Genomic DNA, 55,481 nt, shown 5'->3' with positions numbered 1-55,481 from the left:
TACGGAGGCGTAGAAAGGCCCGAAGGTCGTTAATGCCGGGATAACGAAGAGCCCGCCGCGTTACGGCTCGGCAACCAAGACGCGCACCATTCTGGGACGGGCGTTAACGCCTTGCGGCCTTGCGCCGTCAGGGTTTACGGCCTGTTTTCCCTGCCTGGGCGGGGCTTTGGGGCGCGATGATGCGGCGCCGCAAATCTGTGGATGAGCACATAAAGTATGAACGGCCGCGCTTCGCGGCGTTTTGACTCACCCAAGGGTCGCGGCGACGCGCCGCACGCGCGGGGAGTGTTTCCTGAGGCGCCTTGAAAGTCAGCGCATGGTCCTCGTCCTTCGACAGGCTCAGGATGAGGACCAAATTGCGGGCCGTGCAGCAGAGAACCTCACCCTGAGCCTGTCGAAGGGCGAGGTTCTCGAAGGCGTCAGTGCCCGGTCTGAGCCGGCGCCGCCGCGCTCAAGGCGCGGAAGTCGATGTCGCTGTCGGCCACCAGGTAGATGAAGCTCGTCCAGGCGGCGACGTTCTGGGCAAGTTGGATCGGGTCCACCTTGTCCAGGGTGTCGTCGGCGGTGTGGTGGTAATCGAAGTAGCGGCTGGCGTCCTGGTTCAGGTTCACCACCGGCACGCCCGCGCCCTCGACGCCGCCGATGTCGGCGCCGCCGTGAGCGGCCGGGTTGCGGTCGAAATAGATCTTCAGCGGGCTGAGCGTCTGGATCGCCGCCTTCATCGCCGGATGGCCTTCCGAGCCCTTGGGCAGCTGCAGGCTGTAGATGCGGTCCGCGCCCGTGTCGCTCTCGCCGGCCAGCACGAGCTTTTCGAGATTGGCCTTGTTGGCGGCCAGGAAGGCGTCGGACGAGCCGCCGCTTTCTTCCGAACCCCACATCACCACGCGGATGGTGCGCTTGGGATGCTTGGGCAGCTCGCCGATCAGCTTGGCCGCGGCCGTGGTGATGGCGATGCCGGCCGCGTCGTCGAAGGCGCCGGTGCCGACATCCCAGCTGTCCAGGTGGCCGCCGATGACGATCACCTCGTCGGGCTTTTCCGAGCCCTTGATGTCGGCCGAGATGTTCCAGGCCACGTCGCCGGCGTCGAGGCTGGAGGCCAGCTTCAGCTTGATGCGCAGCGGGCCCTTCTTGGCCAGGCGCTCCAGCTGCTCGGCCTCGGGCACGCCCAGGGCTGCGGCCGGGATGGTGACGACGTCGGCGCCGTTGGTGGTCACGCCCGTGTGCGGCACGGTCGAGCTGGAGGTCGAGATCGAGCGGATCAGCAGGCCCACGGCCCCGCGCTTGGCCGCCTCGACCGGACCGGCGCGGCGCGAGATGCCCGCGACGCCGTAGCCGGCGCCGTCCTGGGCGCGGACCATCGGCTGGGTGATGACGACGATCTTGCCCTTGATGGCGCTGGCCGGCGCGGCGACCATCTCGGCATAGGTAGAGAACAGCGCCACCTCGGCCTCGATGCCTTCGGCCGGCGTCGGGATCGTGCGGCCCAGGCCCACGATCGACAGCTTCATCGGATAGGGCGCGACCAGCTCGGCGCTCTCTTCGCCACGCGTCCACGACGGCTTGGCGAACTGGTCGACCTTGATGTTGGTGAAGCCCAGCGCCTTGAACTTGGCCACGCCCCAGTCCTTGGCGCGCTCCATGCCCGGCGAGCCCACGAGGCGCGGGCCGATGTTGGTGGTCAGGTCCTCGGTGATGTCCCAGGCCAGGCGATCGGTCAGGGCCTTGTCGCGCAGCGCCTCGGCGGTCTTGACGTCCTGAGCTTGAGCGACGCCCGCGAGCAGGGCGGAAGCGGCGACGGCGGTCAGCAGGCTGCGGATCATGAGCAGGATTCTCCCCTAAGAGGCAGCTGTCATAGCACTGCTCTCCCGGTGGAGAACCCCGCCCTACGCCCACTTTTGTCAGCAGCCGTCAGCCAGGGCGAAAATCGCCCGGTCAGGGACGAGGCGCCGCGCCCAGCAGCTTGTCGGCGAAGAGATCCAGCGCCTTCTGCGACAGGTCGGTGTTGTTGAGGATGACGACGGTGTCGCCGGTGTCCAGCCGATGGCCCAGCACCGAACGGTAGCCGGCCGTGCGCCCGGTCTCCCATCCCGCCAGCTTGACCTGGCCGTCGATGGTCAGGCTCCGCACCCGCCCGCCCAGCGCATAGTCCTGCTCGGGCACGACGATCGTGGTCAGCGCCTTGCGCGAGGCCTCGGACAGGAACGGCGTGTCGAAGACGATATGCGCCGCGACCAGCAGATCGTCGACCGTGCTGAAATAGCCGCCGCTGGCGGCCATGACCTCCATCCGCGGATTGGCGCGCCGCGCCAGGGGCGGGCCTGCGTAGTAGGAGACCGCTACGCCCGGCTCGGCGTCGATCCCGAGGCCCGCGCGGGTATGGCCCATCTTCAAAGGATCGGTCGTCAGTTCCTTCACCACCGCCAGGAACGGCTTGCCGGTGACGGCCTCGACGATGGCGCTGACCACGAACCAGTTGACGGGGTGGTAGTCGAACTTCGTCCCCGGCGGAAACAGCGGGTCGCCTTGGGCGAAGGCCTTCACGGACTCGGCCGCCGACAGGTTCTTCTTCAGAAGCTCCGGATCGGCCTTCAAGGCGGGCATGAATCTGTTGGGAATGCCGCTGGTGTTGGACAGCAGGTGGGTCAGGGTCACCGTCTTGCCGGTGTCGGGCCGCTGCTCCGGCAGCCAGGTGATGATCGGCGCGTCAAGGGACAGCTTGCCCTGCTCCACCAGGCGCAGCACCGCTATGGTCGTCAGCCACTTCGAGATCGACGCCACGCAATAGACCGTATCGCGGACGGCGGGCTTGCCCGCCTCGATGTCGGCCATGCCGAAGGCGCGCACATAGGACGCCCTGCCCTTGCGCCCGATCATCACCACGCCCTGGAAATTCTGCTCGGCGACGAAGGCGTCGACCACGGGATTGTCGGCGCCCAGCCTGGCCGGCGCGGCCAGGGACAGGCCCGGCGCGGCGCACAGCGCCCCGGCGGCGGCGAACAGGCCGCGACGATCGATCATCGTAAAACTCCCCACACACCGCCGCCCCCAGCGATGGCGGCGACCCTGGCGCAGCGCGACGCCCAAGTCCCGTTAAGCTTTGGCAATGAGCGAACATTGGCATTCGACCAGAAGCGCTCTAGGTCTGGAGGGGACTTCAGGAGACCCCGATGCCCAAGCCGACGGTCGAACCGGCCGCCGACATTCCGCTCGACGCCAAGCTGCGGCCGACCCAGGCCCGCGCCCAGGACACCTACGAGGTGGTGCTGGCCACCGCCGGCGAACTGCTGATCGAGTCCGGCTTCGAGCAACTGACCACCAACGCCATCTGCAAGCGCGCCGGCCTGACCCCGCCGGCGCTCTATCGCTACTTCCCCAACAAGTACGCGATCCTGAAGGAACTCGGCGACCGGCTGATGCGGCTGCAGGACGAGGCTGTGTTCGCCTGGATGGAGGCCGGCGGTCTCGAGGGCGAGACCGCCAGCGCGCGCGTGGCCAAGACCGCCGCCCTGCTGACCGACGTCATCGACATGACCCGCCGCTTTCCCGGCGGTGCGGCCATCGGCCGGGCCCTGCGGGCGGTGCCGATGCTGCAGCAGTTGCGCTTCGCCTCGCGCGACATGGTCGCCGGCCAGTTCGGCGAGGTGCTGGCGGCGCGCTTCCCCTCGGTCTCGCCGCTTAGGATCCGCACCGCCACGCGGATGATGGTCGAGCTGACCTACGCCGCCACCGAGATGGCGGTGGAGGAGCCGGGCCAGGACGCCGAAGCCCTGGCCCAGGAGATCGGACGGCTGTTCGACTGTTATTTCGAGACGTTCGACGCTGAGCTCTAAGATCCTCCCCCTCTGGGGGAGGTGGCCCGGAGGGCCGGAGGGGGGCCGTTTTCAGCTTCCGCTGAACAGGCCAGTTTCGTGGCGACTTCCCTCTCCGTCGGCTTCGCCGACACCTCTCCCTTCAGGGAGAGGGTCGTTCGCCGCAAAGGCCCGCATAACACCGACTTGCAATAACGATAGTTTTTACTATCGTCAGTCCATCGCAGCGGGGGAACGCCGATGGAGGGCTGGAAGAACTGGTCGGGCAGCGTCGTGGCGACGCCCAGCAGGATAGCCCGGCCGCGCACGGTCGAGGACCTGTCGAGCCTGGTGCGCGACGCCGACAAGGTGCGCGTCGTCGGGGCGGGGCACTCGTTCATGCCGCTGTGCGAGACCGGCGGCCTGCTGCTGAACCTGTCGGACCTGGAAGGCGCCGTCGAGATCGCGCCCGACCGCAAGACGGTCTGGGCCCCCGCCGGCTGGAGCCTCAAGCGCCTGACCGCCGCACTGTGGGCGCAAGGCCTGTCGCTCATCAATCAGGGCGACATCAATCCGCAGTCGCTGGCCGGGGCCACGGCCACCGGCACCCACGGCACCGGGGCTGAGCTTGGCAGCCTGTCGACCCAGGCCTGCGGCTTTCGCCTGATGACCGCTGACGGTCGCCTGGTCGAATGCGGCCCCGGCCTGGAGCCCGAGCTCTACCAGGCCCAGCGCGTCTCTCTTGGCCTGCTGGGCGTGGCCGTCGCCATCCGCATCAACGTCGTTCCGGCCTACCACCTGGAAGAACGCGTCAGCCGCATGCCGCTGGCCCAGGCGATCGAACGCTTCGACGACCTGGCCGCCGCCACCCGGCACATGGAGTTCTGGGTCTTTCCCTACAGCGACGACGTCATCTTCAAGACCCTGCACCCCGTCGCGCCCGAGGCCGCCGACGAGACCCTGGGCAAGAGCGGCGAAGGCGACGAGGACACCTTCCGCACGATCTGCGACCTGTGCGCCGCCCTGCCCGTCCTGACCGCGCCGCTGCAGAAGCTGATGATGAAGGTCGCCGGCAAGCCCGCCCGCCGCGCCGGCCCGGCCTTCGAGATCTTCCCCTCCGAGCGGAACGTCCGCTTCGAGGAGATGGAATACGAGATGCCGCGCGCCGCCGGCCTGCCCACCCTGAAGGCGGCCATGGCGCACATCCGCAAGCGCCGCCTGCCGATCACCTTCCCGTTCGAGTTCCGCCTGGTGGCCGGCGACGACATCTGGATGAGCCCGTTCAACATCGGCGCGGGCGCCTCGATCTCGTTCCACCAGTACGCCAAGATGCCCTGGCGAGAGGCCTTCGCGGAGGTCGAGCCCGTGCTCGCCGCCGGCGGCGGTCGACCGCACTGGGCCAAGCGCCATACCCTCGCCCCCGCCGACGTCCATCGCCTCTATCCCCGCGCTGGCGACTTCCTGCGGGTGCGAAAAGCGTGGGACCCGACCGGAAAGTTCGCCAATACCCACCTGACCCAGCTGCTGGGGATCTGACCCATGACCGACATCGCCCTGCACGCCGGCCTCGTGGGCCAACAAGGCTCGCGCGAGCAGCTGAACACCCCCGTCCTGGTCATCGACCGGACCGCCCTGAACGCCAACATCGCGACCATGGCCGCCTTCGCTGCCAGCAAGGGCCTGAAGCTTCGCCCGCACGCCAAGACCCACAAGAGCGCCGACATCGCCCGCCTGCAGTTGGAAGCCGGCGCCGTGGGCCTGTGTTGCGCCAAGATCGGCGAGGCCGAGGCCCTGGCCGCCGAAGGGATCTCAAGCGGCCTGCTGCTCACCTCGCCCGTGGTTTCCGTCCCGGCGATCGCGCGGCTGGCCGTGCTGAACCTGGCGACCGAGGGCCTCAAGGTCGTCGTCGATCATCCAGACAACGTCGCGGCCCTCGGCGCGGCGGCCGGCGCGAGCGGCAAGCCGCTGGAGGTGCTGATCGACCTGGATCCCGGCATTCACCGCACGGGCGTCGCCTCGCCGCAGGCCGCCGTCGCCCTGTTCGAGGCGATCAGAGCTCAGGCCGGGCTCAGCTACGCCGGACTGCAATGCTATTGCGGCGTCCAGCAGCACATCGAGGCCTTCGACGTGCGCAAGACGGCCCTGGAGGACCGCGGGGCCTATATCCGCGAGGTGATCGACGCCCTGGCCGCCGCCGGCGGCGCGCCCCCGATCGTCAGCGGCTCGGGCACCGGCTCGCACCGTATCGACGCCGAACTCGGCCTCTTCACCGAACTCCAGGTCGGCTCCTACGTCTTCATGGACGACCAGTACCTGGCCTGCGATCTGGCGGGCGAAGGCGCCGACGCCAGCCCCTACCGGCGCTCGCTGTTCATCGACGCGCGCGTGGTCAGCGCCAACAGCCCCGGCATGGTCACGGTCGACGCCGGCTTCAAGGCGATGTCCACCGACGCCGACCCGCCCCAGGTCGTGGCCGGCGCGCCGGAGGGCTCTCGCTACTTCTTCATGGGCGACGAGCACGGGGCGCTGGTCCCCTCGTCTGGCTCGCCCCCGCCCCTGGGCGCGCGTGTCACCCTGGCCGCGCCGCACTGCGACCCGACCGTGAACCTCTACGACGCCTATCACGTAGTCGAGGGCGACACGCTGGCGGCCATCTGGCCGGTCACCGCACGCGGGCGGTCGCGGTAACAGCGCGCCCTCGCCTTCAGAAAAACCGCTTTGGCGTCGGGCGCGTTGAAGACTATCCATGGCGTCCGTTCTGGATCGTCCGCCCGCATGACCACCGCCCTCCTCTCCGCCGCTCCCGCCAAGAAGCCCCGCCGCAACCGGCGTCGGCGCTCGGCGCGCTGGGCGCGCGCGGGCCTGCTGGTGCTGGCGGTCGGCATTTCGGGCGTGGTGATCGGCCAGACCACCTTCCGCATGCTCGACGCCCGCAACGCCGCCAGGGCCCAGACCGCTGCGCCGCTGGCCATGGACAACCCGCGCTTCACCGGCGCCATGCGCGATGGCCGCGCCTTCCTGATCACCGCCCGCCGCGCCGAGCGCGACGCGGCCGATCCCAACAAGGTCAAGCTGGTCGAGCCGACCCTGGTGCGCGGCTACGGCGCGCCCGACGCCAGCAAGGTGACCTCCAAGGACGGGATCTACCAGGAAGCCCAGAACATCCTGGTGCTGACGCAGGACGTGAAGATCGACAACGGCCAGGGCTACCAGTTCGCCTCGCAGGAAGCCCGCATCGACACCAAGACCGGCGAGGTCGTCGGCGGCGCGCCGGTCTCCGGGGCCGGCCCGCGCGGCAATGTCAGCGCCGACAGCTACAGCGTCAGCGACAAGGGCGATCGCGTGGTCTTCAAGGGCCGCGTCCGCACCCGCGTCCAGCCCACCAACTAGGCCCCTCGACCGATGACCGGCCTCGGCCTCCTGGACCAGCAACGGGCCCGCGCAACGCGCGTGTGCTTCCTCTACATCGCCCAGCCGCACCAGGTCTGGCACAGCCTGTCGATCGCCGTAGCCATGGCCCGCGCCTGGCCGGAGATCCGGGTCGAGATCGCCGCCACCTCGGCCGGACACCTCGACTACATCCAGGGCATGCTCGACGGCCTGGGCGGCGCGCCGATCACCCTGCGCCTGCTGCCGCCGGCCTGGCTGCGGCGGCTGTCCAAGAGCGCCCCCCCGCCCAAGGCCCTGATGCTGGCCCTGAACGCCGGCCGGCTGGCGGCCTACGACGCCGTCGTCACGCCCGAGCGCACCACCGCCCTGCTGCGCAAGCTGGGCGTACGCCGCACCGCCCTCGTCTACACCCAGCACGGGGCCGGCGATCGCGGCGGACCGTTCGAGCCGCGCCTGCGGGTCTTCGACCTGGTGATGGCCGCCGGCCCCAAGCAGCGCGACCGGATGATCGACGAGGGCTGGGTCCGCCCCGAGGCCTGCGCCATGGTCGGCTATCCCAAGTTCGACCTCGTCGACGCCCTGCCGCCCAGCGCCAAACCGGCCTTCGCCAAGACCTTGCCGACGGTGGTCTACAATCCGCACTTCCACGAGACGCTGGGATCGTGGAGCGCCCTTGGCCTGTCGATCCTCGAACAGTTCGCCGCCGACGAGCGGTTCAATCTGATCTTCGCCCCGCACGTCCGCCTGTTCGAGACCGCCTCGGAGGCCGATCGCCGCGCCGTCGCCGCCTTCGAAGGCCACCCGCGCATCCACGTCGACCTGGGCGGCCCGGCCGCCTTCGACATGACCTACACCCGCCAGGCCCACCTCTATCTCGGCGACGTCTCCAGCCAGGTCTACGAGTTCCTGCGCACGCCCAAGCCCTGCCTGTTCCTCAACCCCAGCCAAGCCGAATGGAAGGGCGACGAGAGCTTCCATCACTGGCTGTACGGCCCGGTGCGCGAGACGGCCGACGAAATCTGCGACGCGGTCAGCGCCGCCATGACCGGCCACAGCGATTTCCTGGAAGTGCAGAAGACGGGCGTGGCCCAGACCTTCGACCTCACCTCCGTCCCCTCGTCGCAGCGCGCCGCCCGCGCCATCGTCGACCGCCTGGCCGTCCTCGACCGATGAGCGACGCGCCCACGAAAGATGCGTCCAAGGTCAATCCCCTGGCCAGGATGCTGGCCAATGTCGGCGCGCTGCTGAGCGGACGCGGGCTGAACGCCATCGTCGGCCTGGCCTATATCGCGGTCACCACTCGCAGCCTCGGCATCGAGGTCTTCGGCTTTCTCACCCTGATCAACGCCTTCGCCCAAGCGCTGGGCGAAATGGCCAAGTTCCAGTCCTGGCAGACCGTCGTGCAGTACGGCGCCAAGCCCTTGATGGACGGCGACCGCAAGACCTTCCAGCAGGTGATGCGCCTTGCCCTGGTGCTCGACGGCATCGGCGCCGTGGCTGGCGTCGCCATCGGCGTTGGCGGCAGCCTGCTGTTCAGCCACTACATGGGCTGGCCCGACGAACTGGCGCCCGAGGCCGCGCTCTACTGCCTGTCGATCGGGGTCATGACATCAGCCACGGGCGTTGGCCTGCTGCGCCTGTTCGACCGATTCCGGATGCTGGCCGCCGAGCAGGTGGTCTCGTCCATCGTGCGCCTGATCGGCTGCGCGATCGCCGCGGCGACGGACGCGCCGATCGAGATGTTCCTGCTGGCCTGGGCGGCCGGCACCGTCGCCTCGTTCCTCTATGTCGCCGCCATCGCCGTCTGGAGCCTTTTGCAGCGCGGCCTGCTGGACGGCTTCAGCCTCTTTGGCCCGCTCGGCGCCGGGCTGCCAGGCGTCTGGCGCTTCGCCTGGGCGACCAATTTCAGCAGCACCATCGAGGTCGGCTTCACCCACGTCCTGACCCTGGCCATCGGCGCCCTGGTCGGTCCGGCCCCCGCCGCCATGTGGCGGGTCGGCCGGCAGGTGGCCGACGGCATGGCCAAACCCGCCCGCCTGATGCTGCCGGCCCTGCATCCCGAGTTCGCCCGCCTGCGCGCCCAGAAGGACGACGCGGCCATGCTGCGCCTGGCCCGCCAGATCGCCCTGATCGGCGGCGGCGTCGCCGGCGTGCTGCTGGCGGTCTGCCTGCTGGCCGGTCCCTGGCTGCTGACCATGGTCATGGGCGCGGAGTACGCTTCGGCCGCCGGCATCATGAGCTGGCAGGTGGCCGCCGCCGCGATCAGCATCATGGCCCTGCCGATCGAGCCGATGCTGGTCTCGATGCACGCGGCCGGCGCGGCCCTGCGCGTGCGCATCGTCGTCATCGCCATCTATTTCGCAGCCCTCGTGCCGCTGCTGCAGGTCTTCGACCTGACCGGCGCCGGCGCGGCCCTGGTCCTGGCCTCGACCTGCATGGCGATCGGCATGTTCATCACCCTCCGGTCGCGTCTCGCTGCGGAAGCCGCCGCCGAGCGCGAGGACAAAAGCGCCGTCATGCTTGAACAGACTTGCGCGGAACCCCTGAACGAGCGCAAAGGCGATCCGCAATGAATACGCCCACCGCTTCCGGCAGGACCGTCCGTCTCGCCGACTTCCCGACCCTGACCGCCGCCCTGGATTTCGCCGCGACCGGCGAGACCGGGATCAACCTGCATTCGCTGCGCGGCGAGCTGGTCGAGGCCCTGACCTACGCGACCTTGCGCGAGCAGGCCCAAGGCCTGGCCCGGCGCCTGCTGGCCGCCGGAGCTAAGGTCGGCGACAGCGTCGCCCTGATCGCCGAGACCGATGGCGACTTCGTGCGCGCCTTCTTCGCCTGCCAGTATGCGGGCCTGGTTCCCGCCCCCCTGCCCCTGCCCGCGCCGCTGGGCGGTCGCGAGGCCTATGTCGAGCAGATCGGCCGCATGTGCGCCTCGGCCCATGCGAAGATCCTGATCGGCCCGGCCGGCATGACCGAATGGCTGAAGCAGATCGGCGACGCCGCCGGCCTCGACTTCGCCGGGCCGCTGGCCGAGCTACCCGAAGACGCCGGCGCGGCCCTGCCTGAAATCACGCCCGAGCATCCCTGCTATCTGCAGTTCTCGTCGGGCAGCACCCGCTTCCCCACGGGCGTTCTGGTGACGCACAAGGCGCTGATGGCCAACGCCGTGGCCATCACGCGCGACGGCCTGCAGGTGAAGCCGGAAGACCGCGCCGTCTCGTGGCTGCCGCTCTATCACGACATGGGCCTGATCGGCTTCCTGCTCAGCCCGCTCACCAGCCAGATGAGCGTCGATCTGCTGCCCACCGGCGCCTTCGTGCGCCGGCCGCTGCTGTGGCTCGACCTGATCAGCCGCAACGGCGGCACGATCGCCTACAGCCCGACCTTCGGCTACGAACTGTGCGCCCGCCGCGCCGAGGCCGCCTCTATCGACCACCTGGACCTGTCGCGCTGGCGCAGCGCCGGCCTGGGCGGCGACATGATCCGCACCGCGCCCGTCGAGGCCTTTGCGGAACGGTTCGCCGCCGTCGGCTTCTCGGAAAAGGCCTATGTGGCCAGCTACGGCATGGCCGAGGCGACCCTGGCCCTCTCCATGGCCCCGCTGAGCAAGGGCCTGCGCGTCGAGATCCTCGACATCGAGCGCCTCGAGCGCGACGACCTGGCCGTCACGGTCGGCGCCGACGCGCCCCGCGCCCGGGCCTTCGCCCGCTGCGGCCCCGCCCTGCCCCACCACCAGCTGGAAGTGCGCGACGCCGACGGCAAGCCGGTGGCCGAGCGGCAGGTCGGCCGCATCTTCGCCAAGGGTCCCAGCCTGATGGGCGGCTATTTCGAACAGCCGGAAGAGACCGCCCGCGTGCTCGACGCCGACGGCTGGCTCGACACCGGCGACCTCGGCTTCCTGGTCGAGGGCGAGATCGTCATCACCGGCCGGGCCAAGGACCTCATCATCCTCAACGGCCGCAACATCTGGCCGCAGGACCTGGAATGGACCGCCGAGCGCGAGGTCCCCGGCCTGCGCAGCGGCGACGTGGCCGCCTTCTCCGTTCCCGGCGACGCGGCGGAAGAAGAGATCGTCACCATCCTGGTCCAGGCCCGCGGCGGCGACGCCGACAGCCGCGCGGCCCTGGTCGACACGGTAGCCGGCGTGCTCCGCTCGCGCCACGGCGTCGAGACCCAGGTCAAGCTGGTCGGCGCCCACGCCCTGCCCCAGACCTCATCGGGCAAGCTCAGCCGCTCCAAGGCCAAGGCCGCCTATCTGGCCGGCGCCTACGAGCGCGCCTGAGGTGAAGAGCCCAGGACCCAGCGTCGTCGCCGTCACCGGCGCGACGGGCTTCCTGGGCCAGCACCTCGTCCGCGCCATCGCCGAACGAGGCCTTGCCCCCCGCATCCTGTCGCGCCGCGATCCGGTCTCGCCGTTCTGGCGCGGGATCGAGCCGCAGGTGGTGCTGGGCGACCTGGGCCGCCCCGAGGCGCTGGCCCGGCTGTGCGACAGCGCTGACGTGGTCATCCACCTGGCCGGCCTGATCAAGGCCGCCGACCGCGCCGCCTTCGACAAGGTCAATGTCGACGGCGCACGAGCCGTGGCGGAGGCGGCGACGAAGGCCGGCGCTCGCTTCGTTCTGGTTTCCAGCCTCGCCGCCCGAGAACCCCAGCTCTCCGACTACGCTGCCAGCAAGCGCGCCGGCGAAGAGGCGGTGCTGGCGATCGCGCCCGACACTCTCGTCATCCGCCCGCCGGCCATCTATGGCCCCGGCGACCGCGAGACGGTCGGCCTGTTCGCCGCCGCGCAAGGCAGCCGCGTCCTGCCGGTGCTGTCGCCCGCCTCGCGCGTGGCGATGATCGAGGTGCGCGACGCGGCCGCCCAGATCCTCGACCTCGTCACGAGCGCCCGCACGGGCCTCGCCTCGATCTGCGACGCCCGGCCCGACGGTTATGCCTGGAGCGAGATCATGACCGCCGCCGCAACCGCTGTCGGCGCCCGGCCGCCTCGCCTACTGCGCGTGCCCGAAGGCCTGATCCGACTGGCCGGAAGCGTCGCCGATGTGGCGAGTAGACTTTCAGGACAACCATCGGTGTTCGGATCGGGCAAGGCGCGCGAACTGTCGCATGCAGATTGGGCGTTTTTGGCCGATCGGTCCCTTGCGTCGTCGCCGAGTCGTCACGATGTTGCCCGCGGCTTCGGCGAAACCGTCGACTGGTATCGGTCGGCCGGGTGGTTGTCGAAAAAATACAGCGACTAGTTCAATTGTGGCAGATATCTGACAGAGACACTGTTACGGTGCGGTCACAGTGCTTTGACGGGGGCGTCTGGCGTTTGGCATGGATACAGTGACAGATCTGAGTTTGCGTGAGATCGGGCTGGCGACGAGCAAGGTGCTCGGCCGCACGGTCGAGGTGACGAACGACACCCACATCGGCCGCGACCTGGCCGTGGATTCCCTCGCCCTGATGAACATCGTGATGGAGCTCGAAGATTCCTTCGACATCTCCATCCCGCTCGATCGCCTCGCCGCGGTGGAAACCGCCGGCGACCTCTCCAAACTGATCAACGATCTCCGAACCAAGGCTTGACCGATGGGTCTGTTCGACAAGCATCTGGCCTATCGCGACGCGTACAAGGCCATCCAGCAAGCGGGCGCCGACCCGTTCACCGTCCGTTTCGACGCCGTGGTTTCGCCGACCGAGGGCGTCGTCGAGGGGCGTCCCACGATCCTGCTGGGGACCAACAACTATCTGGGCCTGACCTTTGACGAGAAGGCGATCGCCGCCTCGGTCAAGGCCGTCCAGGAACGTGGCACCGGCACCACCGGTTCCCGCATCGCCAACGGCAGCTTCGAGGCCCACGTGGCCCTGGAGACAGCGCTGGCCAAGTTCTACGGCCGCAAGCACGCCATGGTGTTCACCACCGGCTACCAGGCCAACCTGGGCGTACTGTCCACCTTGGTCGGCCGCGGCGATCACCTGATCCTGGACGCCGACAGCCACGCCTCGATCTACGACGGCTCGCGCCTGGGCCACGCAGAGGTCATCCGCTTCCGCCACAACGATCCGGAAGATCTGGCCAAGCGCCTGCGTCGCCTCAAGGACGTGCCCGGCGAGCGCCTGATCGTCGTCGAAGGCATCTATTCGATGATCGGCGACACCGCGCCGCTCAAGGAAATCGCCGCCGTGAAGCGCGAGATGGGCGGCTACCTGCTGGTCGACGAGGCCCACTCGATGGGCGTGCTCGGCGCCACCGGCCGGGGTCTGGCCGAAGCCGCGGGCGTGGAAGACGACGTCGACTTCATCGTCGGCACCTTCTCCAAGAGCCTGGGCGCCATCGGCGGCTTCTGCGTCTCCAGCCTCGACGACTTCGAGGTCATGCGGGTGATCTGCCGTCCGTACATGTTCACCGCCTCGCTGCCGCCGGCCGTGGTCGCCTCGACCCTGGTGGCGCTGGAGCAGATGATCGCCAAGCCGCAGCTGCGCGAGCAGCTCAACAGCAATGCCTGCCGCCTGTACGACGGCCTGACCGCCCTGGGCTTCGTCACCGGCCCGGCCGCCAGCCCGATCGTGGCGGCCACCATGCCCGACGTCGAGCGCGCCATCGCCATGTGGAACGGCCTGCTGCAGTCGGGCGTCTACCTGAACCTCGCCCTGCCGCCGGCCACGCCCGACAGCCGCCCGCTGCTGCGCGCCAGCATCAGCGCAGCCCACACCCACGAGCAGATCGACCAGGTCCTCAAGGTGTTCGCCGAAGTCGGCACGGCGCTCGGCGTCATCGACGGCCAGCAGCGCGCCTTCGCCTGACGGCAGGCGCATCGCTGAAAGGACGAAGCCCGGACGAAAGGTCCGGGCTTTTTCTTTTCTGTCGCTACGCGCGAGCGTTCAGGCTTCCACCGTCAGGCTCGCGACCAGCGACGCGCCATCGGGGGCGCAGCCATAGACGAAGAACCGGATCTTCTTGCCCGAGACAAAGGCCGTCATCGCGGCCGAGACCAGCACGTCGTGGTTGGCGGCTGTCGGGACGACCCGAAACACGCCCGAATAGCTGCACGACATCGGGCTTGCGACATTGACGTGCATGTCGAGGCCATGGTCGCGTGCGTCGACCGACGTCATGATCCCCAAATCGCTCGTCCCCGGCGCCTGCGCCCATGCGGGCGCGGCCGCCACCGCCAGTGCGGCCAACACTCCCAAGCCAAGCTTCTTGAACATGGTTTTACCCTCAGCCCCCTACTATCGCCGCGGCCCAACGCCGGACGGACGAACTCCGGCTAGCGCTCCCGCCCCCGTCTCCACTTCCACAGGCCCAGCAGAATGCCCGGGGCGGCCAGGACCGGATGGCGCTCGCGCCAGGGGGTCAGTTCGACCTTGAAGCCGGTGTGGCGCTCGATCTTCCAGGCGGCGTAGCGGGCCGCACCCTGGAAGGTGAAGGCGGCCTTGACCAGGCGGGCCACGTTCAGCGACTTCCCGAGGTTGCGCCGCAGCCGCCAGGCGGCTTTCAGGCGCTTGCGCTCGATCGCCGACATCTGCGGCGCCGGCCGCCCCTCGCCGTCTAAGCGGCCGTCGTCGGCCCAGCAGGCCGGCAGCAGGCGCTGGTAGTGCGCAGGATCGAAGGCCAGGATCGAGGCCTCTCGACCGGCCTTCTCGACCCGGAACTCGGCGGCGTAGGTCTCCTGGAACAGCGCCGTCCAATAGGCCTCGGGCGGCCCCTCCTCTGGGCCCAGGGCCGTGGCGAAGCGGGCGGCGGTGCGGGCGGCGCGGCGCACGGCCTCGACCACAGCCTCGCGCGCGGCCGCGTCGACGGCCCAAACGAGGCCCGAGGGCTGCACGAAGCGGGTCCACAGCGTGGTGTCGATCCCCCTGCCCTTCACCGCCTGCGAGAACCGCGACAGGGTCATCGAGGCGACCTTGGCCCGCAGGGTGACGCCCTCGTGTTCCAGCTCGTGATAGCTGACGTCGGGCCACAGGATGCGGGTGGCCACGCCGCGCAGGCCGCGCGGCGGCCGCTCGGTGAGCACGTAGAAGTCCAGAACGCCCGACAGGTCGCCGGTGCGCAGGATCGAGCCGTAGAACAGCACCGCCTGGGCGGTCGGGAAGAGGCCCGTCAGGTGTTCGGCGAAGGCGCGGATGGGCGCTGGGATCGACTGCGCCAGTTCGGCCTCGACCAGCGGCCGGACCGCGCTCATCCGACCACGAACCGCAGCGGCGCGCCCAGGGCCAGCGCCAACTTGCCGCCCTCGAACACTTCGCCGTCGAGCACGAAGTCGAACTGGCCCGAGGCGTAGAGCGCCGCCGGGTCACGCCGGCGATAGCCGCGCGCCTCGAGGATAGGCTTGTCCTTGCCCGACAGCACCGTGGGCACCATGCGCAGCAGGCGCTTGGGCGGTGCGTCGACGTCGAGCACCTTCAGCCCCTCGCGCGGCTCGCCGAAGGGCTTGAGGTTGAACGGCAGGCGCTTCAGCGCCGTGGCCAGCAGCACGAAGCGCTCGCCGTCCGGCTGGACCTCGCCGTCCATGGCCACCTTCACGGCCACACCCTGGCGCCACTGGTCGCGCGCGCCGCCGAACAATGCGCCCAGGGTGGCGCCGGCCAGGGTCACGGCCACCGACAGGCTCTGGAACACGCCCATGCGGTTGACGCGCTTGGACAGCGCCGTGGCCCGCACCAGCGCCCCCAGGCCGAAGAAGAAGCCCCGCAGCGGCGGACGGCCATCGGCGAAGCGCACCTCCAGCGGGGCCCGGATCTTGATGCGCGGTGCGGCCTGGGCGGCGGCCGCCAGCGCCTCCTCCAGCCGCCAGTCGCGCGGCGCGCCAAGGTCGATGGCCAGCACGTTGGTCTTGCCCGACGGCAGGATCGCCAGCATCGGCATGTCGTCGCCGAAGGTCGACGGCGTCAGGCCCAGCACGTCGCGCACCGTGCCGTCGCCGCCGTCGATGACCAGGAGGTCGATCCGGTCCTCGGCGAAGCGGGCCAGCTCCTCGCCCAGCGCCTCGCGCGTCGCCGGCTCGACCACGCGCACGCCCTCGGGGGTCGGCGCATGCACGCGCCCCTGGTTGGCGTGGCTGCGCGGGTTACGGACGACGCCGACGCGCATCACCGCGACAGCCAGGACTGGATCGAGCCCTTGGGGGCCAGGGCGCCCTGCACGATCTGGAGAGCGTGGACAAGGAAGCAGATCGCCGTCCAGGCCGCCACCAGCACGAAGCCGATGTCGGGCCGGCCGACCAGGACGCTGCCGGTCAGCAGGATCAGGTTCGGGTTGCGGCGGGCGGTGATCAGGCGGAAGAAGCTGTCGAACGGCCGCCAGGCGTGCATCTCCAGCTTGAACAGGGCCAGGAAGATGCCCTCCTCCACCCGCTGAGCCACGTAGCCGCCGACGACGATGGCCAGCAGCCACGGCGCATAGGGCATCGACAGGCCGACGGCGAACACGCCGACGTACCAGGCCCACCACCAGAACGGCGGATGCACCAGGTCTATGCCGTGATCGAAGACGTTGCCCCACTTGGACGAGGTCAGGGTCACCCGGGCCAGCTTGCCGTCGACCGTGTCGAGGAAGGTCATGATCCAGGCGCAGACCAGCCCCCAGCCGAACTGGCCGCGCCAGAACAGCACGAAGGCGGCGATGGTCAGCAGGAAGCCGATGAAGGTCACCTGGTTGGGCGTCATCTTCGCCAGGGCGCACCAGCGGGTGACGATCCGCGCCGGGGTCGGCCAGACGTACTTGGTGACGAGGTCGGTCACGCCCTTGTACGAGCCCTGGAACAGGCGCTTCTCGACGGCGCGCACGGTCTCCTTGGTCAGGCGCTCCAGCACCGGCGGCTCGCGCTTGCGCAGGGCGCTGTTGTAGGCCGAGCCCAGCTCCAGCGCTGTCAGGCGAACGAAGCGCGCATCGACGGCCGAAGGGTCCTGTCCCGCCGCCAAAGCCGCGATCGCGGCTTCGGCGACCTCGGCCGGGGCGTTCACCGCCGTCGGGGCGCCCGTGTCGTCGACCAGAACCGCCCACGGGCGACCGGCCAGGGCCTTGACCAGCGACTCGTCGAACACCCAGCCGGCGTGCACGGCGATCGCGTCACCGCCCTGCCCCGCGGCTTCCGAAACGCCGATCCGGCGATAGATGCGCGACAGCCGCTCGCCCGAGGTCATGCCCCAGATGCGCGCCTCGCTGTCGCCCACCGTCACGGCGCGCGAAGCGACTGGATTGATTTCGCCGGTCACCGGTACTTAAACCCCTTGAAAGCCGAGGCGATTGATAAGCAGCTTCGCCGAAATTCGCCACAATCGCGCCGGTCCCTCTTGTCGATATTCCGCCTCGCCCATCTGTCGGACCCTCACCTGCCGCCGCCGCCGGGCGCGTTCGGCTGGCGTGATCTCGCGTCCAAGCGGCTGCTGAGCCGGATCGCCTGGCGTCGCAAGCACAAGATCCATCGTCCGGAAGTCCTCGACGCCCTGGTCGCCGACCTGAAGGCCCACGCCCCCGACCATGTGGCGATCACCGGCGATCTCACCAACTTCGCCTCGCCCGTCGAGATCGCGGCCGCCACGCGTTGGCTGCAGGGCCTGGGCCCGGCCGAGACGATCACCGTCAGCCCCGGCAACCACGACGCCCTGGTCGGCGAGACCGCCCAGGCCCGCTTCGCGCCCTGGATCGCCTGGCTGGGCGACGACGAACAGGCTGCCTTCCCGCAGGTGCGGCTGCGCGGCCCCATAGCGATCTTAAACCTTTGCTCGGCCTTGCCCACCGCCCTGCATCTGGCCACCGGGCGCCTCGGCGCCGAGCAACTCGAAAAGCTCGACGCCCTGCTGGCCGATCGCGCCCTGGCGGACAGGTTCAAGGTGGTGCTGCTGCACCATCCCCCGATCGCCGGCGCGGTCTCGGGCCGCAAGTCGCTGGACGATCAAGGTCCTCTGCGCGACGTGCTCGCCCGCCGCGGCGTCGACCTCGTGCTGCACGGCCATGCCCACGAATCGCTGACCGCGACCATTCCCGGCCCCGGCGGCCGATCGATCCCCGTTCTGGGCGTCCCCTCGGCCTCGGCCTGGGTCGGCGGCCACTCGCCGGCCCGCTGGCATGCGCTGGAGATCGAGCCGCGCGAGGGCGGCGGCTTTTCGCTGCGGGTCATCGCGCGCGGGCTCGATCCGGCCACGGGCGGGATCAGGGAACTGGGCCGCTATTCGCTGATCTAGATCCTCCCCCCGAAGGGGGAGGTGTCGGCAAAGTCGACGGAGGGGGACGTGACTGCTCACGTCGCCTTCCGAGCTAAAATTCAGAAGAGACTTCCCCCTCCGGCCCTCCGGGCCACCTCCCCCTACAGGGGGAGGATCTCGCTCCTACTTCCCGTAGCGCATTCGCACCCGGATCGTGTTCTCCCCCGACTTCACGCTGATCCGCGCCGAATCGAAGGACGGCACGCCGAACCGCGACGGCGCGTCGTTGGAGAAGCCGTAGCCCTCGGTCGGCAGGCCCACGGCGTTGCGGTCGAAGTCGTGGTTGCCGTTGGCGTCGTGATAGACCGCCACGGCGTAGATGTCGGCCTTGGGCAGGTTGAAGCAGGCCTCGGTGGTCGGCGCGCTGGCCGGCACCCGCAGGCGCAGCAGCTTGCCGCGCGGCGCCAGGAAACGACTGGGATCAGACGGATAGATCGTGACCGTCACCTCGCCGGTCTCGGACTTCAGTCGACCGACCTCGACGGTCAGCCGCACGCCGGTGTCGCGACCGACGCAGTCCTGCCTCGCCGCCGCCGGCGTCGCCATCCCCAGCAGGCCCAGCAGCGTCCCTAGCGCTGCAAGGCCCGGAAGAACGGTTCGTGCTTCCATGTAAAAGGCCGTGTCCCTATTGTCGCCCCGACGCGATCAGCGCCCGCAGACTCGCCTGAAGTATCGGTTGCCGCATGCCCAACCCCACAGCCCTCGCATTCGGCTACCCACGCTCGAAAGTGGCCGAAACCGACCACTGGTTGGTCCTTGTACGTCCCAAGCAGCCGACTTTCGGATCTCTCGTCCTGGTATGCAAGGAACCCGTGCAGGCGTTCTCCGATCTGAGCCCAGCCGCCTTCGCCGACATGCAGGCCGCCGTGGCCGGGATCGAACGCCTCCTGAAGGCCAAGGTCGCCTACGAAAAGATCAACTACCTGATGCTGATGATGGTCGATCGCGACGTGCATTTCCACGTCCTGCCCCGCTACGAGGGGGCCCGCGAGCACGAGGGAACCAGCTTCCCTGACACCGGTTGGCCCGCCGCTCCGGCCCTCGGCTCGGCCGTGGCGCTGGACGATGGCGCCGTCGAGCGCCTGGCCCAGGATTTCGCAGCCGCGTGGTCCGCCGCGTGAGCAAGCTGAAGAAGAAGTTCGACGTGCGGCGCATCACGGCCATGGGCCTGATCGACCGCTACCTGCTGCGCCTGCTCGGCTGGCCCCTGGCCGGGTGCCTGGGCCTGACCGTCGTGGCCCTGCTGCTCGAGCGCGTGCTGCGCCTGCTCGACCTGCTCTCGCAGAGCGCCGCGCGCTTCGACTACGTCACCCAGCTGGCGCTGAACCTCCTGCCCCACTACCTGGGCCTGGCCTTGCCGGTGGCGTTCTTCGTCGCCCTGTTCATCGTCATCAGCAAGCTGTCCGACGGCTCGGAGATCGACGCCCTGCTGGCCGGCGGCCAGTCGCTGGAACGGGTCGCCGCCCCCTTCGTCTGCGTGGGGCTGGCGCTCAGCGTCTTCAGCATCGCGGTGTTCGGCTATGTCCAGCCCTACAGCCGCTACGCCTATCGCGCCGTCATGCACGCGGCCGTCAACGCCGGCTGGAACGGCCGCCTGTCGGGCGGGGCCTTCATCGACGACGACGGCTCGCTGATGACCGCCGACAGCGCCGACCTGGCCGGCCAGAGCCTGACCCGCGTGTTCATCCGCCGCCCTGACGCCGCCGGCCACGAGGAACTGATCACCGCCGCCACCGCCACCTTGCAGGTCTCGGCCGACGGCAAGACGGTGACGATGCGCCTGAAGTCGGGCCGCCGCATCGGCAGCGATGCGCGCGGCAACTATCGCAGCCTGGCCTTCGACGACCTGACCACCGAGGCGCCGCTGAAGGCCGCCGCCAGCCTGCTGCGGGCCCGCGGCGGCGACGAGCGCGAGCTGACCCTGGGCGAACTGCTGCACCAGGCCAAGTCGCCGAATCCGGTCGTGCCCAAGGTCACGCTGATGGCCGAGTTCTACGGGCGCATCGCCCGCGCCGCCTTCCTGCCGTTCCTGCCGCTGCTGGCCTTCCCGCTGGGCCTGGCCGCCAAGCGCGGCAACCGCGCGCCCGGCCTGCTGCTGGCCGGCGTGCTGCTGCTGGCCTTCCAGCACAGCCTGCTGCTGGGCCAGAGCCTGGCCGAATCCGGCCGCATCGCCTCCCTGCCCGCCGTCGGCCTGCCGTTCCTGATCTTCACGGGCCTGGCGGTCTGGCTGTTCGTGGGCAGCCGCACGCGGCCCGGCGACACCCCGATCTCGCGCCTCGTCCTGGCCATGAGCGCTCAGTTCCGCCGCGCCCTCAAGCCGTTCCAGCGCAAGGAGCGCGCCGCATGAAGCTGCAGCTCTACGTCCTGCGCACCGTCGCCACGCGCGTGCTCGGCGCCGTCCTGATCCTGATGGCCATCCTGCAGATCCTCGACCTGCTGGAAGTCACCACCGACATCCTCGACCGCGGCCTCGGCGTCGGCGGGGTGTTCTACTACGCCGCCCTGCGCGCCCCGGCCCTGTTCCAGCAGGTCGCCCCGCTGGCGGTGCTGGCCGGGGGCCTGTTCGCCTTCTCGCAGCTGGCCCGCGAGAACGCCGTGGTCGCCATGCGCGCCGCCGGCATCTCGGGCTACCGCATCGTCGCCATGGCCGTGCCTGTGGCGATCGCCGTGCTGGCGCTCGACGCCCTGTGCGCCCAGGTCGTCTCGCCGCGCACCGACCCGACGCTCAGCGCCTGGTGGGCCGCCACCACCCCGGTGGCCGATCGCAAGGCCCCCGCCTCGCGCACCTTCCGGGCGGGCGAAGACCTGGTCACCGCCAAGGAAGCCTCGTCCAACGGCGCGCGCCTGACCGAGCTGACCATCTATCGCCGCGACAAGTCCGGCGCCCTGACCGAGCGCGTCGTCGCCCCGTCGGCGCAGTTCCAGGCCGGCGCCTGGCGGCTGCAAAGCCCGGTCACCACCCGCTATCTCGGCGACCGCGTCGAGCCAATGACCGCCGCCTCGGCCACCTGGCCCACGGCCCTGCGCCCGGCCGACGTCCAGGCCCTGTTCACCGACGCTCCGGCCCCGTCGGCCGCCTCGGCCCGCCGGGCGCTGGAGAACGGCGGCTCGGACCGCCCGCAGAGCTTCTACGCCACCCGCCTGCAGACGGCCTTCTCGGGCCCGATCGCGGCGCTGGTCATGCTGCTGCTCAGCGCCCCCGTGGCCTGGGCCAACTTCCGCAGCGGCCAGGGCGCGGTGCTGCTGACCTCGGGCCTGGCCGCCGGCCTCGTCTTCCTCGTCGCCGACGGCCTGCTGTCGGCCCTGGGCGAGTCCGGGGCCCTGTCGCCGATCCTGGCCGCCTGGGCCGCCCCCGTCGTCTTCGCCGCCCTCGCCGTGCGCGCCTTCGTGTCCCTGGAGGGATGATGCCTTTCGATTCCGCGGCCGAGGCGATCTCGGTCCTGCCCGTCCGCACACCTGAAGAGCTCAAGCGCTTCATCGCGCTGCCTGCGCGCGTCAACGCCAAGGATCGAAGCTGGATCACCCCGCTTTTCCTGGAGCGGACCGAGGCCCTGTCGCCCAAGACCAACCCGTTCTTCCAGCACGCCGAGGTCCAGCTGTTCCTGGCCGTGCGCGGCGGCCGCGACGTCGGCCGGATCAGCGCCCAGATCGACGAGCTGACGCCGCAGAACACGCCCGGGCGCCTGGACGGCCACTTCGGCCTGATCGCCGCCGAGGACGACGCCGAGGTCTTCGCCGCCCTGCTGCGCGCGGCCGAGGCCTGGCTGCGCGAACGCGGCCGCACCCACGTGATGGGCCCGTTCAACCTGTCGATCAACGAGGAGGTCGGCCTGCTGGTCGACGGCTTCGACACCCCGCCGATGGTGATGATGGGCCATGATCCGGCCTATGCCGGCGGCCGCATCGAGCAGCAGGGCTACGACAAGGCCAAGGACATCTACGCCTACTACGCCCCCATGCAGGCCGATCTGCCGCCCGCCGTGCGCCGCCGCGCCGAGCGGCCGCCGGCCGAGGGCGTGGTGCTGCGCCAGCTCGACATGAGCCGCTACGACGAGGAAGTGGTCACCCTGACCGAGATCCTCAACGACGCCTGGAAGGACAACTGGGGCTTCACCCCCACCACCGAAGCCGAGACCGCCCAGCTGGCCAAGGCCCTCAAGGCCGTGATCGACAAGCGCCTGACCTGGTTCGCCGAGATCGACGGCGAGGCGGCCGGCTTCCTGGTGTTCCTGCCCAACGTCAACGAGGCGATCCGCGATCTTGGCGGCAAGCTGCTGCCGTTCGGCTGGGCCAAGCTCCTGTGGCGACTGAAGGTCAAGCGCGTGAAGTCGGCCCGCATCCCGCTGATGGGGGTCAAGCGCAAGTTCTCCGACAGCATCCGCGGCCGCATGCTGCCGTTCCAGATGATGCACGCCGGCCGCACATCGGCGATCGCGCTCGGTTACGAGCGGTTCGAGATCTCGTGGGTGCTGGAAGAGAACATGCCCATGCGCCGCATCGCCGAGTCCCTGGGCGCGCAGATCTACAAGACCTACCGCATCTACGAGAAGGCGCTGTGACCCAGAGCTTCAAGGCCCTGGTCCTGGCCGGCTCGCGGCCGGGCGAGATCGACAGCGCCGCGGCCTATGCCGGCGTCTCGCACAAGGGCCTGATCACGCTGCAGGGCCGCACGCTGCTCGACCGCGTGCTCGGCGTCGTCCAGGCCGCCGGCGCGGCGGCGATCGGGGTTTCGACCTCGGACGCGGCCATCGTCTCGGCCCTGCCGCAAGGCGTCGCGGCCATCGCCGCCTCGACTGAAGGCCCCAGCCAGAGCGTGCGGGAAGGCGCCGAGACGCTCGGCTTTCCGCTGTTGATCACCACTGTCGACCACGCGCTGCTGAAGCCCGAGTGGATCACCCAGTTCCTGGCCGACGCGCCGGCCGACGCCGACGTCTGCCTGATGCTGGCCCCGGAAGAGCGCGTGCGCGCCGCCGCCCCCGACACCAAGCGGACCTATCTGAAATTCCGCGACGGCCGGTTCTCGGGCTGCAATCTCTTCCTGTTCCGCAGCGCGGCCGCCCTGCCCGCCATCGCCCTGTGGCGACGGGTCGAGCAGAACCGCAAGCAGCCCTGGAAGATCGCCGCCATGCTCGGCCCCGGCCTGCTGGTCCGCTACCTGCTGGGCCTGCTGACGCTGGACGAGGCCATCGCCCGCCTCGGCGCCCTGGCCGGCGTGAAGGCCGCCGCCGTGCGCGCCCAGGACGGCTTGGCCGCCGTCGACGTCGACAAGCCCGCCGACCTCGACCTGGTGCGCCAGATCGTCGGCGAGACGGTCTAGGTCGGACCGACCTTCAGAACCTCCAGCCATTTCCACCGAAGTTCCCCGCGAAGGCGGGGATCCAAGCCGCCTTTCAGGACAAGGCGCGGCCGTGAAAGACCCGCGGACTCAGCTTGGGTCCCCGCCTTCGCGGGGAAAAGCGGGTTTGAGGGCCGTGGTGGGGCGTCGATCGGCCTAGCGCCAGTAGCCGTTGGCCGCCGCCACGGTGGCGAAGTTCACGGCCACCACGTGCGAGACGGCCGTCAGGGCCTGGGCGTCGTTCTCGTAGATCGCCCGCAGCCGCGCGCGAACCTCGTCGGAGGGTTGGGTCTTCTTGACCGCCATCCGCGAGAGCTTGATGGCGAGATCGTAGCCTTCCTCGGGCGTGGCGGTGATCAGGCTGGGCAGCCAGGCGGCCATTGGGCGTCACTCACGTTCAGGATCCGGCCAGCCTAGGCGGCCCGGCGCGACGACGATTGGACGAAAAGCTCCACCGTTCCGTGCAATCTTCGCCAAGACCTCAGGCGCTGAGCCTGACGATGACGCCCAGGCCCGCGGCCGCGACCGCCAGGGCGACCGGAATGGTCAGGATCAGAGCGAGGGCCGAGCCGGCGCTGACCCGGCCCGTCCAGGTCGACAGGCCCACGCGCAGGAAATCGGCGAGGTCGGGCCGGGTTTCGACCCTCGGCTCCATGCGCAGGATCACCGCCGGCACGCCGAGATAGACCGCCAGGTAGACCGCGCAGACGCCCAGCACCAGGCCGACCTCTGCGTTGCCCAGGAAGGCCAGGGCAAACGCCCCGAGGATCGCGCCATAGGCGCCGACGATCATCCACCCCACCGCCTTGGGCAGGTCGGGCGTCGAGGGTTCGGGCGACAGGGGCTCGCGAGTGGTGGGCTGGACCGCCGCCGGGCCCGTCCGCGCGCGAGGCGCGGGCGGTTCCCAGGACGGGCCTTCGTAGAAGGCGTAGGTCAGCGGCGTCGTGGTGGAGACATAGTCCATGACAGGCTCCTTCGGCCGCTCGGCGGCCGGGGTTCAGGGGAGGAGGAACACGCGCACTCAGACGGCCAGGGCCTCGTCGGCCGGGCCGAAGAACTCGAAGTGGATCCGGTCGGACGCCACCCCCGCCCGCGACAGCCCGCCGACGAAGGCCTTCAGGAAGGGGCGCGGCCCGCACAGGAAGAAATCGGCGGTCTCGAACGGGGTGTTGGCCTTCAGCCAGTCGACGGTGATCAGGCCGTCGTGGTCGTGGGTGCGGCCGACTTCGTCATTGGCCGCCGGATTGGCGTAGAAGGTGGCCACCGAGGTCTTGCCGTGCGCCTTGGCCAGGGCCCGGACGTGGCCGTCCATGGCGTGGCTGGCGCCGTCCAGCGCCCCGTGCACGAAGGCGGTCTCCAGCTCCGGATGCTTGTCGGCGATGGTCTCCAGCATGCTGACCATCGGCGTCAGCCCCACCCCGCCCGACAGCAGCACCACCGGCCGCTCTTGCGCCTGCGGCAGGAAGAAGTCGCCCGACGGCGGGGTCAGCAGGAGCGTCGTGCCGACCTGCGCCACGTCGTGCAGGAAGCGCGAACCGCCCTGCCCGCCCTCCTCGCGCTTGACCGAGATGCGATAAGCCGTCTCGTTCGGCGCGTTCGAGATCGTGTAGTTGCGACGGATCTCGCCCTGGTCGGGCGTCGTCAGGCGCAGGGTCAGGTACTGGCCGGGCTTGTGCGGCAGAACCTTGCCGCCATCCGTGGGACGCAGCACGAACGAGGTGATGACCGCGCTCTCGACCGTGCGCTCGGCGATCTCGAAGGCGCGCCAGCCGTTCCAGCCGCCGTCGATCGCTTCGATCGCCTCGCGGATGCCATGCTCGCGTTCCTGCAGCAGGCCGGCCAGGAACCAGTAGGCCTCGCCCCAGGCAGCCAGGATCTCCTCGTTGACCGCCTCGCCCATCACCTCGGCTATGGCGCCCAGCAGAGCCTTGGCCACGTAGGGATAGTGCTCGGGCAGCACGTGGTAGCCGACGTGCTTCTGGGCCATGCGCTCGATCGCCGGGATCAGCGCCTCGAGGTTCTCGATGTTCAGGGCATAGCCGACGATCGCGCCGGCCAGCGCGTGATGCTGCTGACCGCTGGCCTGGTTGGCGTGGTTGAACAGCGCCTTGATGTGGTCGTCCTGGAAAAGCCGGGCGTACATCGCCTTGGTCACTTCGGTGGCGCGCGCGGCGACGGCCGGGGCGGTGGCCTTGACGTGCGCGATCGTCTCCGCGCTCAGCGGCTTGGGCATGGTCTAACTCCTTGAGAAATCGTGGGATCAGGCGGCGAGCGCGGGTTCGCGGTCGTAGAAGTCCACCTGCATGCGGATCGGCCCCAGCGGCTCGACCCAATGGATCTGCCGCGGCCGCACCAGCCCCGACACGCCGGGGCTCAGCTCGACCGACGGGATGTCGGCGTCGTCGTAGTGCAGCACCAGCCGCCCTTCGATCAGGCGGATCACGCCCCAGACGCCGGCCCGGGTGCTGTGGTCGCGGCGCAGGCCCTCGGGCAGGGTCGCCTCGTCGAACACCGGGGTCGAGCGGTAGGGTGCGTCCGGCGCCGGTCGCCGGCTTTCCAACGCGCCGTTCAGGTTCCGGGCCATGCGCTGCGCCTTCTCCTGCAGTTCGGCCGCGTGGCGGGGTGGAACGAAGGTGTTCGTCGCCTGCCGCCACAGCGCCAGCCAGCGGTCGAACATCTCAGGCTCGATGCGCTCGACATGCTTCATGTGCGCGGCCAGCGGATTGCCCTTGTAGCGAGCCGAGGCGCGCATCACCGACGACCAGAAGTCGGCCAGCCGGTCGAGATGCTCGTCCCAGTCCTCCACCGCATCGGCGAAGACGGGGCCCAGTTGCGGATCTTCCCGGACGGCGGCGTAGAAGCTGGTCAGCAGCGCCGGCAGGACGGTGTCGTCGAAGTCGAAGACGGGGTTGGCGGACATGACGCTCTCAATTCATTCATTTGGAATGCATCTATTCTCGCGGCCAAAAACATGCAATCTGAATGCATGATTTATCCGTCGCGCCGAACCCTTAAGGGGAGCCCATGAAGCTCACCCGCTACACCGACTACGCGGTGCGCACGGTCATCTACCTGGCCAACAACGACGGCCGCCTGGCTTCGATCGCCGAGATCGCCCGCGCCTACGACATCTCGCAGAACCACCTGATGAAGGTGGTGCAACAGCTGGCCTCCGCCGGCTTCGTCGAGACGGTGCGTGGTCGCGGCGGCGGCCTACGCCTGGCCCGGTCCGCCGACCAGATCAATGTCGGCGCGCTGGTGCGCGAGACCGAGGGCGGCTTCGACTTGGTCGACTGCTCGTCCTGCCTGGCCGCGCCGGGCTGCGGCCTGCCGCGAATGCTGGCCGAGGCGACGCGGGCCTTCCTGGCCGTGCTCGACGGCTACAGCGTCGCCGACATCTCGCGCCAACCCGAGACCTTGCGCCAGCTATTCGCCCAGGCGGGCTGAGGCCTTCGCGCCACAGCGCGATAAAACACGGCGTTCGGCTTTGCATGCCGGCGTCGCGCGACCTATGTGCCGGGCGAAAGCCGCCGGTTCCCGCGATCGGCGGCGACTTTTGTTTCGCCTGTTCGAAGTCTGTCCCGTGTCGTCTTTCCTACGTCGCGCCGCCGCCCTGGGCGCCCTGCTCCTGCTGTCGGCCTGCGCCAGCGTCGACCTGCCCGCCTCGCCCAAGGCCGCGTTCAGCCGCAGCGCCTCCGGCGCCCTCTCCCAGGGCGTGACCTACTGGAGCGAGACCCGCGAGAACCCGCTGCGGCAGGTCTATCATGTGGTGCAGCTGGACCTGGCCAACCCCAAGGTCGAGCTCTTCGTCTCGCCGCCCAATGACGGCGCGGGCCAGTACCACGCGCGCACCACCTCGGAGTTCGTTACCGCCTCGGGCGCCCTGCTGGCCGTCAACGCCAGCTACTTCGTGCCGTTCAAGGCCGGCTCGCCGGGCGGCGAGGACTTCGTGCCTCACGCCGGCCAGCACGTGGATCCGGTGGGCAAGGTGATTGTCGGCGGCCGCGAGGTGGCCCCGCCCGACGCCCCGGAGGTCGACCCGCGGGTCAACGCCATCCTCTGCATCCATCCGTCCTTCGTCGAGATCCGTTCGGGCGCCACCTGCCGCTGGGACGTGGTCGACGCCGTGGCCGCCGGCCCGGTGCTGCTGGTCGACGGCGCCGAGCAATCGTTCCAGAACGCGGGCCCCAAATACGCTCGCGACCGCCACCCGCGCACCGCCTTCGGCGTCTCGGCCGACGGCCGCACCGGCTGGCTGGTGGTGGTCGACGGGCGCCAGTCCGTGCTCAGCGAGGGCGCGACCCTGGCCGAACTGACCGCTTTCTTTCGCGACCTGGGCGCGGCCGACGCCATCAATCTCGACGGCGGCGGCTCGACCACCCTGGCGGTCGACGACGGCTTTGGCCGCCCCCGCGTGCTGAACTCGCCGATCCACACCGGCGTACCGGGCCGCGAGCGCCCGGTCGCAAACCACATCGGCGTGCGGGTGCTCGGCGCGCCGTAGGTCGGATCGGCATTCGGTATCTGAGACGAACCCCTCGTCCTTCGACAGGCTCAGGATGAGGTTTTTCTACGATCCTGGCCTATCAATGGTCCTCACCCTGAGCTTGTCGAAGGGCGGGGACCACGCTCGAACCTTGGATGCCGATCCGCACTAGACCTGCGGCGACAGGAAGCTGGCCGCGACGTTGCTGAGCGGCCCCGGCCAGTCACCGAACACGATCGAGCCGGAGAGCGGGTCGCTCGACATCGACGGGAAGCACAGGTTGAGCCTGAACTTCAGCAGTTCGTCGCTGGTGCTGCTGGCCATGATCGACAGCGGAAAGCCGATGGCCGGGGCGTTGTCGTAGATGAACATCACGCCGGTGAACGGCGAGATCACCGGCGCGGCCGGGTTGGGGAACGACAACGTCCCCGTCACCGGAACCACCTCGCACCGCGCGGTCGAAGCCGCCTCGGGCGCGGCGTCGCCGCTGGCGAGGCTCTTTCCCTCCGGGATATCCAGGGTCAGTTCGTATTCGAAGCCCACCTGGCCGTCGGCCACGATGTCGGGCTTGTAAACCGTCAGTTTCAGGGCGCCGGTCTGCTGCATGAGCGCATCCTCGATCTGGGGCGGCGCGACAGAATTTTCGCAACCTATGATCGCATCAACGCATGACACATTCTTTGAGAGAACGCCGATCTACTGGAAGCTCGCCCCAAACGCCCGCCTGCGCAAGGCGCAGGCGAGTGGTGGCGCTTGAAGACGCAGCGGGCCGCTCGCCTCAGGCCGGGGTCGCCTCGACCGCCGCCCAGCGCGCGGCCAGTTCGCGGTTCTTGGGCAGGTCTTCGGGGAAGTCCATCTCGGCCCAGTCCAGGCCCTGGATCGAACGCACGGCCACCGCGTCGTGGGCGCGGGCGATCTGGTCGATGGCCGACAGGTACCAGCGGCGCAGGCCCTCGGGCGTGCGCAGCGAACGCTCGACAATGTCGGTGAACAGCGCCGCGCCTTCCGGCTCGAAGCGCAGGAAGCCGATCGACTCGGCGTCGTAGGTGGTGATGGTCTTGCCGATCTCGCGCAGGGCGTCGCCTTCGGTGCGCACCTTCATGTCGTCGGAGTCGTAGCCGCCGTCCTTGCGGTCGATGGTCACCGTGATCGGCGCCGACGGCGCCGACAGCAGGCGCTCGGCGATGGCCGGCTCGAACAGGGTGTCGCCGTTCAGCAGCAGGAACGAGCCCTGCATCTCGCCGCGCGCCATCCACACCGAGGCCAGGTTGTCGCTGACGCTGTAGAACGGGTTGAAGATCGTGCGCAGGGTCAGGCCCGGCAGGCGCAGCTTGGCCAGTTCGGCCTCGACCAGGTCGGCGTTGAAGCCGGTGACGACCACCACCTCGGTGACGCCGGCGCGGTGCAGGTGGCGGATCTGCCATTCCAGGACCGAGCGGCCCGACAGGTCCACAAGACACTTGGGACGGGTGTCGGTCAGCGGCGACAGGCGCTTGCCCTGTCCGGCGCTGAGGATGATGGCTTTGACCGGCGACTGCATGGCGAAAACTCGGGCGCGCCGCCAAGAGGGCGGCGAAGACGGGGGTGAAAAGGGCGAGAGCACGACTCGAAACGAGCCATATCAGCGCAGATCGTGCGCGACCATAGCCCTGGCAAGGCCCGCCCTTCCGCAAAACGCCGCTTGCGACAATGTGCGCGCCCCTCAGGACCGGGGCGCGCCGCCCCGTCTCAGGCCTCTACGGTCGCCTTGTAGGACTTGGCCACCGGATGCAGCCGCGCCTCGATCGCCTCGTCGAGGGCCGCCCGGAAGTCGACCATGCCGGCGTTGACCGGCTCGAACACGTCGTAGCTGACCGAGCACGGATCACCGCCCGGAAACGGCGGGTCGGGATTGTATTGGATCGACAGCTGCGCCTGCTGCGAGGCCAACTGCGCCTTCTCTTCCGCGTCCGGGCCGCCCGCCAGGTCGGTGACGATCGTCTGGACCATGAACAGCGACTCGTCGATAGACGACGAGATCCCCGCCCCGGTGATGCGGTTGCCGTCCTTGACCCAGCGTGGGCAGCCGTTGACCACCGTCACCTTGGGGAACAGCTTCAGGCACTCGATGAAGCCCCAGTGGGTGGTGGCCTTGTAGCCGTCCAGCAGACCCGCCGAGGCCAGCAGCAGACCGCCCGTGCACACCGAGACCACGTAGCGGGCCTTGCCGGCCCGATCGCTCAGGAAATCCAGCAGCGCCGTGTCGCCGATGGCGTCCTGCAGGCCGTTTCCGCCGCCGGGCACGAACAGCATGTCGATGTGCGGGGCGGCGTCGTACTCGTACTGCGCCACCACCTTCAGCACGCCCGAGGTCTGGATCGGGTCGGTCGTCGCCGCCACGGTCGCCACCTGGATCGTGCGGTCGATGACCTCGCCGTCGAAGAAGGCGAACACCTCGTGCGGGCCGGCGACGTCGAGGATGTCGACGCCCGGATAGAGCACGATGCCCACCGTGAAAGGCGGCGCCGGGGCGGTCATTGAGCCACCGCGATGAACGAGGCCGTGACGCCGGCCGGCTCGCCGTTGTGCGGCTTGGCCCGCACGATCGTGCCGACGATCGACGGAACCTGGTCCACGCCGTCCGGCCACATGTAGCCGGGCCAGCCATAATAGTCGTACTCCCAGCCCGCCGTGGGCGTGCCGTCACGGCCAAAGCCCCGGATGACGATTGTGGTCGGCCCCTCGCATTCGGGATCGACCTCGCCCTTCAGGTCCAGCAGATAGCCGCCGCCCATGTCGAGCGTACCCACGAGGGTGCGCGGCGTCGGGGTCTCGAAGGTGAACACCCCCTCGCCGAAGATCAGGCTGAGCGCCGTCTGGGCGTTGTCGCCCACCAGCTCGGGATTGTTCAGGTAGCTGCGATAAGTCCACTTGCCGGCCAAGCTCATCGGGATCCTCCCCGTCCAGGTTTCGCGTCAGGTGTTCAGGCGCGCCTCAGTTGGCGTTGATGACGATGTCCAGCACCTGCGGCGTGGCGGTCGTCGCGCCCGCGTCGGCGTGGTGGGCGTGCGGCGTCTCGGTCAGCAGCGGCTTGCCCGACAGGCGCACGAGCCGGATGTTCAGCCCCGACGGCGCGGCGGCCTCCAGCGTGCCCCTGGCCTTGGCCAGCTTGGCCAGCGGCGGCGACAGCGGCACGGTGAAGGTCACCGGCCGGGTCACCAGGTGGCGGCCGAACATCGACAGCGTGGTCACGAAGCCCGGCGAAGCGGGGGTCACCGGCTGGCCTTCGGGCGTGTTGAGCACCACCGCCAGGTCGCCGCCGTGCTCGAAGGGCGGCATGTCGACGGTGATCGTCGCCAGGAGGCTGGTCCCTTCCGGCTTGGCGGCCTGGGCCAGGACGGCGGCCGGCACGGCGACGTCGCCGGCGCCCAGGCTGGTCCCGGTCGGCGTCTTCAGCTTGGCGGCGTAGCGGGTCGGCGCGGCGGCCGCCTTCAGCTTGGGCGCGCCCAGCCTGGGCACGACGTTCTCGCCCGAGCCGGGCTCGTAGTCGTAATCGAACTCGCCGATCGTCTGGTAGGCCTTGGCCTTCTGCTTCTCGGGCGGCAGCGGCGCGCCGCCGGCGTCGGTGAAGAACAGGAACGGCTCGGACTGCCAGCGCACGAGGTCGCCCTTGGGGTCGACGTAGCTGGGATTGTCGGCCGGCAGGGTCGGATAGCCGAAGCCCTGCTGCTTGCGGGTCCACACGTCCCAGATGCGGTCGATGTTGGCATGGTGCAGGAAGAACAGCGGGTCCACCGGCGACAGGTTCGACTGCATGAAGCCGTCGCCATAGGTCGTGTTGCCGTCATCGTCGGTCCAGATGCCGCCGACGCAGTTGTGCACCTTGTTGTGCGGCTGGCCTTCCATCACGCCGAAGCCCGTGATGCTGCTGTGATAGTTCGACTTGGGGCTGGCGAAGCCGATGAAGTCGCGCGGCGACAGGGCGTCGTTCAGCATCCACGACGACACGGCGTTGTTGGTGATCGTGTCGAAGCCCGGGTTCTGGGGCGTCGAGCCCCGCGCGTTCGGCGGCGCGAAGAACATCGGCCCGCCCTTGGGTCCGATGTCGAACAGCAGGTCGGCCGGGAAGCGCAGGCCGCGGATCAGCAGTTGCTGGTTCTGGGCCTGGCTGAGGCCAGCCCAGAACTTCTCGAGCACCGGTCCGAAGGCCTTGTTGAAGGCGTCCAGGCTCTGGATGTAGGCGGAATTGTTGGGGTTCAGCACGCCTTCGAACATCGCCGCCGGCACCTTGGGACTGGCGGTCCAGTCCCAGTAGGGGAAGGCGAAGTCGGGATCGCCGCTGAGCTGGCGCACCGTCTGCTCGAACCAGCCGACATAGCCGCGGTGCCAGACCACGAACCACCAGTTGCCGTGCGGGCAGTCGACCGTGTGGGTCAGGGCGTGGTTGTACCAGTTGTTCGGATGCTCGGGCGGCAGCTTGAGCATGATCTCGACGGCCTTGGCGTAGCTGGCCAGGGCCTTCTGGCCTTGCGGGCTGGCGACGTTCCAGCGCCGCCAGCGGGCCTTCTTCGGGGCGACGGGCTGGGCCAGGGCCTGGCCGGCGGCCATGGCCCCCGCGACGGCGGCGGCGCCCGCCATCAGTTCGCGACGTGACGGAGCGGAGAACAGGCCAGGGAACAGGCGAGAGGCGGCGGGATCCTGGGTCATGGCGAGGACTCTCTTTTTCGGATCATGGAGAAGCGCCGGCGCGAGCCCGGCGAAGCGCGGAAAACCGAGCGGCGCGGCCCCGAAAGGCCGCGCCTGGCAGGTCGTCAGTGGTGGCCGTGGGACACGCCGCCGGCGCCGTCGGGCAGCACGATCTGGACGTTCTGCATCATGCCCTGGTCCTCGTGGTCGAGGATGTGGCAGTGCAGGACGTACTCGCCGATGTAGCGCTGGTAGCGGGTCCGGACGATCAGGGTGTAGGGCAGGTAGGGACCGCTGTCGGTCTTCTGCACGCTCTTGACCCACAGGGTGTCCTTCCACGCGCCCTTCAGGCCCGGATACTGCGGGTCGGGCGGACCGGGGCCGAAGTCGTCGACCGCGCCGGGCGCGCTGACGTCCTTGCCGGTCGGATCCAGGATCTTGACGATCTGGAACGGGTTCACGTGGATGTGGAACGGGTGGCTGACGAACTCCGAACGCAGCTCCCACTCCTGGGCCGTGCCCAGCACCAGGGTGCGGTCGACGCGGTCGGGGGCGTAGGGACGCGGCGCATAGTCCTGCGAGCCCACCTCGAACTGCACCGGCATGTTGGTGTTCTGGCCGGGAATGGCGATGTTGAAGAGCACCTTCTCGGTCTCCGAGCCCTTGATCTCGGCCTCGGTGATCGTCGGGTGCGGCACGAAGCGGGTCAGCTTCAGGCCGTTGCGCAGGTCGGCGACGACGCTGGCGCGCACGTCCGGCGGCATCTGCACGTTGGCCGCGGCCACCAGCTCGTTGGTGACGAAGGCCGGGATGTCCTTGACCTCCTGGCCCGGCGCGACGCTGACCTTGCCCAAGAGGCGCGTGCCGACCGCGATGCTGTTGACCGTGGCGCTGGGCGCGGTGTCGGCGTCGAGCATGCAGTAGTTGCCCGCCTTGGGGAAAACCACCAGCAGGTCGTTGCGATAGCCCGGCTGCAGGGTGACCACCGTGGCCTTGCGGGCCTGGGCGTCGGTCAGGCCATCGTCGGCGACCACATAGAAGGGCACGGGCTCGCCGATGCAGTAGGTCTTCTGGAAGGCCGGGCCGTCGGCCGCCGCCAGACGCTCCATGGCCGCGGGGCCGCCCTCGGCCATCTTCACGAACTGCAGCGAGATGGTGTCGCGCACGCCGGCGTGGATCATCCGCCAGCGGGCCAGCTCGCCCTGCTTGGCCGGCAGGGTGGCCAGCACCTGGCCGTTGATACTGGTGTAGCGGCCCGACTGCCCCCAGCTGCCCGGGCCGAAGCCGTTGCCGTTGGCGTCGCTGTAGAACTCGATCACCCCGGTGTCGCCCGGATCGCAGACCCACTCGACCACGTTGCCCTTGGCGTCGGTCTTGACCTTGATGTTCCCGTCCTTGCCAAGGCACGCGTACTGGATCTGCTGGAACACCAGCAGCTTTTCCGGGATCGGAACCCCGTTCTTGTAGAGCAGGGTGTCGAGATCGCCGTTGGTCGCCAGGGTCGGCTTGCGGTCGCCCTTGATGACCAGGGCCCCGGCCATGCCGCTGGAGACCTGCAGCGCCGTCGAGCCGTGGCGGTGGGTGTGGTACCAGAAGGTGCCGGCCGGATGGTCGCGGGGGATATTGTATTCGTATTCGAACTTCACCCCGGGATTGATCGACAGCAGCACGTTGTCGCTGTTGCCGGTGGGGCTGACCCACAGGCCGTGGCTGTGCAGGTTGGTGCCGTTGTAGCAGTGCGGCACGTTGATCAGCCAGTTGGGGTCGGTGCAGCTGGGGTCGGCTGGCAGCCTGTTGTCCAGCGCCACCCGCACCGTCTCGCCCGGCCGCGTCAGGATCGTCGGGGCCACATAGGGCGTGGTCGGCGAGACGTCGGTGCCGTTGTAGCTACGCAGGTGGACCTTGTCGTAGCGACCGTTGGCGGGATTGTAGAGCCGCCCGTCGGTGTAGACGATGTTCAGCGCCAGGCGCTTGTCGGCGGTGATCGCCGCCGTCGACGGCGGGATGACATAGCTCTTGTCGCCCGAGGCCGTGCCGGTGATGGCCAGCAGGCTGGTCGTCGCCTTCTGGGCCGTCTCCTCGAGCGGCGCGCCCAGGACGCGGGGATTGTCGACGATCCGGTCCTGCGCCAGGGCAGGCCCCGCCTGCACGGCGACTGCGGCCAGAGCCGCCCCCACCGCCAACATCACGCGCCTATCACGCGCGCGCCAACCAGCACCGCTCATCGCAGCCTCCCCGAACAACGTTCCCCGAGGCTATATACTACCTAAGCGATACTACAGGTGAAGGCTAAATTTTTGTGATCTTTCGCACACGCAGCAGGGCTCAACGCCAGGCGTAGTTGAAGCTGATGCTGATCCGCTGCTCCTCGGCCTGGTTGGGTGTCACCTCGTGGCGCAGCCAGCTCTCCCACATCAGGATCGTGCCCGGCGCGGGCTGGACGTAGACGAACGGCTGCAGGCTCTCGGGCGCGTCTTCCTGGCGGGTCGGCGCGGCCATCATCATCGGCAGCCGCGGATCCTCGAACTTCAGCGCCGAGGCGCCGTCCGGAATGGTGACGTAGACCGTACCGGAGATCACGCTGTGCGGATGGATGTGGCCGGTGTGCTGGCCGCCCGGGTCCAGGATGTTGATCCAGAAGCTGTCCATCACCAGCTTGCCGCCGGCCAGGTCGAAGCGCAGGTCCTTGGCGAAGGCCGTCGCGTGCTTGTCGAGCTTCTTCTTCAGCTCGGCGAACAGGCTGTCGCGTTGGGCCAGGTCGTCCAGCGAGGCGTAGGAGGTATAGCCCAGATAGCCCTTGCGCTCGGCCCAGGCCTGGCCGGCCTCGTCGTCCTCGGCCACGGCGATGCAGGCGTCGTGCAGGTCGTCGATGAAGGTGTCGAACCCCTTCTCGCCGGCGAGGCTGACTTCATAGAGCGGGGTGACGAAGAGCGAACGGGTGGTCATGGGGCGGGGTCATACAGCCCTGGGCGATTGACGACAAACGGCGATTGGAACATCATGGCAACATGGCTGATGGCGGAATGACCGTGGAGATCGACGAAGCGCTCGCCGAGAGCCTGCGGGCTCGCGCGGAAGCAGCTGGCCGATCCGTTGAGGACTATGTTCGCCATCGCCTTGAGGAGGACGATGCCGCGATCTGGTCCGAGGTCGACGCCATCTGCGACGCCGCCGTTGCGGAAGACGGCGGTATACCGCTCGACGAGCTTGGCGACTGGATGAACGGCTGGGGCAAGCCTGACGGACCACCGCCGCCAAGATGAAACCTGTCCAGGTTTCGCCTCGCGCCTACAGCGACATTCGATACTTGGAGCTCTGGCTTGCCGGGCGCGCGCCAATGGCTGCCTTAAGAGTCGGCCCTGCGCTGTTCGCGGCGATGAAATCTTTGGAAGAGCTTCCAGAGCGCGGCAGAAAGGCGGCCGGATTTCGAGGTCGCGAACTCTTCGTCCCGTTCGGCTCCCGAGGTTACATCATCCGCTACCGCGTCGAGCCGGACCGCATCATCATCGCGACGGTTCATCACAGCCTCGAACGTCGCTGACTCCGCCGGACTCGCCTATATCTGCCTCGTGACCGACACCACCGCCGACATCCCCTCCCCCTCCGAACCGCCGAAGCTCGCCGGCGCCGCCCTGATCAAGGACGAGGTCACGCGCCTGCCCGACGCGCCTGGCGTCTACCGGATGATCGGCGACGCAGGCGAGGTGCTGTACGTCGGCAAGGCTAAGAGCCTGAAGAAGCGCGTGGTGCAGTACGCGCAAGGTCGCTTCCATACCAACCGCATCGCCCACATGGTCGACGCCACGCGGTCCATGGAGTTTGTCACCACCCGCACCGAAGCCGACGCCCTGCTGCTCGAGATCAATCTGATCAAGCAGCTGAAGCCGCGCTTCAACGTGCTGCTGCGCGACGACAAGAGTTTCCCCGAGATCCTCATCCGCCGCGACCACGACGCCGCCCAGCTTCGCAAGCACCGCGGCGCCCATACGACCAAGGGCGACTATTTCGGACCTTTCGCCAGCGCCTGGGCGGTGAACCGCACGCTCAACACCCTGCAGAAGGCGTTTCTTCTCCGCTCGTGCAGCGACAGCGTCTACGAGACGCGCGACCGGCCCTGCATGCTGCACCAGATCAAGCGCTGCGCCGCCCCCTGCACCGGCCTGATCAGCCTGGAGGACTACGGCGCCCTGGTCGACCAGGCCGAGGCTTTCCTGCGGGGCAAGTCCCGCGCGGTCATGGCGTCGATGGCCAAGCAGATGGAAGAGGCCGCCGAAGAGCTGGAGTTCGAGCGCGCCGCCAGGCTGCGCGACCGCATCCGCGCCCTGGCCGCCGTCGCCCAGGAAAGCCAGATCAACCCCGAGACCGTGGAAGAGGCCGACGTCGTCGCCCTGCACGTCGAGGGCGGCCAGGCCTGCGTGCAGGTGTTCTTCTTCCGCGCCGGCCAGAATTGGGGCAACCACGCCTACTTCCCTCGCATCACCGGCGCGGCCGAGGACGAGGAGGAAGGCGTCACCGAGGAGCAGCGGGTCATCACCGCGTTCCTGGGCCAGTTCTACGACGACAAGCCGATCCCGCGTCTGATCCTGGCCAATGTCCAGCCGGCCGACGCCGATCTCCTGAGCGAGGCCTTCGCGCTGAAGAGCGGCCGCAAGGTCGAGATCGCCGTGCCCAAGCGCGGCGAAAAGGCCGACCTGGTCGGCCACGCCCTGACCAACGCCCGCGAGGCCTTGGGCCGCCGCATGGCCGAGGGCAGCGCCCAGACCAAGCTGCTGGCCGGCGTCGCCGAGGCCTTCAAGCTGGACGCCCCGCCTGAGCGTATCGAGGTCTACGACAACAGCCACATCCAGGGCACGAACGCCGTGGGCGGCATGATCGTGGCGGGCCCCGAAGGCTTCATGAAGGGCCAGTACCGCAAGTTCAACATCAAGAGCACCGAGCTCACGCCCGGCGACGACTACGGCATGATGAAGGAGGTGCTGAAGCGCCGCTTCTCCCGCCTGGTCAAGGAAGAGGAAGAAGGCGACGACGCCAACCGCCCCGACCTCGTGCTGGTCGACGGCGGCAAGGGCCAGCTGGACGCGGCGCTGGAGATCATGGCCGACCTGGGTGTCGACGACATCACGGTCATCGGCGTCGCCAAGGGCCCCGACCGTGACGCCGGGCTGGAGCGGTTCTTCATTCCCGGCCAGACGCCGTTCATGCTCGAGCCCAAGTCGCCGGTGCTCTACTACCTGCAGCGCCTGCGCGACGAGGCCCACCGCTTCGCCATCGGCGCCCACCGCACCCGCCGCAGCATGGACCTGAAGAAGAACCCGCTCGACGAGATCGAGGGCGTGGGTCCGGGCCGCAAGAAGGCCCTGCTGCACGCCTTCGGCTCGGCCAAGGGCGTCGGCCGGGCCAGCATCGAGGACCTGGTCAAGGTCGACGGCGTCAGCCAGGCCCTGGCCGAACGCATCCACGCCTTCTTCCGCAAGGGCTGACCCCCCTACCCAAAACGGGCCGGCGCGATTGACAACATCGGTCGCCGAACGCAACCTCAGGCCGCTCTGGAAAAGCATTCAACCTGCCACGTGGCGCGACTAACGCGCCGCGCCGGAGCCGTTTGGGGGAAACACCGACATGACCATTCTGCCGTTCCTGCGGGGCCGCGGCTTCGCGCGCCCGCTCGCCCAGGCGTGCGCCGACACTGACGCGCCGCAGCCGATCCCGCGCGAGCTGTCTGTGATCCGCCTGCCGGCCGACCACTACCTGCACCGCGACGCCCCCACCGAGTGGTGGTGGCACATCGGCACGCTGAAGGCCGGCGACCGGGTGTTCGGCTTCGAGATCAACGCCGCCTCGTTCCAGGGCCGGGGCTTCGGCTTCTCGCAGATCATGCTGACCGACGTCGCCACTCAGAAGCACTACCAGCGCACCACCACCTTCACCCCGCCTGCCGGCTACGACCCGGCGACCTGGGCCGAGCACGACGTCAATCGCGACTGGCGCGTGCGCCTGGGCGACCCCAACAGCCGGCTGACGGCGATCAAGGTGACCAATCCTGGCTCAGGCTACGATCCCATCGCCACCACGGTCACCGTGACCGGCGGCGGCGGCTCGCAGGCCATCGCCTGGCCGCTGATCGACCCGACCACCGGCGCCATCCTGTCGATCCAGCTGACCAATCCGGGCCGCGGCTACACCTCGCCGCCGCACATCGTCATCAACGGCAAGGGCTCGGGCGCCGCCGCCGAGGCCGTGCACACCTTCATCACCATGGACGCGGCCTGGGGCGATCCGACCCAGAACATGGCCGTCGTCACCAAGCTGACCGACGACGCCACCGACACCGAGATCGTCTTCGACCTGACCATGTCGCAGAAGGGCGCGCCGTTCGTGGTCTGGGGCACCGGCGTGACCCAGATCCTGCCGCCGGCCAGCGGCTCGCACCTGCAGACCGGCAACTACTACTATTCGCTGACCAACATCGCCGCATCGGGCACGATCACCATCGACGGCGAGATCTTCGAGGTCGAGGGCAAGACCTGGATGGACCACGAGTACGGCTTCTTCGGCACCGCCCAGAACCCGGTGAAGTGGATCCTGCAGAACGCCCAACTCGACAACGGCTGGTCGCTGTCGAACCACTACGTGCTGGCCGGCGGCAACCAGCGGCCCAATCCCGGCGAGCCGGTCGTCTGCGAGGTCACCCTGCAGGACCCGGAAGGCCAGATGTACGTCGTGCCCGGCGTCATGACCGCCGAGCGCCCGTGGACCAGCCCGGCCTCCGGCGTGGTCTACTATCTCGACTACCAGCTCGACATCGCCGGCTTCGACGCGGTGCTGAACTTCAAGGCCCTGCTGGCCGACCAGGAGTTCCCGCTGCCGACCGGCTCGATCTACGAGGGGATCGCCTCGGCCGAGGGCAGCTTCCAGGGCAAGCCGGCCAGCGGAACCGGCTGGATCGAGCAGGCGCTCTGAGGCTAACCTCGCCGCGGAGGGCGAAGGTCCTCCGCGGGCCCTTTTCTAGAAGTCGTTGCTCCAGCGCTGCACCGAGGCCAGCGGCAGCCAGGCCTCGAACACCAGGCCGTCGGGGTGGAAGTCGAAGCGCGAGCGGCCCTTCAGCTCGCGCTGGGTCAGGTTCTCGATCAGCCGCGCGCCGAAGCCGAACCGTTCGGGCTCGCTGACCGCCGGGCCGCCGCGCTCGCTCCAGGTCAGGCGCAGCTGCCGGGCGTCCTGGTCGAGGCTCCAGCGCAGGCTCACCCGTCCCTCGGGCGCCGACAGCGCGCCGTACTTGGCGCTGTTGGTGGCCAGCTCGTGCAGCACCATCGACAGCGACACCGCCACGTGCGGGCTCAGCGCCACCTTGGGCCCCGAGGCGTCGATGCCCTCGCCGTGCGCCTTGACGCAGATCGCCGCCACGTCGGTCAGGTCGGCCTCGTTCCAGCCGGTGCGGGTCAGCAGGTCGTGGGCCGCCGAGAACGCCACCAGCCGCTCGGTGAAGATCCGCACCTGGTCGGCGTCGAGCTTGGCGAAGGTCTGGCGGGCCAGCGACTGCACGGTGGCCAGGTTGTTCTTCACCCGGTGGTTCAGCTCGTTGATCATCACCGCCTGGCGCGCCTCGCGGGCCTCCAGTTCGTGGGAGGCGGCGACCAGGGCCTCGCGCACCACGGCGATCTCGGCCAAGCCGCCGCGCTTGTTCGGGTCCAGCGGCCGCCCCTCGCCGATCGCGCCGGCGTCCTCGACCAGCCCCACGACCTCGCGGTTGATGCGATTGGCCAGGAACAGCGCCATGCCCACGCCCAGCAGCAGCAAAAGCGGGAAGATCGCCGCCGTCCCCCAGGCCGCCGCCACCCCCACCTTGGCGACGTCGGCGCGGGGGATGGCCACCACCAGCGTCCAGCCGGTGCGCGGCGAGCGGCTGTAGGCCACGCGGGTCTTCACGTTGTCGAGCGACACGCTCTTGCTGATCCCCTCGTTGGAGCGGGCCAGGTTGCGGGTCATGTCCGGCGAGGCGCTGGCCCCGGTAAAGCGCTCGTTGCGCACCGAGCGGGCGATCACCTTGCGCTGGTTGTCGAGGATGGTGGCCACCCAGCTCTCGGGCGCGCGCTGCTGTCGGAACACCGAGGTGAAGCTGGCCGCCTCGACCACGTAGGACACGACATAGGCCTGCCCCTTGATGTCGACCGGCGCGCCGACGGTGATCACGTGGCGCTGGGCCAGGGCGCCCATGCGCAGGTCCGACACCTGGGTGCGGCCGGCCGCGCGGGCGGCGACCATGTAGGCCGGCGGCGGGGTCTTGGGCAGGGCCGCGCCCCAGGGCGCCAGGGTGTTGACCACCTGCTGGCCGTCGGCGGCGGTCACGGCCACCCAGCCGGGCCGGTTGCCGGTGGCCCGCTTGGCCCGGATGTAGAAGTTCTTCCAGTCGCCGTTCAGCAGCGCCTGGTCGGTGGCCAGGGTCTCGGCCACCGCAACACCCTCGGCCACCTGCCGGTCGACCGCGCCCGACAGCGCCCGCGCGGTGGCCAGCAGCTGCTCTTCCAGCTGGTCGCGGTTCTGGCGGTTGGAGCGCTCAAGCAGCAGGGCCGTGGCGGCCAGCGCCGGCACCAGCAGGCTGACGGTCAGCAGCACCAGCAGGCCGCGGACCGAACTGCGCAGGCCCCGGTGTGATCCGGCCGGGGTCTCGGAAGGGGTGGACGCCATGGGCGGATTTACGCGGCGGCGGCCAGGAGGTTGCCGAAAGCCCCTTGGATCGCGCCGTTCGTCAGCCCCGCCATGCCCATGCTCCCCTGCCCGGATGACGCGACCTTACGCGATGCGTCAGCCCTGTCACCCGGTAAGAAACCATCGTTATCGCCAGCCTTACGCGTCGGTGCGCGTCTTCAGCAGCACCAGGGCCACGAAGCTGATCGCCGCGGCGACCGCCAGGTAGATCCCGACCGGAACCAGCCCGCCCTGCGCCGCCAGGAAGGTGGCCGCCATCGGCGTCAGGCCGCCGCCGATGATGCCGCCGATGTTGAAGGCCATCGAGGCGCCGGTGTAGCGCACCCGGGCCGGGAACAGCTCGGGCAGCCACGAGCCCAGCGGGCCGTAGACGAAACCCATGGCGAACAGGGCCAGCGACAGGAAGGCGCAGATCAGGGCCAGCGAGCCGGCGCCCATCATCACCGGCAGCAGCACGCCGGCGCCCACGGTCATGGCGCAGCCGGCCATCAGCACCCGGCGCGGCGTCGTGGCGTCCGACCAGTAGCCCGAGGCGACGATGCCGCCGGCCATGAACAGGATGGCGAACAACTGCACGCCCAGGAACAGCTGGCGGTCGTAGCCCAGGGTCTTGGCGCCGTAGCCCAGCGCGAAGGCCGTGCTCAGGTAGAACAGCGCAAAGCAGCAGACCACCGCGAAGGTGCCGCCCAGCGTCTCCTTCCAGTGCAGGCGCAGCAGCTCGGCCAGCGGCACGGCCGGCGGCGGCTCGTGGGCCAGGGCCGCGGCGAAGGCCGGGGTCTCGGTCAGCTTCAGCCGCACCCACAGGCCAAGGCCCACCAGCACGGCGCTGGCCAGGAACGGCAGGCGCCAGCCCCAGGCCATGAACTGTTCGGGGCTCAGCAGCAGGCCAAGGATCAGGAACAGGCCGTTGGCGGCGATGAAGCCCACCGGCGCGCCCAGTTGCGGGAACATGCCAAAGCGCGCCTTCCAGCCGGGAGGGGCGTTCTCGACGGCCAGCAGCGCCGCCCCGCCCCACTCGCCGCCCAGGCCGAAGCCCTGGCCGAACCGCAGCACGCACAGCAGCGCCGGCGCCAGCCATCCGGCCATCTGGTAGGTCGGCAGGAAGGCGATCAGCAGGGTCGAGCCGCCCATCAGCATCAGCGACGCCACCAGGGTCGACTTGCGGCCGATGCGGTCGCCGAAATGGCCGAAGGCGATCGCCCCCACCGGCCGGGCGAAGAACGCCACCGCCAGGCTGGCGTAGGAGGCCAGGAGCTGCATCGAGGCCGAATGCGACGGGAAGAACAGCGGCCCGAACACCAGCGAGGCGGCCGTGGCGTAGATGTAGAAGTCGTAAAACTCCACCGCCGTGCCCACCAGGCTGGCCATCAGCACGCGGCGGGAAGAATTGCTGGTCGGTGCGGCGCTGGCGGTCATGGCGTCCTCGGAAACTTGACCACGGCTTGGCTGCGCCCGTCCGCCACGTCAACCATCCGAGAGAAGAAAATCACCCGACCCAAACGGGAAATTCGCGCGAACCAATGTGTTTTCTTCGCGCGAGCCTCATTTCAAGGAAGAGGATTGCCCCGCCGCACGAACGGCGGGGCCGGTCCGTCAGCGGGCCGAGAAGCCGCCGTCCACCAGGTGATAGCTGCCGGTGATGAACGAGGCGCGGTCCGACAGCAGGAAGCAGGTCAGGGCCGACACCTCCTCGGGGCGACCCAGGCGCCCGGCCGGATGCAGGCCGATCAGGCCGGCGCGCGCCTCGTCGGTCATTTCCGAATGGATCAGCGGCGTCTCGATGAAGCCGGGGCCCACGGCGTTGATGCGCACGCCCTGCGGAGCGTACTCGATGGCCGCCGTCTTGGTCATGCCGACCACCGCGTGCTTGGACGCAACATAGGCGCCCGAACCGGCCCAGCCGTGCGTGCCCAGGATAGAGGCCATGTTGACGATCGAACCGCCGCCGGCCGCCAGCATGGCCGGGATCTCGTACTTCATCGAATAGAGCACGCTGTTCATGTCGACATCGACCACGCGCTTCCACTGGTCGAGCGGATAGTCGGCCGTGGGCAGGTTGGGCCCGCCGATGCCGGCGTTGTTCACCGCCAGGTGCAGGGCGCCGTAGGTGTCGACCGCGAACTTGACCATGGCCTCGACCTGGGCGGGGTCGGCCACGTCCACCTTGAAGGCGCTGGCCGAGCCGACTTCCTTCGCCAGCTTTTCGGCGGCGTCGAGGTTGAAGTCGGCGATCACCACCTTGGCGCCGCCGGCCGCCAGTTCGCGCACCACCGCCTCGCCGATGCCCGAGGCGCCGCCGGTGACCAGGGCGACCTTGTTCGCGAATTCCGTGCTCATGAGGCTCTACTCCACTTGGTGTTACACTATGCGCCCCGCATCCTATCTGGGACCGCCCGGTCCCCAGCGCCACCACCGCCGCCGCCCATTTTTCCCGCGACGCCTTACGTGTCCGTCGCCCTTGCGAGCCCTGGGGTTGAGTTCTACGCAATCTCGATGTGCACCGCTTTGACGCCGACCAAGGTCGGCTCGCTGGCCGCGGATCAGGCCGCCCTTCTCGACCACGACGGCTATCTCCTGCTGCGCGGCGCCGTGCCCGAGGCCTGGCGCGACCCTCTGCGCGCGGCCTTCGAGGCGGGCGTCGGCGGCGGCGAGCAGTGGGCCGCACCCAAGGCGCCCGGCTGGCGCCACGCCCAGGTCGACCTGGATCCCACAGTGCGCGAGACCTGCCGCCTGCCGGCTCTGCTGGCGGTCGCCGGACAAATGCTGGGCGGCCCCTTCTTCCTGGCCCAGGTCGAGGGCCGCGAACCCTTGCCGGACGGCGGCCACCAGCCCCTGCACCGAGACGGCGCGGGCCTGCGCGCCGTCTCGGCCATGATCTTTCTCGACGACTACGGCCCGGCCAACGGCGCCACCCGCGTGGTCCCCCGGCCGCTCGACCAAGGCGATCCGGACGAAACCCTGTCCCAGACCCTGGCGGGCGAGGCGGGCGACATCCTGGTGTTCGACGCCGACCTGCTGCACGGGGCCACCCGCAACGTGTCCGGCGCCCGGCGGCGCTCGCTGCTGCTGAACTTCCTGCCCGAAGGCGATCGGGCGGCCGAAGACGTCTATCGCGCCATCCGCGACGTGCGCATGGACAACGGCGAGGTCTTCACCCCGTAAGGAAACCGGCTTGGCCACAACCGCGCATGCGCCATAGCCCTCTGGCGCGCTCATGCGTTAGAACGGCGCCATGAAAGCCCTGCCCAACATCCTGACCTCCGCCCGTCTGGTCATCGCTCTCTTCATGTTCGTGGCCCTGGCCGCCGCCGCCGGCGGCGTGCCGTGGCTCAGCGAACGCCTGACGGGCGACCAGCAGTTCTCGCTGCAACGCTGGGCGTTCTGGGCCTTCGCCATCGCTGCGATCACCGACTTCTTCGACGGCTGGCTGGCCCGCAAGCTCGACGCGGTCAGCATCTGGGGCGCGATTCTCGATCCGATCGGCGACAAGATCCTGGTCTGCGGCGCCCTCCTGGGCCTGATGGCGCTGGGCCCCAACCCTCTGGTCATCCTGCCCGCCGGCCTGATCCTGTTCCGCGAATTCGCCGTCAGCGCCCTGCGCGAGGTCGGCGCCGGCAAGGGGATCAAGCTGCCCGTCACCCTGCTGGCCAAGTGGAAGACCACCCTGCAACTGGTGGCCATCGGCGGCGAACTGGTCGTGGTCTCCTGGGGCGCTTTCAACCTGCCGCAGGACCCGGCGATCATCGAGCCGGTTTCCTGGACGGTCCACGGCCTGCTCGGCGTCGCCGCCATCGTCACCCTGATCACCGGCGCCCAATACTGGGAAGCCGCCCGCAAGGCGCTGACCTGAGCGTCGCCGCAAATCCGACACACGCATAGGGCGACCATCGCCCTCCCAACACCTGCGACGGGGGCGGTGCGATGCGTGGCGTACTGTGGTCGTGCGTTGTGTTCCTGCTGGCGCTCGCGCCCCTGGCGGCGCGGGCCGAGGGGCGGCTGGTGGATTTCGAGATCGCCTCCAGGCGCTTCGACGGCGCCAAGGTCGAGATCTCGCCGATCCGAAAGGTCGTCGCCTACCTGCCCGACGGCTACGAGGCGGGATCGCGGCGCTATCCGGTCGTCTACTTCCTGCCCAACCTGTTCGACGGCCATCGCGCGATCTTCGACCGCGACGGCGCCAAGGCCGTGCTCGACCGGGCGATCGCCGACCGAACGGTCCCGCCGCTGATCCTGGTCAGCGCCGACTTTTCCACCCCGGCCGGCAGTTCGTTCTACGCGACCTCGCCGGTGACCGGCGACTGGACGGGCTTTCTGGCCAAGGACCTGGTGGCCGCCGTCGACGGCCGGTTCCGCACCCTGCCCGCCCCCGCCTCGCGCGGCCTGCTGGGCGACCGGATGGGCGGCTATGGCGCGATCCGCACGGTCATGGTCGCGCCGGGCGTGTTCGGTTCGGTCTACGCCCTGCATCCGGTGGGCACGGGCGTCGGGCTGCAAACCATGAACTCGCGGCCCAACTTCGAGCGGCTGGCCGCGGCCAGATCGCTGGACGATCTCGGCGACGATGGCTTCTCCCGGGTGTTCCTGGGGATGTACCAGGCTTTCCTGCCCAATCGCGACAAGCCCCCGCTCTATGCCGACCTGCCCGCCAGCGGCCGGGGCGAGAGCCTGGCCACCGATCCGGTGCTGACGGCCAAACTGCAGAACGCCTTCCTGCTCGACCGCCTGCTGCCGGCCCATGCGGCGGACCTGAAAAGCCTGCGCGGCCTGATGTTCGACTGGGGCCGCTTCGACGGCAACGCCGACCACGTGGTCGCCAACCGCACCTTCGCCGGCCTGCTGGAAGAGTTCGGCGTGCCCAACGAGGCCGAGGAGTATCGCGGCTGGTGGGGCGAACGGCACTGGACGCGCGACGGCCGCGTCGAAACCCGCGCCCTGCCGTTCTTCGCGCGAACGCTGGCGTTCGAGCCGGGGTAACCCCCTCAGTCGCTTCGCGACAGCTCCCCCAGAGGGGGAGCATCTTTAAGGAAGCGCCGGCGCCAATAGATCCTCCCCCTCTGAGGGAGGTGGCCCGGAGGGCCGGAGGGGGATCCGCCGCCCTACTCGCCCGCGATGATCTCGCCCTCGTCGTCCTCCTCGGAGGGTCCGTACATCAGCCACTCGCTGTCGGGCCGGTCTTCACCGCCGGCCCGCTCGGCCTGCATCATCAGGGCCAGCCAGCGTGTCCCCGTCATCCGCAACACCATGATCGCCTCCAGGACTCAAGGTCGTTATTGAGAGTGACTCGCAATATCGAACCGATCAAGGCGATTTCGATGCTTAAGGTTCCTCCTTTGGAAGCGCGCGGCGGCCGCGCCATGGGCCTTAGAAGCGCGTGGTCGCCGCGCGACGGGCCAGCAGCACCCGCTCACGACGGCGCGAGGCCTCGCGTTCCAGATGCGGCGCAACCTCGGCCGCCCGCCGGCGTTCCTCCGGCGTTCCGCTGACGTCGAGGCGGCGCACGTTGCTCAGCAATTGCGCCAGCTCCGAGTCCTTGAGGCTCGGAATGCGATCGATCAGCGTCATGGTCTCGCTCCATCCAAATTCAGCGACGTCGATAACCACAACGCTCAAAGTGCTTCGAAGGTGACGCTTCGCCCTCAAAAAATAAAATATCGATGTTCCGCTTGCTATTCGCGCCTCGACCTTCTAGAAGACGATCATCGAATTCGCTGCCGCTCGATCCGCTATTCCATGCTTCTTTCAGAAAGAAGCCTCGGGCCAGCCCTCCGACCTCCAACGAAATTGATCGCCTTTCGGCACGCTGCCGCGAGGCGCCCTACACTATGATCTAAAGGACTACCCCAATGGCTATCGGCACCGTGAAATGGTTCAACGGCACCAAGGGCTTCGGCTTCATCCAGCCTGAAGACGGCGGCAACGACGTCTTCGTGCACATCTCGGCCGTCGAACGCGCCGGCATGACCTCGCTGAACGAAGGCCAGAAGGTCAGCTACGAGCTCGAGCAAGACCGCCGCAGCGGCAAGGTCTCGGCCGGCCAGCTGCAGTCGGCCTAAAAGGCCCCGCTGCACAAGCGATCCGCGAACGGGCCGGCCCAGCGCCGGCCCGTTTTGCGTTCCGGCGTTCGATTTTGAACAATCGCGCCATTGAGTGGACGCGAGCCCGCGCCACGCCTAGGTTCGCGCCGTTCGAACACCGCCGGCTCCTCATGCGTCCGATCCGCCTTGCCCTCGCCGCCCTCGCCCTGATGACCCTGGCCGCCTGCGGCTCGGTATCGCGCGACGCTTTCAAGGCCAGCGACCTGGCCGGACCGCCGCCGTCGGGCCTGTCGGACATCCGCTTCAACGCCAGCGACGGCGCCGCCGGCATCCGCTTCGCCGACGCCGCCCGCAACCGCGCCCGCCACCAGCAGACCTTCGACGTCCTGGCCCTCTCCGGCGGCGGCTCCAACGGCGCCTATGGCGCGGGCGTCATCACCGGCTGGACCAAGACCGGCGAGCGGCCCGAGTTCGACATCGTCACCGGCGTCTCGACCGGCGCACTGACCGCCCCCTTCGCCTTCCTCGGCCCCACCTGGGACGCGCGCCTGGCCGAGGTCTACACCGGCGACGCCGCCGACCGGATCCTGCAGCCGCGCGGCCTCGGCGTCCTCTTCCATCCCAGCTTCTACGACAGCCGCGCGCTGAGCGGCCTGGTCGACAAGTACGCCGACGCCAACATGATGCAGGCCATCGCCGCCGAGCACGCCCGCGGCCGCCGCCTGCTGATCGCCACCACCAATCTCGACACCGAGGAGACGGTGATCTGGGACATGGGCGCCATCGCCACCAAGGGCGACGAGGCCTCGCGCGAGCTGTTCCGCGACGTGCTGGTCGCCTCGGCCAGCATTCCCGGCGTCTTCCCGCCCGCCCTGATCCAGGTCGAGGGCCACGGCCGGCGGCTGTCGGAGATGCATGTCGACGGCGGGGTGACCATCCCGTTCTTCGTCGCCCCCGAGTCGCTCCTGCTGTGGACCGCCGATCGCGGCACGGCCAAGCCGGGCCGGATCTTCGTCGTCGTCAACGGCCAGGTCGGCGGCGTCTTCGGCTTCACCAAGGGCGGGGCCCTGTCGATCGTCGGCCGCTCGTGGCAGACCATGAGCAAGGCCCTGATCCGCACGCATCTGGCCGCCAGCGCCAGCTTCGCCCAGCGCAACGGCGGACAGCTGTTCTACAGCGCCATTCCCGACGCCGCCGAGGCCGACACCTCGGGCCTCGACTTCGCCGCAGGCAACCGCAAGGCGCTCTACCGCATGGGCTACGACCGCGCCGTCGCCGGCTGGGCCTGGAGCCTGGCGGCCGCTCCCGCAGAGGCCCCGCCAAGTCCCGGGGTCGTCCCCGCGCCGCCGGCCAAGAGCGGACGCTAAGCCACACCGCTAACAGCGCTTTTCCAGACTCCCCGACTCTGGGGTTGCGCCCGCCTGACTCCGTCTCTAAAGGGGCGGCTTAACCTGCAAGATGGTCGACAGCGGGCGCGCGGATGTGCGCGACCGTGTCTTTGCGCGAGTTAGCCATGCCCAAGAGAACCGACCTTTCCTCGATCCTGATCATCGGCGCCGGCCCGATCGTCATCGGTCAGGCCTGCGAGTTCGACTATTCGGGCGTGCAAGCGTGCAAGGCCCTGCGCGCCGAGGGCTACCGGATCATTCTGGTCAACTCGAACCCGGCCACGATCATGACCGATCCGGACGTGGCGGATGCGACCTACATCGAGCCGATCACCCCCGACATGGTCGCCAAGATCATCGAGAAGGAGCGCCCCGACGCCCTCCTCCCGACCATGGGCGGCCAGACCGCGCTGAACACCGCCCTCGCCCTCGAGGAAGCCGGCGTCCTGAAGAAGTTCGGCGTCGAGATGATCGGCGCCAAGGCCGAGGTCATCGACAAGGCCGAGGACCGCCAGAAGTTCCGCGACGCCATGGACAAGCTGGGCCTCGAGAGCCCGCGCTCCAAGGCCGCACACACCATGGACGAAGCCATGGAAGGCCTGGATTTCGTCGGCCTGCCGGCGATCATCCGTCCGTCCTTCACCCTGGCCGGCACCGGCGGCGGCATCGCCTACAACCTCGAAGAGTTCAAGGAGATCGTCGAGCGCGGCCTCGACCTGTCGCCGACCACCGAGGTGCTCATCGAAGAGAGCGTCCTGGGCTGGAAGGAATACGAGATGGAAGTGGTCCGCGACACCGCGGACAACTGCATCATCGTCTGCTCGATCGAGAACATCGACCCGATGGGCGTCCACACCGGCGACAGCATCACCGTCGCCCCGGCCCTGACCCTGACGGACAAGGAATACCAGTGGATGCGCGCGGCCTCGATCGCCGTGCTGCGCGAGATCGGCGTCGAGACCGGCGGTTCGAACGTCCAGTTCGCCCTGAACCCGGCCGACGGCCGCATGGTCGTCATCGAGATGAATCCGCGCGTGTCGCGCTCGTCGGCCCTGGCGTCCAAGGCCACCGGCTTCCCGATCGCCAAGGTCGCCGCGCGCCTGGCCGTCGGCTACACGCTGGACGAACTGCAGAACGACATCACCGGCGGCGCCACCCCGGCCTCGTTCGAACCGTCGATCGACTACGTCGTCACCAAGATCCCGCGCTTCGCCTTCGAGAAGTACCCGGGCAGCGAGCCCCTGCTGACCACGGCCATGAAGTCGGTCGGCGAAGTGATGGCCATCGGCCGCACCTTCAAGGAAAGCGTGCAGAAGGCCCTGCGCGGCCTGGAAACCGGTCTCGCCGGCTTCGACGAAGTCGAGATCCACGGCGCCGATGACCCCGACACCGGCAAGGCCGCCGTCGTCCGCGCCCTGGGCGTGCCGACGCCGGACCGCCTGCGCGTCATCGCCCAGGCCTTCCGCCACGGCCTGACCGTGGAAGAGGTCAACGCCGCGTGCTCCTACGAGCCGTGGTTCCTGCGCCAGATCGCCGAGATCGTCCGCCAGGAAGGCCTGGTCCGCGCCGGCGGCCTGCCAAAGACCGCCCAAGGCTTCCGCGAGCTGAAGGCCCAGGGCTTCTCCGACGCGCGCCTGGCCAAGCTGACCAACGGAACCGAGAAGGCCGTCCGCGCCGCTCGCCAGGCCCTGAACGTGCGCCCGGTGTTCAAGCGCATCGACAGCTGCGCCGGCGAGTTCCTGGCCTCGACGCCCTACATGTATTCGACCTACGAGTTCGGCGCCCTGGGCCAGGTTCCCGAGTGCGAAAGCGAGCCGTCGGGCGCCAAGAAGGCCGTGATCCTGGGCGGCGGTCCCAACCGCATCGGCCAGGGCATCGAGTTCGACTACTGCTGCTGCCACGCCGCCTTCGCGCTCGACCAGATCGGCGTGGAGTCGATCATGGTCAACTGCAATCCCGAGACCGTCTCGACCGACTACGACACCTCCGACCGCCTCTACTTCGAGCCGCTGACGGCCGAGGACGTGCTGGAACTGCTGCATGTCGAGATGAGCAACGGCGAGCTGGCCGGCGTCATCGTCCAGTTCGGCGGCCAGACCCCGCTGAAGCTGGCCCACGCCCTGGAAGAGGCCGGCGTGCCGATCCTGGGCACCAGCCCCGACGCCATCGACCTGGCCGAAGACCGCGAGCGCTTCCAGCAACTGCTGAACGGCCTCGACATCGCCCAGCCGGAAAACGCCATCGCCCGCAGCTGGGACGAGGCCCGCGCCGAAGGCGACAAGATCGGCTTCCCGTTCGTGATGCGTCCGTCCTACGTGCTGGGCGGCCGGGGCATGGAGATCATCCGTGATCACGAGGCCATGGAGCGCTACATCGCCGGCGCCGGCGAGATTTCGCTCGAGCACCCGATCCTGCTCGACCACTATCTGAGCCGCGCCACCGAGGTGGACGTCGACGCCCTGTGCGACGGCGAGAGCGTGTTCGTGGCCGGCGTGCTGGAGCACATCGAGGAAGCCGGCGTCCACTCGGGCGACTCGGCCTGCTCGATGCCGCCCTTCTCGCTGAAGGCCGAAACCGTCGAGGAACTGAAGCGCCAGACGGTGCAGATGGCCCTGGCGCTGAACGTGCGCGGCCTGATGAACGTGCAGTTCGCCATCGAGGAGCCGCACTCGGACGCCCCGCGCATCTACGTGCTGGAAGTGAACCCGCGCGCCTCGCGCACCGTGCCGTTCGTGGCCAAGACCATCGGTCAGCCGGTGGCCGCCATCGCCGCCAAGCTGATGGCCGGCGCCAAGCTTGCCGAGTTCGGCTTGAAGGACGAGCCCTACGACCACATCGCGGTCAAGGAAGCCGTCTTCCCGTTCGCCCGCTTCGCCGGCGTCGACACGGTGCTTGGCCCGGAAATGCGCTCGACCGGCGAGGTCATGGGCCTCGACTGGATCCGTGAAGGCGAAACGGGCCTGGGCCCGGCCTTCGCCCGCGCCTTCGCCAAGAGCCAGCTGGGCGGCGGCGTGAAGCTGCCGACCTCGGGCACCGCGTTCGTGTCGGTCAAGGAAAGCGACCGTCCGTGGATCGTCGAGCCGGTGAAGCTGCTGCAAGCGGCCGGCTTCAAGGTGATCTCCACCGTCGGCACCCGCGGCTACCTCGCCGAGCAGGGCGTCGAGGTCGAACTGGTCAAGAAGGTGCTGGAAGGCCGTCCCAACATCGTCGACGTTATGAAGAACGGCGGCGTGCAGCTGGTGTTCAACACCACCGAAGGCAAGCAGGCCCTGGAAGACAGCTTCGACATCCGCCGCACGGCGCTGATGATGAAGGTGCCCTACTACACCACCTCGGCCGGCGCCCTCGCCGCCGCCCAGGCCATCGCCGGCGCCCCGGCCGAGTCCCTCGACGTGCGCCCGCTGCAAAGCTACGCGTAAGGCCAAGGCCTCGTCCTCGATACGCAAGAAGCCGCCCGGAGCGATCCGGGCGGCTTTTTCGTAGCGCCTGGGAGGGTAAAGGGCCGGGCGCCCAAGATCCTCCCCCTCTGGGGGAGGTGGCCCGGAGGGCCGGAGGGGGACGTTCTCAGCCGCCGCAACGCCGGAAAGTCATCCCCCCCACCGATCGCTGACGCGATCGCCGCCCCCACAGGGGGAGGTTCCATTTGGCCTGACGCCGCCCCCGAAACCTAAAGAAACCGCGCTTCCCGCCTGTCGCCATCTTGACACAGGCGTCACCCACGGCCATTTGCCGACTCAAGGATTTGCCACGCAGCTGATTTGACATCGATCGGGCCGCCAACGCACAGCGCGCGCCCTCTTTGAAACAGGATGTCATCCTCGCCGCGCCAGGTCCCAGCGGTCGCCGATCGAAAGATCGACGTTCATGAACGCCGCGCTCGAAGCCGCCACCCTCCGCCCTTTTTGTGCGGAGCGTTACCCCGTGGCCTTTCGTGCGTTAGTTCACAGAACGTCGAAAATTTTTTCGCCGATCCTGCTGGACGCTTGGAGCGCCTGCGCAGCGGGGTCCTAACCCTTGAGGAAGCAGTCGACGGCCCGAACTCGCGAGGATCCGCGGAAGGCCGGCGACATGTTGAGGCATTCTCGGCCCGCCCCCGCCACGAAGGGGTCGGCGCCGATTTCGGAGAGCTTGATGAGCAACAATTCCACGGCCGAGACCGAAGCGCCCGAAGCCACCGGTGGTGATGGTCCGCTCCTCGACCTGACCGACGCCGGCGTAAAGAAGTTCATCAAACAGGCGAAAGCCCGCGGCTACGTCACGATGGATGAGCTGAACAAGGTGCTGCCTTCGGAAGAAGTCAGCCCTGACGCCATCGAAGACACGCTGGCCATGCTCAGCGAGATGGGCGTCAATGTCGTCGAGGCCGAAGAAGACGCCGAGAACGCCGAGGGCGGCGAGGTCGCCACCCGCGACGAGAACACCACGGTCATCACCAGCGACAAGCCGGCCGCCTACGACCGCACCGACGACCCCGTGCGCATGTACCTGCGCGAAATGGGCTCGGTCGAGTTGCTGAGCCGCGAGGGCGAAATCGCCATCGCCAAGCGTATCGAGGCCGGTCGCGACACAATGATCCGCGGCCTGTGCGAAAGCGCCCTGACCTTCGAAGCCATCATGGTGTGGCGCGAGGAACTCTCGACCGGCCGCATCCTGCTGCGTGAAGTCATCGACCTGGAAGGCACCTACGCGGCCATCAACGGCGGCGCGGCCCAGCCTGCCGCCGAGGATGACGACGGCGAACCGGCCGAGCCGGTCGACCAGGAAGCCGGTGAGGCCAAGCCCGAGGGCGAAGGCGAGGACGACGACGACTTCGACGACGGCGCCGGTCCCACGGTCAGCGCCATGGAAGGCGAACTGCGCGAAGGCGTCATGGCCATCCTCGACGCCATCGCCAGCGAGTTCGAGACCTTCCGCAAGCTGCAAGACAAGCTGGTCGGCAGCCGCCTGAAGGGCACGGATCTGTCGGACGCCGATCGCAAGGCCTACGAGGGCCTGTCGGCGACGATCATCCAGCACCTGAAGACGCTGAAGCTGAACAACAACCGCATCGAGGCTCTGGTCGAGCAGCTCTATGCGATCAACAAGCGCCTGATCGGCCTGGAAGGCCGCCTGCTGCGCCTGGCCGACAGCTACGGCATCAGCCGCGGCGAGTTCCTCAAGGCCTATTTCGGCTCCGAACTGAACCCCACCTGGGTCGACCAGGTGAAGGGTATGGGCGTGCGCTGGACCAAGTTCGTCGAGAACGACACCAGCTCGGTCAGCGACATCCGCCAGGAGATCGCGGCCCTGGCCACCGAGACCGGCGTGCCGATCGACGACTACCGCCGCATCGTCCAGACCGTGCAGAAGGGCGAGCGCGAGGCCCGTCAGGCCAAGAAGGAGATGGTCGAGGCCAACCTGCGCCTCGTGATCTCGATCGCCAAGAAATACACCAACCGCGGCCTGCAGTTCCTGGACCTGATCCAGGAAGGCAACATCGGCCTGATGAAGGCCGTCGACAAGTTCGAGTACCGCCGCGGCTATAAGTTCTCGACCTACGCCACCTGGTGGATCCGCCAGGCCATCACCCGCTCGATCGCCGACCAGGCGCGGACCATCCGCATCCCGGTGCACATGATCGAGACGATCAACAAGATCGTCCGCACCAGCCGCCAGATGCTGCACGAGATCGGCCGCGAGCCGACCCCGGAAGAGCTGGCCGAAAAGCTGGCCATGCCACTGGAGAAGGTGCGCAAGGTCCTGAAGATCGCCAAGGAGCCGATCTCGCTCGAAACGCCGATCGGCGACGAGGAAGACAGCCACCTGGGCGACTTCATCGAGGACAAGAACGCGGTCCTGCCGATCGACGCGGCCATCCAGTCGAACCTGCGGGAAACCACCACCCGCGTGCTCGCCTCGCTGACCCCGCGTGAAGAGCGCGTGCTGCGCATGCGCTTCGGCATCGGCATGAACACCGACCACACGCTGGAAGAAGTCGGCCAGCAGTTCTCGGTCACCCGCGAACGCATCCGCCAGATCGAAGCCAAGGCCCTGCGCAAGCTCAAGCACCCGAGCCGCTCGCGCAAGCTGCGCAGCTTCCTCGACAGCTGATCGGCCCCAAGGCCAGACAAGACGAAGGCGGCGCCCGCGAGGACGCCGCCTTTTTCTTTGGGCCCGCTGAAGAGCGGAGCCGCCTAGTTGTTGCCGGTCTTGACGTCGGCCGAGCCGGCGCCATTGGCCGAACCCGAGACGCCGCTGCGCGAGGCCGAACCCGACAGGCCCAGCGAACCCGACTGGCCGGCGCCGCCCTTGCTGGTCGAGGCGCTGGGCGAGCCCGAACCATTGGCCGAGCCCGAGGCGCCGTCGCGGCTGACCGAACCGCCGCCGGTCAGGGCGCCGTCGCCGGTCGCATTGGTCGAGGCGGCTGCGTCGCGGGCCGAGCCGGCGGCGTTGCGGGCGACGCCTGTGGCGCGACCGGCCGCGCCCGTGGCCCGGTCACGCGCCGAGCCGGCGGCGCCC

Annotated in this window: 52 protein-coding genes and 1 pseudogene; 29 read left to right on the top strand and 24 right to left on the bottom strand. The window is 69.0% G+C overall.

The genetic code is table 11. The features are described 5' to 3' along the window. Window positions 1–419: 419 nt before the first annotated feature. Window positions 420–1,820, bottom strand: coding sequence for a M20/M25/M40 family metallo-hydrolase (locus ACODR1_RS18250; RefSeq protein ID WP_488881723.1), 1,401 nt, complete (start codon window positions 1,818–1,820; stop codon window positions 420–422). A gap of 112 nt (window positions 1,821–1,932) precedes the next feature. Next, window positions 1,933–3,018: a serine hydrolase domain-containing protein gene (locus ACODR1_RS18245; RefSeq protein ID WP_488881722.1), complete on the bottom strand. Its 1,086-nt coding sequence runs from the start codon at window positions 3,016–3,018 to the stop codon at window positions 1,933–1,935. A gap of 149 nt (window positions 3,019–3,167) precedes the next feature. On the opposite strand from ACODR1_RS18245, the gene ACODR1_RS18240 reads away from it, so the two are divergent. From ACODR1_RS18240 to spt, 10 genes are all read left to right on the top strand, one after another. Further along, window positions 3,168–3,830 (top strand): TetR/AcrR family transcriptional regulator, encoded by a 663-nt coding sequence (locus tag ACODR1_RS18240; protein ID WP_488881721.1) that lies wholly within the window; start codon window positions 3,168–3,170, stop codon window positions 3,828–3,830. Window positions 3,831–4,049: 219 nt separating this feature from the next. After that, complete coding sequence (locus ACODR1_RS18235) at window positions 4,050–5,324, top strand: D-arabinono-1,4-lactone oxidase (RefSeq protein WP_488881720.1); 1,275 nt, start codon at window positions 4,050–4,052, stop codon at window positions 5,322–5,324. A gap of 3 nt (window positions 5,325–5,327) precedes the next feature. Beyond that, window positions 5,328–6,476 carry a DSD1 family PLP-dependent enzyme gene (locus tag ACODR1_RS18230; RefSeq protein WP_488881719.1) on the top strand — a complete coding sequence of 383 codons (1,149 nt, stop codon included), beginning with the start codon at window positions 5,328–5,330 and terminating at the stop codon, window positions 6,474–6,476. 87 nt (window positions 6,477–6,563) lie between these two features. Next, entirely contained in the window at window positions 6,564–7,178 is a 615-nt protein-coding gene (gene lptC, locus ACODR1_RS18225) for an LPS export ABC transporter periplasmic protein LptC (RefSeq protein ID WP_488881718.1), read from the top strand. Between the two features lie 12 nt (window positions 7,179–7,190). Then, the gene (locus tag ACODR1_RS18220) at window positions 7,191–8,351 is read left to right on the top strand and encodes a glycerophosphotransferase (protein WP_488881717.1); all 1,161 of its coding nucleotides are present in this window, start codon (window positions 7,191–7,193) and stop codon (window positions 8,349–8,351) included. Continuing rightward, a complete protein-coding gene (locus ACODR1_RS18215; RefSeq protein WP_488881716.1) occupies window positions 8,348–9,751 on the top strand; it encodes a lipopolysaccharide biosynthesis protein in 1,404 nt (467 codons plus the stop codon). The genes ACODR1_RS18220 and ACODR1_RS18215 overlap by 4 nt, the downstream gene beginning before the upstream one ends. Further along, on the top strand, window positions 9,748–11,460 hold the full coding sequence (locus tag ACODR1_RS18210) for a fatty acyl-AMP ligase (protein WP_488881715.1): 1,713 nt from the start codon (window positions 9,748–9,750) through the stop codon (window positions 11,458–11,460). Before ACODR1_RS18215 ends, ACODR1_RS18210 begins: the two co-directional genes overlap by 4 nt. A 1-nt stretch (window position 11,461) precedes the next feature. After that, window positions 11,462–12,418, top strand: a complete 957-nt coding sequence (locus ACODR1_RS18205; RefSeq protein WP_488881714.1) for an NAD-dependent epimerase/dehydratase family protein — start codon at window positions 11,462–11,464, stop codon at window positions 12,416–12,418. Window positions 12,419–12,497: 79 nt separating this feature from the next. Continuing rightward, window positions 12,498–12,749, top strand: coding sequence for an acyl carrier protein (locus ACODR1_RS18200; protein WP_101719027.1), 252 nt, complete (start codon window positions 12,498–12,500; stop codon window positions 12,747–12,749). Between the two features lie 3 nt (window positions 12,750–12,752). Then, window positions 12,753–13,967 carry a serine palmitoyltransferase gene (gene spt / locus ACODR1_RS18195; protein WP_277794658.1) on the top strand — a complete coding sequence of 405 codons (1,215 nt, stop codon included), beginning with the start codon at window positions 12,753–12,755 and terminating at the stop codon, window positions 13,965–13,967. Between the two features lie 78 nt (window positions 13,968–14,045). Here spt and ACODR1_RS18190 read toward each other — a convergent pair whose 3' ends face one another. The 4 genes from ACODR1_RS18190 to ACODR1_RS18175 are packed head-to-tail and all read right to left on the bottom strand — an operon-like array spanning window position 14,046 to window position 17,309. After that, window positions 14,046–14,375, bottom strand: a complete 330-nt coding sequence (locus ACODR1_RS18190; RefSeq protein WP_488881713.1) for a hypothetical protein — start codon at window positions 14,373–14,375, stop codon at window positions 14,046–14,048. A gap of 59 nt (window positions 14,376–14,434) precedes the next feature. Next, window positions 14,435–15,349, bottom strand: coding sequence for a hypothetical protein (locus ACODR1_RS18185; RefSeq protein WP_488881712.1), 915 nt, complete (start codon window positions 15,347–15,349; stop codon window positions 14,435–14,437). Beyond that, window positions 15,346–16,257, bottom strand: coding sequence for a diacylglycerol/lipid kinase family protein (locus ACODR1_RS18180; protein WP_488881711.1), 912 nt, complete (start codon window positions 16,255–16,257; stop codon window positions 15,346–15,348). The genes ACODR1_RS18185 and ACODR1_RS18180 overlap by 4 nt, the downstream gene beginning before the upstream one ends. After that, window positions 16,257–17,309 (bottom strand): CDP-alcohol phosphatidyltransferase family protein, encoded by a 1,053-nt coding sequence (locus ACODR1_RS18175; protein ID WP_488881753.1) that lies wholly within the window; start codon window positions 17,307–17,309, stop codon window positions 16,257–16,259. Before ACODR1_RS18175 ends, ACODR1_RS18180 begins: the two co-directional genes overlap by 1 nt. Before the next feature lie 150 nt (window positions 17,310–17,459). Here ACODR1_RS18175 and ACODR1_RS18170 point away from each other — a divergent pair, with 150 nt between their 5' ends. Continuing rightward, complete coding sequence (locus ACODR1_RS18170; RefSeq protein ID WP_488881710.1) at window positions 17,460–18,350, top strand: metallophosphoesterase family protein; 891 nt, start codon at window positions 17,460–17,462, stop codon at window positions 18,348–18,350. 144 nt (window positions 18,351–18,494) lie between these two features. On the opposite strand, the gene ACODR1_RS18165 is transcribed toward ACODR1_RS18170, so the two are convergent. Beyond that, complete coding sequence (locus ACODR1_RS18165; protein WP_101719032.1) at window positions 18,495–18,980, bottom strand: DUF2141 domain-containing protein; 486 nt, start codon at window positions 18,978–18,980, stop codon at window positions 18,495–18,497. A gap of 74 nt (window positions 18,981–19,054) precedes the next feature. On the opposite strand from ACODR1_RS18165, the gene ACODR1_RS18160 reads away from it, so the two are divergent. The 5 genes from ACODR1_RS18160 to ACODR1_RS18140 are packed head-to-tail and all read left to right on the top strand — an operon-like array spanning window position 19,055 to window position 23,688. Next, window positions 19,055–19,492, top strand: a complete 438-nt coding sequence (locus tag ACODR1_RS18160; protein ID WP_488881709.1) for an HIT family protein — start codon at window positions 19,055–19,057, stop codon at window positions 19,490–19,492. A gap of 41 nt (window positions 19,493–19,533) precedes the next feature. Further along, a complete protein-coding gene (locus ACODR1_RS18155; RefSeq protein ID WP_488881752.1) occupies window positions 19,534–20,718 on the top strand; it encodes an LptF/LptG family permease in 1,185 nt (394 codons plus the stop codon). After that, window positions 20,715–21,776: an LptF/LptG family permease gene (locus ACODR1_RS18150; RefSeq protein ID WP_488881708.1), complete on the top strand. Its 1,062-nt coding sequence runs from the start codon at window positions 20,715–20,717 to the stop codon at window positions 21,774–21,776. The genes ACODR1_RS18155 and ACODR1_RS18150 overlap by 4 nt, the downstream gene beginning before the upstream one ends. Next, window positions 21,776–22,930, top strand: coding sequence for a ceramide synthase (gene bcerS / locus ACODR1_RS18145; RefSeq protein ID WP_488881707.1), 1,155 nt, complete (start codon window positions 21,776–21,778; stop codon window positions 22,928–22,930). The genes ACODR1_RS18150 and bcerS overlap by 1 nt, the downstream gene beginning before the upstream one ends. Continuing rightward, on the top strand, window positions 22,927–23,688 hold the full coding sequence (locus tag ACODR1_RS18140) for an NTP transferase domain-containing protein (protein WP_488881706.1): 762 nt from the start codon (window positions 22,927–22,929) through the stop codon (window positions 23,686–23,688). Before bcerS ends, ACODR1_RS18140 begins: the two co-directional genes overlap by 4 nt. A gap of 174 nt (window positions 23,689–23,862) precedes the next feature. Here ACODR1_RS18140 and ACODR1_RS18135 read toward each other — a convergent pair whose 3' ends face one another. The 4 genes from ACODR1_RS18135 to ACODR1_RS18120 all read right to left on the bottom strand — a co-directional run bounded on the left by ACODR1_RS18135 (window position 23,863) and on the right by ACODR1_RS18120 (window position 26,626). After that, window positions 23,863–24,087 carry a hexameric tyrosine-coordinated heme protein gene (locus ACODR1_RS18135; protein WP_101719037.1) on the bottom strand — a complete coding sequence of 75 codons (225 nt, stop codon included), beginning with the start codon at window positions 24,085–24,087 and terminating at the stop codon, window positions 23,863–23,865. Window positions 24,088–24,187: 100 nt separating this feature from the next. After that, window positions 24,188–24,670 carry a hypothetical protein gene (locus ACODR1_RS18130; protein ID WP_488881705.1) on the bottom strand — a complete coding sequence of 161 codons (483 nt, stop codon included), beginning with the start codon at window positions 24,668–24,670 and terminating at the stop codon, window positions 24,188–24,190. Between the two features lie 57 nt (window positions 24,671–24,727). After that, the gene (gene hmpA, locus ACODR1_RS18125) at window positions 24,728–25,939 is read right to left on the bottom strand and encodes an NO-inducible flavohemoprotein (protein WP_488881704.1); all 1,212 of its coding nucleotides are present in this window, start codon (window positions 25,937–25,939) and stop codon (window positions 24,728–24,730) included. A gap of 27 nt (window positions 25,940–25,966) precedes the next feature. Beyond that, window positions 25,967–26,626, bottom strand: a complete 660-nt coding sequence (locus ACODR1_RS18120) for a TehB-like domain-containing protein (RefSeq protein ID WP_488881703.1) — start codon at window positions 26,624–26,626, stop codon at window positions 25,967–25,969. A 104-nt stretch (window positions 26,627–26,730) separates the two neighbouring features. On the opposite strand from ACODR1_RS18120, the gene ACODR1_RS18115 reads away from it, so the two are divergent. After that, the gene (locus ACODR1_RS18115; RefSeq protein WP_488881702.1) at window positions 26,731–27,153 is read left to right on the top strand and encodes an RrF2 family transcriptional regulator; all 423 of its coding nucleotides are present in this window, start codon (window positions 26,731–26,733) and stop codon (window positions 27,151–27,153) included. Window positions 27,154–27,289: 136 nt separating this feature from the next. Then, window positions 27,290–28,210, top strand: a complete 921-nt coding sequence (locus tag ACODR1_RS18110) for a phosphodiester glycosidase family protein (RefSeq protein ID WP_488881701.1) — start codon at window positions 27,290–27,292, stop codon at window positions 28,208–28,210. 150 nt (window positions 28,211–28,360) lie between these two features. Here ACODR1_RS18110 and ACODR1_RS18105 read toward each other — a convergent pair whose 3' ends face one another. From ACODR1_RS18105 to ACODR1_RS18075, 7 genes are all read right to left on the bottom strand, one after another. Next, window positions 28,361–28,798, bottom strand: coding sequence for a hypothetical protein (locus tag ACODR1_RS18105; protein WP_488881700.1), 438 nt, complete (start codon window positions 28,796–28,798; stop codon window positions 28,361–28,363). Between the two features lie 172 nt (window positions 28,799–28,970). Beyond that, window positions 28,971–29,732 carry a phosphocholine cytidylyltransferase family protein gene (locus tag ACODR1_RS18100; protein WP_488881699.1) on the bottom strand — a complete coding sequence of 254 codons (762 nt, stop codon included), beginning with the start codon at window positions 29,730–29,732 and terminating at the stop codon, window positions 28,971–28,973. A 188-nt stretch (window positions 29,733–29,920) separates the two neighbouring features. Then, window positions 29,921–30,709, bottom strand: a complete 789-nt coding sequence (locus ACODR1_RS18095; protein ID WP_488881698.1) for a DJ-1/PfpI family protein — start codon at window positions 30,707–30,709, stop codon at window positions 29,921–29,923. Continuing rightward, window positions 30,706–31,119 carry a hypothetical protein gene (locus tag ACODR1_RS18090; protein WP_488881697.1) on the bottom strand — a complete coding sequence of 138 codons (414 nt, stop codon included), beginning with the start codon at window positions 31,117–31,119 and terminating at the stop codon, window positions 30,706–30,708. The genes ACODR1_RS18095 and ACODR1_RS18090 overlap by 4 nt, the downstream gene beginning before the upstream one ends. Window positions 31,120–31,165: 46 nt before the next feature. Continuing rightward, window positions 31,166–32,878, bottom strand: a complete 1,713-nt coding sequence (locus tag ACODR1_RS18085; protein ID WP_488881696.1) for a tyrosinase family protein — start codon at window positions 32,876–32,878, stop codon at window positions 31,166–31,168. Window positions 32,879–32,982: 104 nt separating this feature from the next. Next, window positions 32,983–35,082, bottom strand: a complete 2,100-nt coding sequence (locus tag ACODR1_RS18080; protein ID WP_488881695.1) for a multicopper oxidase family protein — start codon at window positions 35,080–35,082, stop codon at window positions 32,983–32,985. A gap of 100 nt (window positions 35,083–35,182) precedes the next feature. Next, window positions 35,183–35,803 (bottom strand): TIGR02466 family protein, encoded by a 621-nt coding sequence (locus tag ACODR1_RS18075; RefSeq protein ID WP_488881694.1) that lies wholly within the window; start codon window positions 35,801–35,803, stop codon window positions 35,183–35,185. Window positions 35,804–35,880: 77 nt separating this feature from the next. Between ACODR1_RS18075 and ACODR1_RS18070 the strand changes: the two genes are divergently transcribed. From ACODR1_RS18070 to ACODR1_RS18055, 4 genes are all read left to right on the top strand, one after another. Then, on the top strand, window positions 35,881–36,120 hold the full coding sequence (locus ACODR1_RS18070) for a FitA-like ribbon-helix-helix domain-containing protein (protein ID WP_488881693.1): 240 nt from the start codon (window positions 35,881–35,883) through the stop codon (window positions 36,118–36,120). Further along, on the top strand, window positions 36,117–36,398 hold the full coding sequence (locus ACODR1_RS18065; protein WP_488881692.1) for a type II toxin-antitoxin system RelE/ParE family toxin: 282 nt from the start codon (window positions 36,117–36,119) through the stop codon (window positions 36,396–36,398). Before ACODR1_RS18070 ends, ACODR1_RS18065 begins: the two co-directional genes overlap by 4 nt. Window positions 36,399–36,417: 19 nt before the next feature. Beyond that, window positions 36,418–38,337, top strand: a complete 1,920-nt coding sequence (uvrC, locus tag ACODR1_RS18060) for an excinuclease ABC subunit UvrC (RefSeq protein WP_488881751.1) — start codon at window positions 36,418–36,420, stop codon at window positions 38,335–38,337. Window positions 38,338–38,476: 139 nt separating this feature from the next. Next, window positions 38,477–39,817, top strand: a complete 1,341-nt coding sequence (locus tag ACODR1_RS18055; RefSeq protein ID WP_488881691.1) for a lipocalin-like domain-containing protein — start codon at window positions 38,477–38,479, stop codon at window positions 39,815–39,817. 45 nt (window positions 39,818–39,862) lie between these two features. On the opposite strand, the gene ACODR1_RS18050 is transcribed toward ACODR1_RS18055, so the two are convergent. The 3 genes from ACODR1_RS18050 to ACODR1_RS18040 form a co-directional block, all read right to left on the bottom strand. After that, a complete protein-coding gene (locus ACODR1_RS18050; RefSeq protein ID WP_488881690.1) occupies window positions 39,863–41,539 on the bottom strand; it encodes a sensor histidine kinase in 1,677 nt (558 codons plus the stop codon). Between the two features lie 159 nt (window positions 41,540–41,698). After that, window positions 41,699–42,976, bottom strand: a complete 1,278-nt coding sequence (locus tag ACODR1_RS18045) for an MFS transporter (protein WP_488881689.1) — start codon at window positions 42,974–42,976, stop codon at window positions 41,699–41,701. 177 nt (window positions 42,977–43,153) lie between these two features. After that, complete coding sequence (locus tag ACODR1_RS18040; RefSeq protein ID WP_488881688.1) at window positions 43,154–43,897, bottom strand: SDR family NAD(P)-dependent oxidoreductase; 744 nt, start codon at window positions 43,895–43,897, stop codon at window positions 43,154–43,156. 156 nt (window positions 43,898–44,053) lie between these two features. Between ACODR1_RS18040 and ACODR1_RS18035 the strand changes: the two genes are divergently transcribed. The 3 genes from ACODR1_RS18035 (at window position 44,054) to ACODR1_RS18025 (ending at window position 46,534) form a co-directional block, all read left to right on the top strand. Then, window positions 44,054–44,722, top strand: coding sequence for a phytanoyl-CoA dioxygenase family protein (locus tag ACODR1_RS18035; protein ID WP_488881687.1), 669 nt, complete (start codon window positions 44,054–44,056; stop codon window positions 44,720–44,722). A gap of 70 nt (window positions 44,723–44,792) precedes the next feature. Beyond that, window positions 44,793–45,410, top strand: coding sequence for a CDP-diacylglycerol--glycerol-3-phosphate 3-phosphatidyltransferase (pgsA, locus tag ACODR1_RS18030; RefSeq protein WP_488881686.1), 618 nt, complete (start codon window positions 44,793–44,795; stop codon window positions 45,408–45,410). A gap of 71 nt (window positions 45,411–45,481) precedes the next feature. Continuing rightward, complete coding sequence (locus tag ACODR1_RS18025; protein ID WP_488881685.1) at window positions 45,482–46,534, top strand: alpha/beta hydrolase-fold protein; 1,053 nt, start codon at window positions 45,482–45,484, stop codon at window positions 46,532–46,534. 122 nt (window positions 46,535–46,656) lie between these two features. Here ACODR1_RS18025 and ACODR1_RS18020 read toward each other — a convergent pair whose 3' ends face one another. Then, on the bottom strand, window positions 46,657–46,803 hold the full coding sequence (locus tag ACODR1_RS18020; RefSeq protein ID WP_488881684.1) for a hypothetical protein: 147 nt from the start codon (window positions 46,801–46,803) through the stop codon (window positions 46,657–46,659). 118 nt (window positions 46,804–46,921) lie between these two features. Further along, complete coding sequence (locus ACODR1_RS18015) at window positions 46,922–47,122, bottom strand: hypothetical protein (protein ID WP_488881683.1); 201 nt, start codon at window positions 47,120–47,122, stop codon at window positions 46,922–46,924. 281 nt (window positions 47,123–47,403) lie between these two features. Between ACODR1_RS18015 and ACODR1_RS18010 the strand changes: the two genes are divergently transcribed. From ACODR1_RS18010 to rpoD, 4 genes are all read left to right on the top strand, one after another. Further along, window positions 47,404–47,613, top strand: coding sequence for a cold-shock protein (locus ACODR1_RS18010; protein WP_058346787.1), 210 nt, complete (start codon window positions 47,404–47,406; stop codon window positions 47,611–47,613). A gap of 152 nt (window positions 47,614–47,765) precedes the next feature. Next, window positions 47,766–48,962: a patatin-like phospholipase family protein gene (locus tag ACODR1_RS18005; RefSeq protein WP_488881682.1), complete on the top strand. Its 1,197-nt coding sequence runs from the start codon at window positions 47,766–47,768 to the stop codon at window positions 48,960–48,962. 146 nt (window positions 48,963–49,108) lie between these two features. Continuing rightward, window positions 49,109–52,402 (top strand): carbamoyl-phosphate synthase large subunit, encoded by a 3,294-nt coding sequence (gene carB / locus ACODR1_RS18000; RefSeq protein WP_488881681.1) that lies wholly within the window; start codon window positions 49,109–49,111, stop codon window positions 52,400–52,402. A 712-nt stretch (window positions 52,403–53,114) separates the two neighbouring features. Next, a complete protein-coding gene (rpoD, locus tag ACODR1_RS17995; protein WP_488881680.1) occupies window positions 53,115–55,073 on the top strand; it encodes an RNA polymerase sigma factor RpoD in 1,959 nt (652 codons plus the stop codon). A gap of 83 nt (window positions 55,074–55,156) precedes the next feature. Here the strand turns inward: rpoD and ACODR1_RS17990 are convergent. Then, a pseudogene (locus tag ACODR1_RS17990) lies at window positions 55,157–55,481 on the bottom strand (hypothetical protein); the annotation flags it as partial.

This window comes from Caulobacter sp. FG7 (assembly GCF_057808875.1).
The sequence above is the reverse complement of the archived record's forward strand: the minus strand, read 5'-3'. Positions and strand labels throughout refer to the sequence as shown.

Coding starts and splice junctions, on each gene's coding strand:
- ACODR1_RS18105 (WP_488881700.1), bottom strand. CDS start 28,798: ATGCAGCAGACCGGCGCCCTGAAACTGACGGTTTACAAGCCCGACATC.
- ACODR1_RS18065 (WP_488881692.1), top strand. CDS start 36,117: ATGAAACCTGTCCAGGTTTCGCCTCGCGCCTACAGCGACATTCGATAC.
- ACODR1_RS18075 (WP_488881694.1), bottom strand. CDS start 35,803: ATGACCACCCGTTCGCTCTTCGTCACCCCGCTCTATGAAGTCAGCCTC.
- bcerS (WP_488881707.1), top strand. CDS start 21,776: ATGCCTTTCGATTCCGCGGCCGAGGCGATCTCGGTCCTGCCCGTCCGC.
- ACODR1_RS18200 (WP_101719027.1), top strand. CDS start 12,498: ATGGATACAGTGACAGATCTGAGTTTGCGTGAGATCGGGCTGGCGACG.
- hmpA (WP_488881704.1), bottom strand. CDS start 25,939: ATGCCCAAGCCGCTGAGCGCGGAGACGATCGCGCACGTCAAGGCCACC.
- ACODR1_RS18100 (WP_488881699.1), bottom strand. CDS start 29,732: ATGCAGTCGCCGGTCAAAGCCATCATCCTCAGCGCCGGACAGGGCAAG.
- ACODR1_RS18090 (WP_488881697.1), bottom strand. CDS start 31,119: ATGAGCTTGGCCGGCAAGTGGACTTATCGCAGCTACCTGAACAATCCC.
- ACODR1_RS18045 (WP_488881689.1), bottom strand. CDS start 42,976: ATGACCGCCAGCGCCGCACCGACCAGCAATTCTTCCCGCCGCGTGCTG.
- ACODR1_RS18005 (WP_488881682.1), top strand. CDS start 47,766: ATGCGTCCGATCCGCCTTGCCCTCGCCGCCCTCGCCCTGATGACCCTG.
- ACODR1_RS18235 (WP_488881720.1), top strand. CDS start 4,050: ATGGAGGGCTGGAAGAACTGGTCGGGCAGCGTCGTGGCGACGCCCAGC.
- ACODR1_RS18080 (WP_488881695.1), bottom strand. CDS start 35,082: ATGAGCGGTGCTGGTTGGCGCGCGCGTGATAGGCGCGTGATGTTGGCG.
- ACODR1_RS18135 (WP_101719037.1), bottom strand. CDS start 24,087: ATGGCCGCCTGGCTGCCCAGCCTGATCACCGCCACGCCCGAGGAAGGC.
- ACODR1_RS18050 (WP_488881690.1), bottom strand. CDS start 41,539: ATGGCGTCCACCCCTTCCGAGACCCCGGCCGGATCACACCGGGGCCTG.
- pgsA (WP_488881686.1), top strand. CDS start 44,793: ATGAAAGCCCTGCCCAACATCCTGACCTCCGCCCGTCTGGTCATCGCT.
- ACODR1_RS18155 (WP_488881752.1), top strand. CDS start 19,534: ATGGGCCTGATCGACCGCTACCTGCTGCGCCTGCTCGGCTGGCCCCTG.
- ACODR1_RS18250 (WP_488881723.1), bottom strand. CDS start 1,820: ATGATCCGCAGCCTGCTGACCGCCGTCGCCGCTTCCGCCCTGCTCGCG.
- ACODR1_RS18025 (WP_488881685.1), top strand. CDS start 45,482: ATGCGTGGCGTACTGTGGTCGTGCGTTGTGTTCCTGCTGGCGCTCGCG.
- ACODR1_RS18035 (WP_488881687.1), top strand. CDS start 44,054: ATGTGCACCGCTTTGACGCCGACCAAGGTCGGCTCGCTGGCCGCGGAT.
- ACODR1_RS18040 (WP_488881688.1), bottom strand. CDS start 43,897: ATGAGCACGGAATTCGCGAACAAGGTCGCCCTGGTCACCGGCGGCGCC.
- carB (WP_488881681.1), top strand. CDS start 49,109: ATGCCCAAGAGAACCGACCTTTCCTCGATCCTGATCATCGGCGCCGGC.
- ACODR1_RS18160 (WP_488881709.1), top strand. CDS start 19,055: ATGCCCAACCCCACAGCCCTCGCATTCGGCTACCCACGCTCGAAAGTG.
- rpoD (WP_488881680.1), top strand. CDS start 53,115: ATGAGCAACAATTCCACGGCCGAGACCGAAGCGCCCGAAGCCACCGGT.
- ACODR1_RS18010 (WP_058346787.1), top strand. CDS start 47,404: ATGGCTATCGGCACCGTGAAATGGTTCAACGGCACCAAGGGCTTCGGC.
- ACODR1_RS18210 (WP_488881715.1), top strand. CDS start 9,748: ATGAATACGCCCACCGCTTCCGGCAGGACCGTCCGTCTCGCCGACTTC.
- ACODR1_RS18020 (WP_488881684.1), bottom strand. CDS start 46,803: ATGGTGTTGCGGATGACGGGGACACGCTGGCTGGCCCTGATGATGCAG.
- ACODR1_RS18115 (WP_488881702.1), top strand. CDS start 26,731: ATGAAGCTCACCCGCTACACCGACTACGCGGTGCGCACGGTCATCTAC.
- ACODR1_RS18230 (WP_488881719.1), top strand. CDS start 5,328: ATGACCGACATCGCCCTGCACGCCGGCCTCGTGGGCCAACAAGGCTCG.
- ACODR1_RS18150 (WP_488881708.1), top strand. CDS start 20,715: ATGAAGCTGCAGCTCTACGTCCTGCGCACCGTCGCCACGCGCGTGCTC.
- ACODR1_RS18240 (WP_488881721.1), top strand. CDS start 3,168: ATGCCCAAGCCGACGGTCGAACCGGCCGCCGACATTCCGCTCGACGCC.
- ACODR1_RS18180 (WP_488881711.1), bottom strand. CDS start 16,257: ATGCGCGTCGGCGTCGTCCGTAACCCGCGCAGCCACGCCAACCAGGGG.
- spt (WP_277794658.1), top strand. CDS start 12,753: ATGGGTCTGTTCGACAAGCATCTGGCCTATCGCGACGCGTACAAGGCC.
- ACODR1_RS18185 (WP_488881712.1), bottom strand. CDS start 15,349: ATGAGCGCGGTCCGGCCGCTGGTCGAGGCCGAACTGGCGCAGTCGATC.
- ACODR1_RS18245 (WP_488881722.1), bottom strand. CDS start 3,018: ATGATCGATCGTCGCGGCCTGTTCGCCGCCGCCGGGGCGCTGTGCGCC.
- ACODR1_RS18190 (WP_488881713.1), bottom strand. CDS start 14,375: ATGTTCAAGAAGCTTGGCTTGGGAGTGTTGGCCGCACTGGCGGTGGCG.
- ACODR1_RS18070 (WP_488881693.1), top strand. CDS start 35,881: ATGACCGTGGAGATCGACGAAGCGCTCGCCGAGAGCCTGCGGGCTCGC.
- ACODR1_RS18130 (WP_488881705.1), bottom strand. CDS start 24,670: ATGGACTATGTCTCCACCACGACGCCGCTGACCTACGCCTTCTACGAA.
- ACODR1_RS18165 (WP_101719032.1), bottom strand. CDS start 18,980: ATGGAAGCACGAACCGTTCTTCCGGGCCTTGCAGCGCTAGGGACGCTG.
- ACODR1_RS18055 (WP_488881691.1), top strand. CDS start 38,477: ATGACCATTCTGCCGTTCCTGCGGGGCCGCGGCTTCGCGCGCCCGCTC.
- ACODR1_RS18220 (WP_488881717.1), top strand. CDS start 7,191: ATGACCGGCCTCGGCCTCCTGGACCAGCAACGGGCCCGCGCAACGCGC.
- ACODR1_RS18085 (WP_488881696.1), bottom strand. CDS start 32,878: ATGACCCAGGATCCCGCCGCCTCTCGCCTGTTCCCTGGCCTGTTCTCC.
- ACODR1_RS18095 (WP_488881698.1), bottom strand. CDS start 30,709: ATGACCGCCCCGGCGCCGCCTTTCACGGTGGGCATCGTGCTCTATCCG.
- ACODR1_RS18175 (WP_488881753.1), bottom strand. CDS start 17,309: ATGACCTCGGGCGAGCGGCTGTCGCGCATCTATCGCCGGATCGGCGTT.
- ACODR1_RS18215 (WP_488881716.1), top strand. CDS start 8,348: ATGAGCGACGCGCCCACGAAAGATGCGTCCAAGGTCAATCCCCTGGCC.
- lptC (WP_488881718.1), top strand. CDS start 6,564: ATGACCACCGCCCTCCTCTCCGCCGCTCCCGCCAAGAAGCCCCGCCGC.
- ACODR1_RS18120 (WP_488881703.1), bottom strand. CDS start 26,626: ATGTCCGCCAACCCCGTCTTCGACTTCGACGACACCGTCCTGCCGGCG.
- ACODR1_RS18015 (WP_488881683.1), bottom strand. CDS start 47,122: ATGACGCTGATCGATCGCATTCCGAGCCTCAAGGACTCGGAGCTGGCG.